The sequence below is a fragment of the Arthrobacter sp. PTI12 genome (assembly GCF_056679915.1).
This window is the reverse complement of the sequence record NZ_CM155256.1, coordinates 3,190,900-3,245,971: the sequence shown is the minus strand read 5'-3', so window position 1 is coordinate 3,245,971 and position 55,072 is coordinate 3,190,900. Positions and strand designations below refer to the sequence as shown.

Below are 55,072 nucleotides of genomic sequence, written 5' to 3'. Positions count from 1 at the left end.
GGCGCGAGCTCGATCTCAAATCCGCGGCGGCCACCCGAGACGAGGATCGTTTCGAAGGCAAGCGCGGATTCGTCGAGCACCAGCGGGCTGCGGTGCCGTTGTCCCAGTGGTGAGATTCCGCCGAGCACGTACCCTGTCCGCCGTTCAGCGGCAGCGCGGTCCGCCATGGCGGCGCGCTTGCTTCCACACGCGGCGCCCATTGCTTTGAGGTTCAGTTGGCGGTTGACGGGAACGACGGCGACGGCCAGTTGGGTGCCTGTGTCCACCATGAGCGTCTTGAAGACGCGTGCGGGGTCAACCGCCAGCTTCTCGGCGGCCTCGGTTCCGTAGTGTTCAGACGAAGGGTCATGCACGTAGCTCAGGGTGCGGTGCGGGATGCCCAGCCGGTTCAGCAGTGCGGTGGCAGGAGTGGCGGCGGAAGTTTTGCGTGAACCCACACTGTCACTTCCGTCCGGTAGGGCCCTGGACAGCCCGGTTCCGGCCCAGTGACTTGGCCTCGTAGAGGGCGGCATCCGCGGTTGCGAGGACTGCGGCAAGGTCTGTTGATTCCGAGTTGATCGCAGCGATGCCGTAACTGACGGTCGGCGGCTCGAATCCCTCCGCGAAGGTGGCACGTGCAAAGCGGGCGCTGAGCTGGTTCACGATCGCTTCGGCACGGTTCGAGTCCGCACCGGGCAGCAGGATGACAAATTCCTCCCCGCCGTGGCGGCCCACCAGGTCGGTGGAGCGCACCGTGGCCACACAGATATCCGCGAACGCCTGGAGGACTCCATCTCCTGCGGCGTGCCCGTGAGTGTCATTGACGGCCTTGAAGTGGTCGAGGTCTGCCAGCACCAGGGCGCCGGGAGTCCCGTTAGCGCGAATCCGGTTCAGCTCGTTCAACGCCAGATCCGCAAATCCGGAACGGTTGAGCAGGCCGGTAAGCCCGTCCCGGGTAGCGCGAAGGTGAAGGTCATGGGTCACCTGCTCGTTACTGAGCGCTGCCATGCTGAAGGAGACCACAACCAGAAGTACCAGGGTGATGAGGGTGGTGATCGCGGAATCGAAGTAGGTAGTGAAAGTGGGTCCGTCCGGTCCTTCCGCCAGGAAAACGAGCCATCGCCCCAGATAGTAAGCGGCGAGAAGGCCGGCGGCGAGCGCCAGGGACTTGGTGACCCTGCTGGAGGAGCGCTTGATACCCCAGAGCTCCACGGAAGCCAGGGCCAGCAACAGGCACATGAAGGCGAGGAACACAGGGCCGCCTGACCAGTCGTTCGTAGCCGGGCTGTCCAGTGCCGAGACCAGCAGGGTCACCGCCGGTCCGGCGAGAAGCTGCCACACGGGCGCAGGGCGGGCGCGCAGCGTTCTGGCGCTGGCCCAGACGCTGGCCACGCCGAGCACCAGCAGGGCGTTCCCGGTGGGGTTGGCCCAGACCTGGTGAGCCGTTCCATCCAGCAGGTAGGCCGCGGACCCGGTGAGGAACAGGGCGAGGGCAACGCACCACCAGGCGCTGTAGATCGAGCGCGTGCGCTGAAAGGTGACGAAGTAGAAGAGGCCCAGCAGCGTCACAGCAACCACAGCGAAGACAAAACGCACCGTGGTCGTGTCGAGAAATTCCATGAGCCCCCCGGCGGTAGCGAGATGGGCACTAGTATCCCATCCGGGGATGCTGCCCGCGACGAAGAGCTTCTGCCCGAGTATCTTTAGGCAACATCCATGCGAGAAGGAGCCAGAGTGCTCAAGCTTTTTGAGGGACCCAGCATTATCTATACGGTGCTCGGCATCATCGTCTTTGCTGCCGCGTTGCTTCCGCGCCTGCTGCGCCGTGTCCCGATCTCCATGCCGATGGTTTTTCTCTCCGCAGGGGTCCTGGCCTTCGCGCTGATCCCGTACCTGCCTACACCCGATCCGGTGAAGTATGAGGTGGTCACCACGCACTTCACCGAGGTGTGCGTCATCATCTCCCTGATGGGTGCGGGCCTGGCCCTCGACCGGCCTCCCGGCTGGCGGTCCTGGTCCACCACCTGGCGGCTCCTCGGAATCGTCATGCCGATCTGCATCCTCGTCTTCACAGTCCTTGGCTACGTGTTCCTGGGACTTGGGCTGGCCAGTGCAATCCTGGTGGCCGCCGCGCTGGCTCCGACTGACCCGGTCCTGGCCTCGGAAGTGCAGGTCGGAGAACCGGCAGACGGCGAAGAAGGGTTCGACCGCGAGGATGAGGTCCGCTTCGGGCTGACCAGCGAGGCCGGACTCAATGACGGCCTGGCCTTCCCGTTCGTCTATCTCGCCATCACCATCAGCCTCGTCGGGGCCGCACCCGGCGCCTGGTTCCCGCAGTGGTTCCTCGTCGACGTCCTGTGGCGCATCGGGTTCGGTGTGCTGCTCGGTTACGGAACGGGCAAGCTCCTGGGCCGACTCTTCTTTTCCTCCCGCGCGGAATCGTTCCGGCTGTCCACCCACTCCGAGGGGTTCGTTGCGCTCGCTGCGACGTTCCTGGCATACGGCGTGACCGAAACGTTCGAGGGGTACGGCTTCATCGCCGTCTTCGTTTGCGCCATCACCATCCGCTCGGCGGAGCGCAACCACGGGTACCACCGGGTGCTGCACAGCTACGTGGAACAGCTCGAACGGCTGCTGTCCGTGGTCATCCTGGTGCTGCTCGGCGGGGCTATCGCGAGGGGGCTTCTCGAAACCATCGGCTGGACCGACGTCGTTCTTGCGCTCGCGTTCCTGATCCTTGTCCGGCCTCTGGCAGGATTCCTTGGACTCCTCGGCGGCCAGACGGGTACGCGGGAGAAAGTGGCGCTCGCGTTCTTCGGAGTCCGCGGTATTGGTTCCCTCTACTACCTCGGGTACGGCTTGAGCAACGGTGATTTCGACGCCGAAGCGAACGAAGTCTGGGGTTTCGTCGGCCTTGTCGTGGCGCTTTCCGTTGTGCTGCACGGAATCACGGCAACGCCCGTCATGACAGCGCTCGATCGCCTCCGCCGGCGAAAGGCCCAGGTTGATGGCCGGGGAGACATGCCGATAACCCATGTTTGATCTCTTCGCCCCTCCTCCGCGGTGGCCGGAGCCCCCGCCACTGCCTACGCCCGCGGTCATGGACCAGTTCTGGGGCCATGCCGTCTTCCTCCACTGGCGCATTACATCCTCCGCGGCGGCCCGCTTCATGCCCGCGGGAACAGATCCGGACGAGCACGACGGCGACTCCTGGGTGGGGCTCATCGGCTTCCGCATGCGCGGAGCAGGTTTTGGACGCGGGGTGCCGGTGCCGTATTTCGGTACGTTCACGGAAGTGAATGTACGGCTCTACTCGCGGGACCGGAACGGCGTGCGCGGCGTCGTTTTCCTCACCCTCGACGCGTCCCGGCTGGCCGTGGTGCTTGGCGCCCGGGCGGCAGGTATCCCGTACGTCTGGTCCCGCTGCCGTGCCTGGCACGGCCCCGACGGCACCGGCTACTCAGTGGACAGGCTCCGGGGCGCGTCGTCGTCCTTCTCCGTACTGCCCACCGGGAGCGTTGCCGCCGATCCGCTGTCCGTCCACCTGACCGCGCGGTTTGGCCTGCACTCGCGGTTCGCCGGCCGGACCCTCTACATCCCCAACACCCATACGCCGTGGCCGCTTCAGAGCGCGGTACTACAGCACTGGGATGACTCCCTGGTGCAGGCTGCAGGCCTGGCAGCGGAGGGTCCTCCGGAATCGGTGCTTTATTCGCCGGGCGTGCAGACCCAGTTCGGGATGCCCCGCAGGCTTGAAGGGTGACCGCCGCTAGTCCGTGACGAAGCCTGTGAGTCCGCTGGCGCCGTCGTCGTGCAGGTCCGCTTCCACCTTCTCAACGCGGCCGGGAGCATCCGCGGAGCGCAGCCACTTCAGCAGCTGTTCAACGGCTGACGACGGTCCGGCCGCAACAACCAGCACCGAACCGTCCGGCCGGTTGGTGGCCGAACCGACCAGCCCGAGCTGCTCCGCCTGCTGCCGGGTGCGGTAGCGGAAGCCGACGCCCTGGACCTCGCCCGTCACCGTCGCGGTGAGCCGAACCGTGCTCATGCCATTCCCGAGGGACGGATATTGAGCGACTCCACTGCCGAATCACGCGAGGCGTCAACTGCAAGACGCACTGCCTTGGCCACCTGGGCCGGCTGGATCCAGGCACCGGGGGAATACTCCTTGCCCTCGAAGTCGTGAAGTTCGGCCTGCATGTCCGTCGCCACCCGTCCGGGGTGGATCGAGGACACCCGGACGCCGTTGGGCCGCTCCTCTTCCCGAAGGGCGTCAGTGAGCGCGCGGAGGGCAAACTTGGTGCTGCTGTAGACAGCCGAGCCCGCGCCGGAGCTGTAGCCCGAACCCGAGTTGATCGCGATGACCTGCCCGCGGGCCTCGCGGAGGGCAGGCAGCAGGAGCCGGGTCAGCTTTGCGACGGCGAAGACGTTGATGTCGAAGCTCGTTCGCCACGTCTCGTCATCGAGATCAGCAACCGCGCCCATCTGCAGGACCCCGGCGGAGTGCACCAGGACATCCAGGCGGTCGATGCCGGCGACATCGGTTTCCGTCACTTCCCGCACATCCACGGCGAAGGGCTTCGCGGACGGGTAGGACGCCGCGAGGGCGTCCAAGGCCGTGCGGTCACGACCGCCCAGCAGTAGGTGATGGGTGGGCGCGAGCTCATCGGCAATGGCGCGGCCGATGCCCCGGGAGGCTCCGGTAATAAGCGCCACGGGCAGCGGGTTTGAAGAAGTCATGGGTGAAATCCTAGGCGCCGGGGAACTTTTGCGCAGATCCGGCGGGCCCGCCAGCGCTCCAAGTCACCGGAGGTGCACAAAAGTTACCCCCTAGCGCACGCGCGCCGAGCTTGGCAGGATGGAAAGCGGATTCCCGCACGTTCATCCCGAGAGGAACTTTTCCTGATGCAGTACACCCACCTTGGCCGCTCCGGCCTGTCTGTTTCCCGCCTGTGCCTCGGCACCATGAACTTCGGGCCCAAGACCGAAGAAGCGGACTCACACTCCATCATGGATTCGGCCCATGCCTCCGGGATCAACTTCTTCGACACCGCCAACGTGTACGGGTGGGGCGTGAACAAGGGCCGCACCGAAGCGATTGTGGGGCGCTGGTTCGCAAAGGGTGGGGGACGCCGTGAGAAGACGGTGCTGGCCACGAAGCTCTACGGTGACATGGATGAGTGGCCCAACAACGGCAAACTGTCCGCACTGAATATCCGCCGCGCGCTCGACGCCAGCCTGAAGCGTCTCCAGACCGACTACATCGACCTATACCAGTTCCACCACGTCGACCGGAACACGCCCTGGGACGAGATCTGGCAGGCCGTCGAGGTTGCCGTCCAGCAGGGCAAGATCCTGTACTCCGGCAGCAGCAACTTCGCCGGCTGGCACATTGCCCAGGCGCAGGGGGCCGCTGCTCGCCGCAACTACACGGGCCTCATCAGCGAACAGTCCATCTACAACCTGCTCACCCGCACCGTGGAGCTCGAAGTTCTACCTGCCGCCCAGGAATACGGGCTTGGCATCATCCCCTGGTCGCCGCTGCATGGCGGGCTGCTGAGCGGTGTCCTGAAGAAGGAGAATGAAGGCGTCCGCCGTCTCGAGGGCCGCGCCGCCGACACCCTTGAAAAGCATCGGGATCAGATTCAGCGCTACGAGGATCTGGCTGAGAAGCTCGGCCACTCGCCGGCGGACCTGGGCCTTGCCTGGCTCCTTGCGCAGCCTGCCGTCACGGCGCCGATCATCGGCCCACGAACCCAGGAACAGCTCGACGGCGGCCTGCGTGCCCTTGAGATAAAGCTCGACGACGACACCCTGTCCACGCTCGATGACATCTTCCCGGGCCACAAGACCGCGCCCGAGGATTACGCGTGGTGAGGTCCGCGTGAAGATTCTCTGTATCGGCGGGACCGGCGTCATCAGCACCGCCGTCGTCGACCGGGCGCTCGCGCAGGGCTACTCTGTCACCGTCCTGAACCGGGGAACCACCACCGAGCGCCCGGTGGCATCGCGAGCGGAAGTGTTGACCGCCGATATCCGGAAGCCGGACGAAGTCCGTGCTGCGCTCGGTAACCGCACGTTCGACGTCGTCGTCGACTTCGTGGCTTTCACCCCCGACCACATCGCTGCCGATATTGAACTGTTCACCGGGCGAACCGGCCAGTACGTGTTCATCAGTTCGGCCTCGGCATACCAAAAACCGCCGGCAGCCCTTCCCATTCGTGAGTCCACTCCGCTGCGCAACCCGTTCTGGCAGTACTCGCGGGAGAAAATTGCCTGCGAGGACCTGCTGGTGGCTGAGTACCGGGAGCGCGGCTTCCCCGTTACCATCGTGCGGCCGTCACATACGTACGACCACACGAAGATCGCCATCGCAGGCGGCTGGACGGACATCGCACGGATGCGGGCGGGACGGCCGGTGTTGGTCCACGGTGACGGCACCTCTCTGTGGACGCTGACGCACAGCACTGACTTCGCGAAGGCATTTGTCGGGCTGCTTGGACTGCCGCAGGCGATCGGGGACAGCTTTACCATCACCTCTGACGAGTTTTTGACCTGGAACCGGATCTACCAGTTGTTCGCGGAGGCCGCGGGAGCGCCGGAACCGGAGCTGGTCCATGTCGCGTCCGAGACTATCGCCGCGTACCTTCCGGACCTCGGTTCCCAGCTGCTCGGCGACAAGTCACACTCTGTGATCTTTGACAACTCCAAGATCAAGGCATTGGTGCCGGACTTCATCTGCACAACCCCGTTCGCCCTCGGCGCGCGTGAGATTGTCGCCTGGTATGACGCCGATCCCAACCGTCAGCAGGTTGACTTCGAACTTGATGCAGCATTCGATCGAATCATTGCCGCAGCCCAGTCTTGACCGGTACAGGACTTTTACCGGTAGCTGAACTGCTTGCAGGGGTGCTGAACGTGGAACTACGGTGAAGTTACAGCCCACTGTCGAGGAGATATACGCATGGAAGTGCCCACACTTGTCTGGATTCTGACGATCGCAGGAATTGTGGGGCTGCTTCTCTTCGATTTCTTCTTCCACGTGCGCAAGGCGCACACCCCGTCCCTGAAGGAAGCCAGCGTCTGGTCCGCCATCTATGTGGGCATCGCGGTGCTGTTCGGCGTGGGAGTGCTGATCTTTGCCGGTCCCCAGTACGGCACGGAATATTTCGCCGGGTACATCACGGAGAAGGCACTCTCCGTGGACAACCTGTTTGTCTTCCTCATCATCATGACCACGTTCAAGGTGCCGCGGGCGGACCAGCAGAAGGTGCTCCTGTTCGGCATCGTCTTTTCGCTGATCGCACGGACCGGGTTCATTTTCCTCGGTGCCGCGCTGATCAACTCCTTTGCCTGGGTGTTCTACATCTTCGGCCTCATCCTGCTGATCACGGCCGGCAACATCCTCAAGCCGAAAAACGTGGAGGAGGAAGAAACTTTCATTGTCCGGATGGCGCGCAAGTTCCTGCCAGCCACGGAACATTACGACGGCGACAAACTCTTCACGGTTGAGAACGGCAAGAAGGTCCTTACCCCGATGCTGCTGGTGATGGTGGCCATCGGCGCTACGGACATCCTGTTTGCGCTTGATTCCATCCCCGCCATCTTCGGTCTGACGCAGAGCGTCTTCATCGTCTTCACCGCCACCGCTTTCTCCCTGATGGGGTTGCGCCAGTTGTACTTCCTTCTTGATGGGCTGTTGGACCGGTTGGTTTACCTCTCCTACGGCCTCGCCGCGATCCTCGGTCTCATCGGGGTGAAGCTGATGCTGCACGCGCTGCACGAGAACAACGTCCCGTTCATCAACGATGGACAGCCGGTCAACGTGGTGGAAATTTCCACCGGGCTTTCCCTCAGCCTGATCCTCGGCATTTTGTTGGTGACGGTCATTGCTTCCCTGGTGAGCCCGAAGGGAAAGGCCAAGACCCTCATCTCCGGTGCCCGGCGCCACGCCATCGAGTACCTCGACCTCAACTACGAGACAGACATCAACGAGCGGGAGCGTATCTTCGAGAAGATGTGCGCCGAAGAGGCAATGCTCAAGAAGCAGCCGGAAAAGTACAAGCGCTATATCCGGAACGAGACCGAGTTCAAGGCACTCCTTACCCGTGCCCACGAGGTGCATGAAGCCGCACTCGAACGCGAGCCAACGCGCTAAAACGCGCACGCCCGAGCCAAAAGCGCCGGGGAGTGGCAGATTCGTGGGGACGTCCCCACGATCGTGCCACTCCCCGGCGCTTTTGGGGTCCAGGCGGGAGGCGCGAGGTGGAATAGCCCCTTCGAGAGAGAGGTTGCACCGAACATGACTACGTCGGAAGCTCCAAAGATCTACGCCCTGCACGAGAACCCCGAGTGGTTTCCTCCGTTTGCCCGTGCCTTCGAGCAGGAGGGGCTCCAGTTCGAGGAGTGGCTGCTGACCGACGGCGTGCTGGACCTCGACTCGACGCCCCCGGAAGGTATTTTCTGGTCGCGGATCAGCGCTTCAGCGCATACGCGGAACCATGATTTGTCCAAGGACTATGCGCGGGCAGTGCTGTCCTGGCTCGAAGCTCACGGCCGGCGGACCATCAATGGCAGGCGGGTCCTTGAGCTTGAGATGAGCAAGGTAGACCAGTTGACGGCGTTGAAAGCGGCGGGCATCGACACGCCCCGGACGGTCGCGGCCATTGGACGCGATCGAATCCTGGACGCGGCGGAGGGTTTCCAGGCCCCCTTCATCACCAAACACAATCAGGGCGGGAAGGGCCTGGGAGTCCGCAAATTCGAGAGCCACGCCGAACTGGCCGAGTATGTGGTGTCGGATGAATTCGAGGAGCCGCAGGACGGCATCACGCTGATCCAGGAATTCATCCAGGCAGCCGAACCGATCATCACGCGTGTGGAGATTGTGGGCGGCGAGTTCATCTACGCGATTCAGGCGGATACAGCCCGCGGCGGTTTCCAGCTCTGCCCGGCGGACGCCTGCGCCATCGATCCCGCCACGGGAAAGCCGATCATGCCACCGGGGGCCACCATTGAACCTGTTGCCGGCCAGCAGCTCTTCAGCCTCCGCCGTGACTTCGACCATCCGATCATAGAGAAGTACGTCGAATTTGCCCGACGGAACAACATCGAGGTGTGCGGAATCGAATTTATGGAAACCGCAGAGGGGCGCGTACTGACCTATGACGTGAACACCAACACCAACTACAACGCACTGGTGGAGGCTGAAGCGCCGCGCTCAGCGCCAGATGCGCTCGCCAAGTACCTGGCGGAGGTAGCAGCCGGGCCGGCAGGGTCGTTCGTGTAAAAGCCGGCGCTCAGCGGTAGCCTCGAAAGTGCGAGCCCCACCCGCCATGGAAGGAGCGAAAAGCAATGCCGAAGGTAACGAAGTCAGGCAAGGTCAAGACAAACGAGCTGCCCAGCACTCTGCAGCGGTCGGACAAGTTGGCACAGGAAACCTATGCCCGGACGCTCGATTCCGCGGAGGAACAGTACGGTGACGGCGAACGGGCGCACCGCACTGCGTACAGCGCCCTGAAACACACCCATGAGAAGGTCGGCGACCACTGGGAGCAGAAGGACGCCAAGGGACCCTCCGATGAGCAGGCGGAAGGCGGTCGCGGAACGGCGAAGGAAACCGCCGGCGGGGTGAACGCCAATGCCACCAAGGAGCACCTCTACGAGGTTGCGAAAAAGCTTGAGATTCCCAAGCGCTCAACCATGACCAAGAAGGAACTGGTCGACGCCATCCAGAAGGCCAATGAGCGGGAGACCCGTAAAGCCCGGAACTAGGGGCCAGGCGCCTATTACGCAACACAAACATTTCGTAATAGCACCAAGCGTAGGCTAGCCTTACTTTCGTAACCATTCCGACGGTCCGTTCACGCCGTCTCGAAAGTCAAGGAGCCCTCATGGCCCCCACCCGTGTGCGCGGTCTGATAGCCGCAGCAGCCATCGCGGTACTGTCCCTCTCCGCATGCTCAACCGGTCCGGCAGGCGGCGGCTCGGAAGCAGCCGGAGCCAATGAGGCCGGCTCTGCTGATGCCTTCCCCGTCACCATCGAGCACGCTTTTGGTGAGACCGTTCTCGAGGAAAAGCCTGAACGCGTTGCAACGGTGTCCTGGGTCAATGATGATATTGCGTTGGCGCTCGGCGTGGTGCCCGTTGGAATGCCGGTCAATGAGTACGGCGGAAACGAGCAGGGCTCCGTCCCGTGGAAGGACGCCAAGCTGGAAGAGCTCGGTGCTGCCATCGGCACCGAGAACGCGCCCGTCCAGTACTCCGAGGCTGATGGAATTGCGTTCGACGAGATCGCTGCCACCAACCCCGATGTCATCCTCGCGGCCTATTCCGGTCTCACCGAAGAGGATTACAACACCCTGAGCGAGATTGCCCCCGTTGTTGCCTACCCCGAGGTTGCCTACGGCACCGCGTGGCAGGATTCCACCGCAATGATCGGTAAGGCGCTTGGCCTGACTGAAGAGGCTGAACAGCTGGTCAGCGAGACCGAAGACAAGATCGCCGAGGCCGCGGCCGAGTACCCAGCCATCGCCGGCAAGACGTTCATCTTCGGCAATCTGGAGCCGGCCAACTCCGAGGGCGTGAATATTTACACGGCCAGCGACAACCGCCCCCGTTTCCTCACCCAGATTGGAATGGAGATGGCCAGCGTCGTTGAAGAGAACGCCACCGGAGAGGAATTCTTCATTCCCTGGTCAGCCGAGCGTGCCGATGAGCTTGAGTCCGACATCTTCGTGACCTGGGTTCCGGACGAGGCCACCAAGGAAGCAATCTTCGCAGACCCGCTGCTGAGCCAGATTCCGGCTGTGGAGTCAGGCGCGCTCGTCGCGGATGCCGACAACACCCTCACCCTGTCCATCTCCGCCGCCAGCCCACTGTCCCTGGTCTGGGCGCTGGACAAGTGGCTTCCGATGATCAACGAAGCAGCAGAAGCCGCCGAAGCAGCCTAACGCTCAAGGCAACACCAGTAGGGCAGGCAACACCAGTACGACGGCGGCACGCGCCGGCGGAAGGGCGTTCCACTTCGGTGGGGCGCCCTTTCCGTAGGTCCAGCGAGAGCTCCATCGTTGCCTTTCTGAGCCTCATGCACTGGAATGGTCAGGGTACTTCTCATCGAAGCTCGGAGGCATCATGGACAACCTGGAACTGGAAGAACTGCAGGCCGCCACGGCATGGGATGCCAGCGGAGAAAAACTCGGGAACGTCACCCAGGTGCATCTCGACGGGCCCTCGAACGAGCCGGCCTGGGTGACTGTTGGTCTCGGTCTGTTGAACACGCGGGAGCACTTCGTACCGCTCGCAGGCGCCCGGATTGATGGCGAGAACCTTTATGTCGCAGTGTCCAAGGATGCCATCAAGGATTCACCGGACTTCACGGTAGAGGAAGGCCTGACCGCTGACCAGGAGGCTTCCCTGCGGGACTACTACCGGGTCTGAGATTGCAACAGTGAAGCGGCCGTCCCCCATGGGTTTCGGCCGCTTCACTGTGGAATAGAGCGCCTGACCGAACAGGTTTAGTCGAACAGCCCGACGATGTAACCGACAAAGAACAGCAGGCCGAGCAAAACGAAGATACCGATCAGCACCAGCCAGATGCGGGACGCGGCCTTCCCGGGTGCACCTTCCTCGTGACCCTGCGGCCCACCGGTGCTCGCCTCTGCCGGAGGAGTCTCACCCGGCGGAACGCCGCCGCCCGGCTCCAGTCCGGTGACCTTGTCTTTCTCCGGATCCGGATTCTGGCTGCTCATCCGAGCTCCTGCCCGGGCTGTTCCGGCGATGCGGATGATGCCGACGCCCTTGGGGTCCAGGACATCGTGATGTTTGCACCCTCCTCGGTTTCACTGAGGTACAGGTGCAGGTCTTCCCCGTAGAGGTTCTCGTCTTCTACGACATCCCCGGCCTCGTGGGCCAACTCCACCAGACGGCTGATTGCCACGGCCATGGCCCGGCCCCAGTCCTGTGGGTGCTTGCTGTCCGACTCCTCGGTAACTGAAAACTTCTTCTCCGCGCTGCCCATGGCTACTCCTGACTGCCCTCGTGACGATGCTGCGGCTTTCTGCCGGTGCCCGTTGATAAGCAAGCTTTGTAGTGATGCTCGTCCCACAGTAGCAGTCGGGTCACCAGGAGTCTTTCCCTGCTCCCCGCACCGCCTTGCGTGCAGCGTGGCCAATGATTGAGCTGTAGGTAGGGTAGGCGAACTTCACGCGGGCCAGCGTGGCGACATCAGTACCGGCCGCCATTGCGGACGCAACGGCCTGAATGACCTCGACCGCATTCTCGCCTACGGCGTGCGCCCCGAGGATCAGCTCGCGGTGCCTGTCGGTGACCAGTTTCAGGAACCCCTGCTCCCGGTCATCAATGATGGGACGCTCCACGGAGCCATAGGGAACAACGACGACGGCGCACTGGGCGTCCCGCTCCCTGGCCATCGCCTCGGTGAGTCCCACCCCCGCGTAATCCGGATCCGTGAAACCTCCCTCAGGGAGCAGATGGTGCGGTGTGGTGCGGTGTGCGCCCAGGACCGCGTTCTCCGCAGCTGTTTCACCCTCGAAGACTGCCGCCTGCACCAGCATGGAGGTTGCGTTAGCGTCACCGGCAACAAAGACGTGCGGCACATTTGACCGAAGGTAGTTGTCCACCGGTATGGCTCCCCGGGCGGTGGCGACGCCCGCAGCCTCCAGCCCGAGACCAGAGATGTTCGCGGGCCAGCCGGCTGCCATGATGACCGCTCCCACGCGTGCTGACTGTGCGCCGCCGGTTCCCTGCCAGCGGATTTCCAGGGCGCCGTCGTCATGCTTTTTGATGCCGTCCACACCGCCGATGCCGACATCCACGGTCACGCCGCGGGAACGGAAGCCGTCCGTGACGGCGGTGGAGACGTCGTGGTCCTCGGTGGTGAGGATGCGCGGCGCAAGGTCCAGCAGGGTGACCCTTGAGCCGAGGGCATCAAAGATGGTGGCCAATTGCGCGCCGGTATGACCGCCGCCGATGATCGCGACTGAGTCCGGCAGTTCGGGGAGGTCGAGGACATCGGAGGGAAGCACCGCGTGCTCAGCCCCCGGGATGGGAAGTCGTCGTGCACTTCCGCCCACGCACAGGATGACAGAGGCGGCGCTGACCGGGCGCCCGTCAATCGACACCTCATGCGGTGAGGTGAAGGACGCCTCACCCTTCAGCAGCGTGATGTCCAGCTGCTGCATGGCCTCGCCGTAGCCCTTGGCATCCAGAACGCGGTCCACGGTGGTTCGGACCCGGCGAATCAGTTGCTGCCAGTCCACGGCGGGCTCATGCACCACAATCCCGTAGTCCCGCGCAGTGCGTACTTCCCGGTACAGGCGGGCGGTTTTCGCGAGCACCCGCGTGGGCACGCAGCCCGAGTTCACGCAGGTTCCGCCCAGCCGCGCACGCTCGACGACGGCGGTACGTGCTCCCAGCTCTGCCGCCCGTGTTGCTGCCGCCATGCCCGCGGGGCCGGCCCCGATCACCAGTACATCGAAATCCATAACGACCTCTTCCTGACCGCAACTTTTCGCGCAGACAATCCCTCAGGTGGACGGAACGCCCGGAATGCGGTTTTCCCGGAACGCATCGACGAAGAGCGCGTGATCATCACGGACCGTCCGCGCATAGTCGAGGGAGAACGTCAGGATGTCCTCGATAAATTCCTCACGGCGCCCCTCGATTACCTGCATGATGGCCCGTTCCGTCTGGAAGTCCACCAGGTCCTGGTCGCTGTCCTCGTCCGAGGCGCAGTGCACCTTGGCGGTGGCCCTGCCCAAACCCACGAGCACTGGCTCAATCTCGTCCGGCTCGGTGAGGTTATCCCAACGCAGGTCCGCCTTGTAGGGGGAGAGCTCATCAACCACAAACCCGACGCCGTCCACGGTGGTATAGCCGAGGAACGTGTCGGTGTGGACCTGTAGGGCCCGCTGGCTGATGACAGTGCGGTGGCCGTCATGCTCGAAGTACGAGCGCACCCGATCATCCGTGACGATGCGGCTGGGCGCGGCCTTGTTTCCCTGTTTCATCGAGATGATGATGTCGTTTTCCAAGGCCTCGTTGAAACCCTCGATGAGTACGTTGTACGCAGGCAAACCTGCGCTGCCGATGCCGAAACCCGAGCTGCCGACGATGTCCTTGACGTTGTAGAAGATTTCCCTGTGGGACCGCTTGTCTTCGGGAATGGTGCTGAGGTATTCCTCGAACGCCTTCGCCACCATGGCGTGCTCCGCTTCCTCGAGCCTGCGGGTCTTGCGGTTGTTCTGGAAGTGGCGCTCGTGGTCTTCCACGAAGGTCATCGCGTCGAGCAGATCGGTGCGCCGCGAAGCGCGCGCCGTAAGCAGCACCGAGTGAATAGTGCCCGAGGTGTTGCCGAGGTGAAGCGCGAAATCATCCTGCCCGGCGTCGTCGTAATGTTTCACCTGGTCGAGGTAGGCGGAAAGGTACGTGCGGGCCAGGGAGCGCACGGCTTCCTCCGGAAGCGCCTTCTGCCAGCACATCAGCGCCAGCGAGGTTGTGAACCGGCGCAGGTCCCAGGAGAAGTGACCGAGGTAGGCCTCGTCGAAGTCGTTGATGTCGAAGGTGAGCTGGCCCGTACTGCTCATGTAGGTGCCGAAGTTCTCCGCGTGAAGGTCCCCGTGAATCCAGATTCGGCTGGTGTTGTCATCAGCCCACTCATCCGTCATCTCGCGCATGTCCGCGTAAAACAGGCAGGCGCTGCCGCGGTAGAACGCGAACGGATCAGCCGCCATCTTGCGGAACTTGGTCCGGAAGCCGTGCGGGTCCGCTTCCATCAACGGTTTGAACGCCTCGACCAGGGTGTCGGCGATGAGCGATTCGCGTTCGCTGTTCTCTACCATTTCGACAGTCTAGGGGTGCGCCCTGACAGCGGGGCAAGGCGTAAGCTCAAACCATGATCACCACGGCGAGCCTTGACGCGCGCCCCCGGGTACTTCCTGTCGTCGCAGCCGCGCTCGTATCCGCATCCGGCTTCCTCATCTTCGCGCTCGAGCAGAGGATTCCCGGCTATCTGATACTTGCTGCAGCGCTGGCAACTGCCTACTTCAGCGGCAAAGCACAGCATGGCAAGAGCCTTTTCAGGGATCTGCTGCTGCTGGCCATCGGTCTCGTCATCATCAGCGCCGTCCCCATCACCACCGACATCAGCTTCAGCCACATGGCCGTCATGGGTACGGCCATGATCCTGGCCGTCGCGGTGCCCTACCTGCTGTCCCGCTTCGTGTTCAGGGACCACGCCATCCGCTTCCCGGTCCTGACGGGCCAAAAATGGAACCGGACGGAACGCTGGTACCTGCTTGCCGTCGTCGTTATCGGGTATGTGCTCCTGCCGGTCTATATGATCCCAACCGGTGTCTACGCGAACTGGCCGGCGGCCTCAGACCCGGGAACCATAGCGCGGTTGTTCCTCGGCACCAACGTCCTGGGGATCTGGGATGAACTGTTCTTCATCTGCACCGCGTTCACGCTGCTGCGCCGTCATCTTCCCGACTGGCAGGCCAACCTCCTGCAGGCGGTCCTGTTCACCTCGTTCCTGTGGGAGTTGGGCTTCCACTCGTGGGGCCCGTTCCTCATCTATCCGTTCGCCCTCATTCAGGCGTGGATCTTCTCGAAGACGAAGTCGCTGAGCTACATCGTGAGCGTGCACCTGCTGTTCGATTTCGTGCTCTTCCTCGTACTGCTGCACGCGCACAACCGGGAGTGGTTTGCGATCTTCCTCTACTAGGTACCGACCAGTCCTCAACAGCCCGTCCGGTCCTCAACAGGTGGAAGCGGGATTGGACTGACCCCCGGGGACATCTGAGACGGTAGGGGAATGGATTTTCTCGAGGTGCTCACCCCATTCCTGGCCGTGGCGGGCGCGGTACTTGCCGCCGTCGTACTGGGGTGGATCCTGCGCCGGGTGGCAACACGTTCCCTTCGGAAAGTGCCGCAGATCCAGGAGGTCACCCGGAAATCGCGTGCTCCGCTGCAGGCTGTACTCGCGGTTCTCGGCGTCCGCATTGCCCTCGGCGCCACCGCCCGGGACACCGCCTGGTACCCGCCCGTGGACTACGCGCTGGTGCTGGCGCTCATCGTGTCCCTCGCGTGGCTGCTGGTCACGGTGCTCTCGATCGTCGAGACGGTGGTGTTGCGCCACTACGAAAACTCCAGCCGCGATAACCGGCGTGCCCGGCGGCTCAAGACGCAGATCATGCTCGCCCGGCGGGTTGCAGTTGCCGTCATCATCACCCTCACGCTCGCCACTGTGCTCCTGACCATCGACGAGGTCCGCGCGCTGGGAGCCGGAATTCTGGCCTCTGCCGGTCTCATCTCGATCGTCGCAGGGCTCGCCGTCCAGAGCTCCCTGAGCAACGTGTTCGCCGGAGTGCAGTTGGCCTTCACGGACGCGATCCGCGTGGAGGATGTGGTTCTTGTGGAAGGCGAGATGGGGACAATCGAGGAGATCACCATGACCTACGTGGTGGTCCAGTCCTGGGATGAACGCCGCCTCATTCTTCCCTCCACCTATTTCACCTCCACACCGTTCGAGAACTGGACGCGCCGGCGCTCCGAGCTGCTGGGAACAGTTGAGCTGGACCTCGACTGGCGCGTGCCGATCGAGAATATGCGTGTCCGGTTGCGCGAGATCCTCGACGCATCCGAGCTGTGGGACAACCGCACCGGCACCCTTCAGATCACCAAGGCCACGGACGGCATGGTCCGCGCCCGGATCCTGGTGAGCGCGGCAGACAGCGGAGCTTTGTGGGACCTGCAGTGCCTGGTCCGTGAGCAGATGGTCGGCTTCCTCCAGAGCCGGTTCCCCGACGCGCTGCCGCGCCAGCGCTGGGAGGCGGTGTCGCCGTCGTCATCGGCTGCGCCAACCAGCAACCGCGCAACCAACGACGACGCCGGCAAGCACCCCAGCGACGGCCGCCTCTTCACCGGCTCCCCGGAGGCAGAGAAGAGACGAGCGGACTTCAGCGGACCGGGCGAGGATGTGCTCGACGAGCGGGAGGCACGCACAGGATCCTGACGCAGCCGTGTGAGGTGGGATACATTTGCCTCCGGAGCAGCTGAGCGCGGGAGGGGTTGAACGGAGTGGAGTCTGGCCGCCGTTTCACCCTTGCCCTCGAGAACGGCTGTGTCCGCGTGGAGTGGAACGAGGGCATCACGGTCACCGAGCAGGATGCACTGGATCTGGTTCATCGGCTGGAGGAAGTGAACCCGGGGCGCTGCGATCCGATGCTAGCGATCCTGAACTCAATGGTTTCGGTGGAGGCCGCAGGGCAGACTGTCTTTGCTGAGCACCTGAACGTGGAGGCGCTGGCACTGGTTGGACCAACAGCGGTAGACCGGCTGATTGCCGCGTTCTTCGACGGCGTTCACCGTCCGCGATACCCCACGCGTTATTTCTCTGACCCGGAAGCCGCGCTTGACTGGCTGCTGACACCGGGACACTACACATCTGAAATGTAAATGCTGGGGGACAGTGAATGCTGGGGGACAACCGAATCATGGCACCGATTTCCAACGACAATCTGCGCGACGCCGGCCTGCGCTTCGAGCTGACGGACGAGGGCGCGTTCCTTCGGCTGTGCTGGAACCCCGGAATAGTCATGGAACTGCGGGACGTGCAGGCGAGCGTGACGGCCGTGGAGGCAGTCTCGCCCTCCTGCAGGCGTCCGCTGCTTGTGCACATTGACCTCGTCGACGGGATAAGCGCGCCGGCCCGGAACCTCCTGCTGGAGGAAACGTGCTCCAGCCGTACGGCGGTCCTCGGAACGGATGAGGTGGCGCGTGTGATGACCGCTTTCAACTATCGCGCTGCCACGCCCAGCCAGTACTTCACCGATGAGGCGGAGGCGATCGAGTGGCTCACCTCCGAGGGTGAGGACGGCTTCGGCGCTGGCGGAGGATAAGGCCCGTCAGCCACCGGGACGCAGGCTGGGGGAGCCGTGCACTCCCACGCCACCTGCCAGACCGTCAATCACCTCGCGCATCGCCGCAACCGAGGACCGCGAAGGCTCCCAGCCGAGCAGCGTGCGCGCCCGGTCAGTGTTCATGACCGGAGCCTGCGAGGCCATGTCGATCCACCCGGGATCAGTCGCCTGGATGTGCAGCGCCCAGGACGCCGCCACCACCGCACGCAGCACGGGGACCGGCAGATCGAACACGCGCTTCGCGCCCAGCAGGCCGCCCAGCAGACGCGGCGTCAGGATAGGATCCGCAGCAATGTTGAAGGGCCCCGAAGCCCGCTGGTCAACAATCCGCCAGTAGGCGTCGGCCATATCCGCCGCGTGCACCGCCTGGAACACAAGCTCCGAGGGAATCGGCAACACCGGCAGGCTCAGCTTGTTGAGTATGGCTTTCGGGATGAGCGGCCCCAGGAAGTACCGCCCGATTTCCTCGCCGGCGTCGGCCTGGAAAATGAGGCCGGGACGCACCCTCGCCACAGGAATCTCCGGAAAGTCCCGTTCGAACGCGTCCAGCAGGGCCTCCTGCTCGGCCTTGTGCCGGCTGTAGTGGGACGTTGCGATACCGCCGGTGGGCCAATCTTCAGTCACCACCTGATCCTTGCGCGCAGGGCTGTACGCCCCCACCGAGGATGCGCAGACGAAGTGCCGTACGCCGGCATCCGCGGCTGCATGCAGCGCGTTTTCCGTGCCGGTCACATTGGTGCGGTGCATCGCCTCCTCATCCCGGTTGGGCTGGATGGCCCAGGCAAGATGTACGACGGCGTCAGTCCCCTTCAGCGCGTCGATAAGCCTTGCGCGCCCGGCGTCAGTGCCGACGTCGGCCGTGTGCCACTCGACGCCGCCGTAGGGCGCATGGTCCTGCGAAGGCTTCCTCCGGGAGATGCCAACCAGCTCAATGTCCGGGTTTTCCAGCCGGGCCTGCTGAAGGCGGCGGAGGAGCGCCGTCCCTACGTTGCCGGTTGCCCCGATAACAGCGATGCGCATGTGGAACCCTTCAATCGATGTGCGGCCTGAAACCCACACTAAAGGGTCGACCACTTATTGCAATAGTAAGTATCCTTATGGTTCGGTTGGTGTAGGCAATTCTGAACCGGAGGTAGAAACGTGACCACTAAAGATCCCGCGAAAGCGGATTCGGCGGAGGAAGCCACGCAAGCCAAGGCAGCCTCGAGCCCCCACCCTGATGACTCGCGAAAACCGGACGCACCGACTGACCTTGCCAAGCCGGCCTGGGGTTACGTTTTCAAACGGACCGTCAGCGAGTTCGGCAAGGACCAGTGCACGGACCTAGCCGCTGCACTGACGTATTACGCAGTCCTGGCGATCTTCCCGGCATTGCTGGCGCTGGTTTCCATTCTTGGGTTCTTCGGACAGGCCGGCACCACCACGGACACCGTGCTCAACATTCTCGGGAACGTCTCGTCGCAGGCCGAAACCACGCTTGAACCCGTCATTACGCAGTTGGCCTCGTCGGAGACCGCGGGCCTGACGTTCGTCATCGGCCTTCTTGGCGCCCTGTGGTCGGCTTCGGGATTTGTCAACGCATTCTCGCGGGCAATGAACCGGGTCTACGAGGTTGAGGAAGGGCGCCCGTTCTGGAAGCTGCGTCCGGTCATGCTGCTGATCACCGTCGTCGTACTGCTGCTGGTGGTCCTGATGGCGCTGCTGCTGATCCTCTCCGGGCCGGTGGCCGAAGCAATCGGCGGCGCAATCGGTCTCGGCTCAACAGCCCTGACTATCTGGAACATCGCCAAGTGGCCGGTCATGGTGTTTTTCGCAGTGCTGATGATCGCGGTGCTGTACTACGCGACGCCAAACTTGCAGCAGCCCAAATTCAAATGGGTGAGTATCGGGTCACTCATCGCGCTTCTGGTGCTTGCTCTCACAACGCTGGCTTTCTCTTTCTACGTGTCCAACTTCGGCAGCTATCAGGAGACTTACGGCGCCATTGCCGGCGTCATCATCTTCCTGCTGTGGCTGTGGTTGGCGAACCTCTCCTTGCTCTTCGGAGCGGAGTTCGATGCCGAACTGGAGCGCGGCCGCGAACTGCAGGCGGGAATCGAGGCAGAAGAAACAGTGCAACTTCCTCCACGGGACACCAAGGCCGCAGAGAAGAAGCGCGACAAGCAGATCGAACTGGTAGACAAGGGTCGCGAACTGCGCCAGAAGTACGGACGCGATCGCGATGCCCGGACAAGGAGCTAGCCATGACGCACATTGCAGACATGATCATCGCCCACCCGCACCCCTCCGGGCATCTGGAGGCCGGAGACCTCGCAATCGCCATTGAGGCATGCCTGGACTGTGTGGCATCCTGCGGCAGCTGTGCAGACGCGTGTCTCGGCGAGGAGGGTATTGCTGACCTTCGGCACTGCATCCGAACGGACCAGGATTGCGCTGACATCTGCCTGGCCACTGCCCGGATGCTCCAGCGCCAGGGTGGCCACCATCCCGCCGTGCTGGCGCCGCTGCTCGAGGCGTGCCTGCAGGCCTGCCGGAACTGCGCCGAGGAATGCGAGCGGCACGCCTCCATGCACGATCACTGCAAGATCTGCGCGGAGGCTTGCCGCCGCTGCGAAGCTGCCTGCTCGACGCTGCTCGAGAAACTGCGCTCCAGCGGCGAATCCAGCCACTAGGGTGGCACCATGAGCGAATCCGAACACAGCACGAAGGGCGCGTACGTGGACTCCGGCAAGGAATTCAAGCGGGATACGGCCTACATCGAAACGCGGATCACACGGGACGGTGCCGACGGTTTTGCGGTGGAACCAGGCCGTTACCGGCTCATCGCCGCCCGCGCCTGCCCCTGGGCCAACCGGGCAATCATCGTGCGCCGGCTCCTCGGGCTCGAGGAAGCTATCTCGCTTGGAACGCCCGGGCCTACGCATGACAAACGCTCCTGGACGTTCGATCTTGATCCGGACGGCAAGGATCCGGTGCTCGGGATCGAGCGGCTCCAGGAGGCGTACTTCAAACGGGACCCGGATTACCCGCGCGGCATTACCGTGCCCGCGATTGTCGATGTCCCTACCGGCGCCGTGGTCACCAATAACTTCCCGCAGATCACCCTGGACTTCTCTACTGAGTGGAAGGAATACCACCGCGAGGGAGCTCCGGAGCTCTACCCGGAGGAGCTGCGTGAAGAGATCGACACCGTCAACAAGCGGGTGTTCACCGAGGTCAACAACGGCGTGTACCGGTGCGGTTTCGCCGGCTCGCAGGAGGCGTATAACGATGCCTATGACCGTCTCTTCGCGGCGCTGGACTGGCTTGAGGAGCGTCTGACCAACCAGCGCTACCTCGTCGGCGATTCAATCACCGAAGCCGATGTGCGGCTCTTCACCACCCTGGTGCGCTTCGACCCTGTCTATCACGGGCACTTCAAGTGCAACCGGAACAAACTGACCGAGATGTCCGCATTGTGGGGATACGCGCGGGACCTCTTCCAGACGCCGGGCTTCGGAGACACCATCGACTTCGAGCAGATCAAGAAGCACTATTACATCGTGCATGAGGACATCAATCCCACGCAGATCGTGCCGAAGGGTCCCTCCCTGGAGAACTGGCACAGCGAGCACCAGCGCGAACGCCTGGGCGGCAGCCCGTTCGGGCGCGGAACCGCGCCGACCGCTGCTCCCTGACAGGAAATTTTGTGCAGCTCTGGTGAGTCCGGCAGCCGTTGGGCTCACCGGAGCTGCACAAAATTTCCGGGTTATGTTTCCAGAAATAGGGAACATAACCGTTTCCTAATCCAGCCATGCATAGGCTAGCCTTACTTAAGTCCGTTCCGGTGATCGTCCGGCGAATTCAGGTGTTGGCTCAAGGAGGCATGCATGGCACTCGATGCGCCTGCCTCCTCGGCCGTTCTCCGCCCGCAGCGCACATCAGCACGTGGCCCGAAGCTCATCGCTGCCATTGTCCTCCTCGTCGTCGCCAGTGCTGCGTCCCTGGCGATCGGAGCCCGGCCGATCAGCATGGAAACCCTGGTCCAGGCACTCACCGCCTTCGACCCTGCCAACGGAGACCACGCCGTGGTGGCCTCCCGCATCCCGCGGACCATCGTGGGCCTGCTCGCCGGAGCCGCGCTCGGACTGGCCGGTGCAGCCATGCAGGGCGTTGCCCGAAACCCCCTCGCTGATCCCGGTATCCTCGGCGTCAACTCCGGCGCAGCGCTCGCCGTCGTGCTCGGCATTTTCGTCTTCGGCGTCACCAACTTCACCGGCTACATCTGGTTCGCCTTCCTCGGCGCCGCAGTTGCCGCGGTCCTCGTCTACGCGATCGCGAGCCTGGGACGCGACGGCGCCACTCCCGTGAAACTGGCCCTCGCCGGTGCAGCGCTCTCCGCGGGCATGGTCTCTCTGCTCAATGCAGTGCTGGTCTCCAGCCAGCAGACCTTCGATACGTTCCGGTTCTGGCAGGTGGGTTCCGTTGCCGGCCGAGGCTGGGACGTTATCGTTCCGGTGCTGCCGTTCCTCGCGTTTGGATTCATACTCACCCTGCTCACCGGCAAGGTCCTGAACAGCCTGTCCCTCGGCGATGACATTGCCCGCGGACTCGGCCAGAACGTCACCCTAGCCCGCGCTCTCACGGCACTCGGCGTCGTCGTACTCTGTGGAGCCGCTACCGCGGCTGCCGGCCCGATCGGCTTCATCGGGCTGGTCATCCCGCACATGGTGCGCTCGTTCTCGGGTCCTGACTACCGGTGGATCCTGCCCTTCTCAATGATGCTGGCGCCGGTTCTGCTGTTGTCCGCGGATATCCTTGGCCGCGTCATCCTTCCTCCCGGCGAGGTGCAGGTTGGCATCCTCACGGCTGTCATCGGCGCTCCGGTGTTCATCTGGCTGGTGCGGCGCCGGAAGATGGCCGAGCTATGAGCCTCGCCACCCGCCGCACCCCCACCGCTGAACGTACGGGTAACGAGACTTTGGTTCTCCCGAATCGCCGCCACCTGCGCATCCGGCGCATGGTGAAAATCGGTGCACTGGCATTCCTTGTCGTTGCGCTCAGCGCCGTCACGCTCCTGCTGGGCCGCTACACCGTAACCATCCCCGACTTCTTCCGCATCGTGGCAGGCGCCGACATCCCGGGCGCCAGCTTCATCGTGATGGAGAACCGGATCCCGCGTGTTTTGATCGGCATCATGATCGGCGGCGCCTTCGGGGTGGCCGGTGCGGTGTTCCAGACAATGCTGCGCAACCCGCTCGCCAGCCCGGACATCATCGGGATCAGTTACGGAGCCAGCGCGTCAGCTGTCTTCGCAATCGCGTTCCTCGGTGCTTCCGGCCTGGTGCTGTCCGGTTTCGCGATGGCCGGAGCACTCGCTGTTGCCCTGGCCATCTACTTCCTGTCCCGGCGCGGCGCGGTGGCCGGCTATCGGCTCATTCTGGTGGGTATCGGGTTCTCAGCGGTCCTGCAGTCAGTGGTCAGCTTCCTGCTGACGCGCACCGACATCAGGGTTGCATCAGATGCACTCACGTGGCTCAATGGCTCGCTCAACTCGAGCAACTGGGACCGGGTGACCATACTGTTCCTTGCGTTGGCGGTCCTGACGCCCGCCGTCGTCGTACTGTCCCGTTCGCTGCGCGGGCTGGAACTGGGGGATGACACCGCAGCCGGCCTGGGCGTGAACGTGGAGCGCTCACGGCTGGCCCTCATTGTCACCGGCGTACTTCTGGCGGCGGTTGCGACGGCGGCAGCCGGACCGGTTGCCTTCATCGCGTTCCTCTCCGGGCCGATCGCGCGGCGTTTCCTCGGCGGCTACCGCCCGCTGGTGACTGCCGCGCTGGTCGGGGCCGTGCTTGTCCTCGCGGGAGATTTTCTGGGTGCCAACCTGATTCCGGGTGTCTCCCTGCCGGTCGGAGTAATTACGGGCGTCCTCGGCGCCCCGTTCCTCCTCTGGCTGCTCGCTACATCCAACCGCTCAGGCCAGGGAGGCTGACATGAGGTTGAACGCTGAAAATCTGACCCTTGCGTATGACAACCGCCGGGTAGTTGAAGACCTGACGGTGGAACTGCCGGCAGGGAAGGTCACCGTCATCGTCGGGGCGAACGCATGCGGCAAGTCCACGCTCCTGCGCGGCCTGGCGCGGCTGCTCAAGCCGGCGGCCGGCACTGTGCTGCTGGACGGCAAGGACATCCATTCGCTCTCCACCCGTTCAGTGGCGAAGACCCTTGGCCTGCTTCCACAGACGCCGATCGCGCCGGACGGCATCGCCGTAGTGGATCTGGTGGGCCGCGGCCGCTACCCCCACCAGGGCTGGTTCCGCCAATGGAACACGGACGACGACGCCGCGGTCGCCTCCGCGCTGCGCGTCACCGACACTATTGAACTGGCTGACCGCAACGTCGACGAGCTGTCCGGCGGTCAACGCCAGCGTGTCTGGATTGCGATGGCGCTGGCGCAGCAGACCGACATCCTGCTGCTTGACGAGCCCACCACCTTCCTCGACGTGGCGCATCAGGTGGAAGTCCTCGACCTCATCACTGACCTGAACCGCAGTGCCGGCACAACGGTCGCCATTGTGCTGCATGACCTCAACCTCGCTGCACGGTACGCGGATCACCTCATCGCAATGAAGGACGGCCGGATTGTTGCCGAGGGACCGCCGTCAGAGGTTGTTACGGAGGCGACCGTGGCGGACGTCTTCGGTCTGGAATCCCGCGTCATTCCTGATCCCGTCTCGGGTACTCCCATGGTGGTGCCCCTGGGGCGGCACCACTCAGCACCGAAAAACGTAACCACAGAAACCACCCGGGATGGCATCGCGGGTTTTTTAGCGAACCCGCAGGACGGGCTACCCGCACTGACAATGGAGGCAGCATCGTGACAGAAGTCAGTACCCGCCGTAACCGCAGCGCGGCGGCACCGTCAAAGACTTCCGCCGGGAATCAGGCGGTCATCCCGGCTGTCCGCGCCTTCAACGTGGTGGTGAACCGCGTGGAGCGCATCAGTTCGAACTTCCGGCGCATCACCTTCGGCGGGGCTTGCCTGTCGGATTTCGGTGTGCAGGGTTCTACCCTGGACCTGCGTATCAAGGTAATGATTCCGCCGGCCAACGGCGCGTGTGCCGATCTGGGGGCCCTGATGGACGGCGAGGGCAGCGGCTGGTACCAGCAGTGGCTGTCCCTTGAGCCGTCAGAACGCGGTGACATGCGCACCTACACGGTCCGTGATTCCCGCTGTGATCAGGAGACTCCCGAGCTGGACGTCGACTTCGTGATGCACTTCGATGCAGCCGGCAACGGCGGACCGGCTTCCCAGTGGGCCGCTGCGGCTGAACCGGGGGACCGGGTGTGGCTGATCGGGCCGAACATCCATGCCGCAAGCTGCTCCACTGCCGGCGCCTACGGAGGTATCGAGTGGCGTCCGGGGCTGGCCCAGAATGTATTGCTTGCAGGCGATGAGACCGCTGTCCCGGCGATCAGCGCCATCCTCGAGTCGCTGCCGAAGGACATCAAGGGTCACGCTTTCCTGGAGGTTCCGCATGGCTCGGACTGCCAGGACATCCAGACCAGGTCCGGGGTAGGCATCAGCTGGCTGGTGCGTGGCGGCCGGCCGCACGGTGAACTGCTCGACGCCGCCGTCCGGCAGGCCGTCAGGGTTCCGGGCTGGGTATCCCTGTCCGCGCCGTTCCGCGTCAGCCTCGGAAGTGACACCCCGTCCGGCCAGGCGCTCGCTGCAGCAGCCGGCAGGGCGGGCGGACCGGAGCGTGCAGCCGGGCCGGAACCGGAGGACATCGACGTCGACAAGACCATCCTGTGGGAGACCCCGCAACTCCTGGACGCAGCTGCCCTTGGCGGCTCCCTCAACCCGGACAAGCCCTCCGGCGCATTGCCCTTTTACGCGTGGATCGCGGGCGAAGCAGCGGTGGTGCGCGGCCTGCGCCGTTACCTGGTGCGCGACGTCGGCATCGACCGCAAGCAGGTCGCGTTCATGGGCTACTGGCGCCAGGGCAAAGCCGAGGGCTAGTACACACGGGCGCTACCCAAGCCGAGGGCTAAAGCGCCCTACGGCGTCGGATCGGCGAGGATCGCCGGGTCCTTCTTCCCGTAGGGCATCCGCAGCCTCAGGGAATTCGGCTCCACCCGGAAAGCCATGTGTGTGCCCTTGCCCAGGGAGTCTCCGTCCAGCTCGATTTCCAGCGGGGTCTCAGACTCCACCTCGGCAGTTTTGCACTGGAAGTACTCGAGTGAGGGGTCCTTGCCCTTTCCACGCGCAAGGAGCTTGCCGAGTACAGCAAACCAGCCTAACTTTCCGCTCGGCGCAATGGTCATGATGTCCAGCAGTCCGTCATTGAGTTTCGCGCCCGGGAAGATTTCCAGCCCGCCCATGATCTTGCCGCAGTTTCCGCCCATGACGCTGCGCAGGCGGCGGGTGACACGCTTGCCGCCGTCAATTGAGATGGAAACCTTGGACGGCTTTCCGGGAAGGTTCCGGATGCCGGCGTCGACATAGGCAAGCCAGCCCACCTTGTCCTTCAGGTCATCCCGGGTATCCGCCATCACCGCCGCGTCAAAGCCCAGCCCGGCCATGACCAGAAAAACGTGCGCGTCCTGAGCCCTATCGACGTTCACATGCACAACGTCGATCATCCGCTCCGTACCTCCGAGCGCAGCTTCGACGGCTCCACGGGGATCATCGACGTCGATATCGAGGTTGCGTGCAAGGAGGTTGCCGGTGCCCAGCGGCAGCAGGCCAAGTGCCGTCGCGGTGCCTGCCAGCTCTTCCGCCACGCACCGGACGGTGCCATCGCCGCCGGCTGCAATAACGACGTCGACTCCCGCCTTCAGCGCTTCCTGCGCCTGGCCGTGGCCCGGGTCATCCTCGGTGGTCTCCAGGAACAGGGGTTCCGCCCAGCCCTGTTCGAGGCTCAGCTCGGTGACAATCGCCCGGATATCCTCGTCGGTGGGCTTGACTGGATTGAGAATCAGGGCTGCGCGCCTGATCCGGGATTCCGGCTGGCCTTCGGCTTCAGGAGTGCGCTGCTGTTCAGACTCGGTATCCGGCAAGGAAGTCATAGGTTTTCTCCTGACGAGGGGTTTGTTCCCGAGCTTAGCGTCTGCGGCTGTCACGTGTACGCGTGGCCGCGCGGGACTATGCTGGGTGGGCAAAACAGAAGGAGGAGCCATGACTCAGGACCAGTCCAGCGCAGGCGAAGCCAGGGAACAGGAGAACGGCGGGCAGGAGGGCAACCCCTTCGGCGGGTCTCCCACCTTCCCTGACCCTTCGAATACACGCCCTACGGGCAGCACCACCGGCTTCAACGGCGCCTATGGGGAGACCGAGCACCACACCCAGCACGAGTACGACGCCGAGCACCAGCAGAAGAACTCGGACAATGATTCCGGAAGCGATTCCATGACAAGCGACTCCAGGAAAGAGGACTAAGAGAATTGGGCGAAGAAACCACCCCTTTTACCCACCGGTATATCGCACTCGGGGACTCGTTCACTGAAGGCGTGGGGGACTGGGACCCACGCAGTCCCAATGGCGTGCGGGGATGGGCTGACCGCGTCGCCGAGCAGCTGATTCTCGCCGACCCGTTCTGGGGCTACGCCAACCTCGCCATCCGCGGCCGCAAGATGCGGCAGATCCTCGGTGAGCAGGTGGATGCGGCGCTTGCGCTCAAGCCCACGCTGGTGACCATCTACGCCGGCGCCAATGACATCCTGCGGCCCTCCATTGATCTCGACGCACTGTTGGCAGAGTACGACGCCGGAATCGCCCGCCTGCGCGCCAGCGGTGCCGCGGTGGTGCTGTTCACGGGGTTCGACTCGTCGAAATCAGCAGTCTTCGCCAAGACCCGGGGCCGGACTGCGATCTACAACGAACTCGTCCGTGAAATCGCTGACCGGCATGATGCCGAGATCGTGGACTACTGGCGGATGCGGGAATTCCAGAACTGGGGGTACTGGGACGTGGACCGAATGCACATGGCCGCAGCCGGCCACACGCTGATGGCAGCCCGGGTTCTGGAAGTCCTGAAAGCCGCACACAGCATCGAGGTTCCCGAGCTTGAAGCGCGGCCTGCAGCAACCCGCCTCGCCCAGCTCCGGACGGACGCGCTCTGGGCCCGCGATTACCTGGGGCCCTGGGTGGGCAGGCGGCTGCGCGGGCAGTCTTCCGGAGACACTGTGACCGTGAAGTATCCCGAGCTGACCCATCCGGTGTGGACAAAGGAAACCACGTCCCCGTGACGGCGGCGCTTCTGAAAGAATGGGAACCATGACAGGCGCGCGCTGGTTGAATCCCGCGGAAAGACAGGCATGGCTTGCCCTCTACGGGGTGGCTACGCTGTTGCCGGGCACGCTGGACGCAGACCTAAACCGCCGTGCCCGGGTGACTCTGTTCGACTATCACGTCCTTGCCATGCTGTCCGAGGCTGAGGAGCGCACACTTCCCATGAGCGAACTCGCGGGCCGTTCCAATGCCTCGCTGTCACGGTTGAGTCATGTGGTCACCAAACTGGAGAACCGCGGTTGGGTGCAGCGGAGCCAAAGCACCCGTGACCTCCGGGTCACCACAGCCACCATCACGGCCGAGGGGCTCACCAACCTGCAGGAACTGGCGCTCGAGCACGTCGAGCACGTCCGCCGGCTGGTCTTCGACGGGCTTGATGAGCGGGATATCGCGGATCTCGAGCGGGTGGGCAAGAAGATCCTCGCGCGGCTCGTTGAGACGCATTGGATCCTCAAGCAATCGCAGCCCGTGGGATCGGCATGACGGAGCCGTCTGTCCTGGCCATCATCCTCGCCGGCGGTACCGGCGGGAGGTTGGGTGCGCTGACGGACGGCAAGGCCAAGCCCGTGGTTCCGGTGGGCGGAACCTATCGGCTGATCGACATCCCGCTGTCCAACCTCCACCACAGTCACATCTCGGATGTCTGGGTGGTGGAGCAATACCAGCCGAAGTCCATCAACGACCACCTCGCGAACGGCCGCCCCTGGGACCTCGACCGCACCAACGGCGGTCTGCGGGTGTTACCGCCCTTTCAGGGGGACCACGGCGAGGGGTTCGCAGCGGGCAATGCGGACGGCCTCTACCGGCAGGCGGAATTCATCCGCGAATTCAATCCGGATCTGGTGCTTGTACTCAGTGCAGACCACCTCTACCAGCTCGACTACCGCGACGTGGTGAAAACCCATCAGGAGACCGGTGCTGTCCTCACGATGGTCACCACGCAGTTCGACGGCGATGCCTCCCAACATGGTGTAGCGGAGGTGGAGAACGGCAGGGTCACAGGATTCCAGTACAAGCCCGAGGAACCCCGCACCGATGTGGTGGCGGCGGAGATCTTCCTCTATTCCACGGACGTGCTGCTGGACACGCTGGCCGAACTGCACCAGCGCGACGGCGAGCTGAAGGACTACGGTGACCAGCTCATCCCGCATCTGGTGGAGCACTTCACCGTCGCCGAGCATCGCCTCGAGTCCTATTGGCTGGACCTCGGCACACCGAAGAACTACCACCGTGCACACATGGACCTGCTCGCTGGGGACGGTCTGGCATTCGATGATCCCGCGTGGCCGATCCTGAGCGCCAGCCCGCGCCGCCTGCCTGCTTTCATCACTGATACCGCGCAGGTGGGATCAAGCCTCATCTCCCCGGGTGCCACTATCTCCGGAAACGTCCGGCACAGCGTGATCGGGCCGGACGCAGTGGTGGAGGAGGGCGCCGTCGTCGAGCATTCGGTGGTGCTGAATGGTGCCCACATTGCCGCCGGTGCGGTGCTGCGCTGGACCATTGTCGATGCCAACGCCCAGGTTGCTCACGGCCAGGAGCTCGGGGAATCGGACGCGATCACCGTCGTTGACGTCGATGGAAACGCGACGCGCCCGGACGAGTCGGACGGCAGCTGAGGCTCCCGCGATTGGTCTTAATGCCTGCTCCCTCCTAGAATAGAAGGGCATCAGGTGGCGGAGCGTGCGCAATTGCTCCGGCTGGCGGGAGATTTCTTCTTCCGAAGGCCGGTAGTTAGGGGCTCAGGTTGCGCTCTTATCGCGAACATCCGGCGGTCTTTTGACCGTCATGACGGTGACGTCCCTGAACGCATTCCACGGCAGGTGGAACTGTCTGTTCACCTGCTTTATTCAACATTTGGAGGATCGTCATGGCAGCTCACTGCCAAGTGACTGGGGCCGAGCCGGGCTTCGGGCACAGCATCTCGCACTCGCACCGGCGCACCAAGCGCAGGTTCGACCCGAACATTCAGAAGAAGCGCTACTGGGTTCCGTCCCTGCGCCGCAACGTAACGCTGCAGGTTTCAGCCCGTGGCATCAAGACCATCGACGTGCGCGGTATTGACGCCGTCGTCGCCGAGATCCAGGCGCGGGGAGTGAAGCTCTAATGGCAAAGGACAAAGACGTACGTCCGATCATCAAGCTGAAGTCCACGGCCGGCACCGGGTACACCTATGTGACCCGCAAGAACCGCCGTAACGACCCGGACCGCATGGTTCTGATGAAGTATGACCCCAAGATCCGCAAGCACGTTGAATTCCGAGAGGAGCGCTAAACATGGCTAAGAAGTCAAAGATTGCTCGTAACGAGCAGCGCAAGGTCATTGTTGAGCGCTACGCTGCCAAGCGCCTCGAGCTCAAGAAGACCCTTGTTGATGAAAACGCAACGGACGAGGCACGTGAGGCCGCACGCCTCGGCCTGCAGAAGCTGCCCCGCAACGCTTCGCCGGTTCGCCTGCGTAACCGCGACCAGATTGACGGACGCCCCCGCGGCACCCTCCAGAAGTTCGGCATCTCGCGTGTTCGCTTCCGTGACATGGCGCACCGCGGCGAACTGCCCGGTGTAACCAAGTCCAGCTGGTAAGCAGCCAGGGCTGAGACTGCCCCGTTGAAGTACAACTCAGGACGGCGACTCCGGTCGCTGTCCTGAGTGCTTTAAGCGGACCGGTCCATCCTCAGAGGCCGTCTCGGTGCGTGGAATTGGCCTGAATAAGGCCAAAAACCGGGCAAAAGTCCCCTAATCTGCGGGACTTTGCGATTGAAGCTGGTAGGTTTTCCTCCAGAAGCTTCGCCAGAACGGTGAGGTTCTGAATAATCCGTACGAGGTCCAGGAGGACATACATTGGCTAAGAAAGAGACCAAGAACCGCAGCGAACTGGTGGCCGAGGTAGCAGCGAAGGCTGACACCAGCCAGACTGCCGTGAACAGCGTGCTGGATGCCCTGTTCGACGTTCTCGCTTCCTCCGCCAAGAACGACGTCAAGGTCACCATCCCGGGCTGGTTGGCAGTCGAGCGCACCGAGCGTGCAGCACGCACCGGCCGCAACCCCCAGACGGGTGAAACCATCGAGATTGCAGCAGGCAGCAGCGTCAAGCTCACCGCCGGCTCCAAGCTCAAGGCTGCCGTCAAGTAGTCAGTCGGCTGATTCGAGGGCTGTCACCAACCGGTGGCAGCCCTCGCTTCGTTTAACCCAGGGAACAGCCAGTTTCACCGTCCGTGCGCCAAACCACCTTAGTTGGCCGTTGTTCTACTGCGGGTAGACAATGGGAAGCGTGGCCACAACAACGAACCAGTCGAAGCACGGCAGCGCCGGTGCCACCGGTGAGCGAGGCGTCAAGCCGGGCTGGGTGATCGCCGCAGGAGTAACAGTTCTTCTCGCGGTGATGCTTGCGCTCGCGTTCTCCGGAGCAGCAGCACCACGCCAGCTGAGCGACCCGGGCGTACTCACACGGTGGGGCCTGCCTGTGTCAAAGGCACTCCACAACGTCTCCGTCGCCGCGGTCATCGGCTCCCTTGTCTTCGCAGTGGTGATCCTGCCGCGTCACGTCCGCCGGGGCAGCGGATCCAGCCGCTCCAGCCGTGCGGGCGACCCCCGCGGAAATGATCCCAGCCCGGACGCTGACGAGACTCCCGCTTTCGCCAGGGTCATGGCGCTCGCGTCCTGGGCAGCTGTCGCCTGGACTCTTTCGGCGCTGGCAGTCCTGGTGCTGACCTACTCGGATGCTGCGGGGCTGCCCCTCAGCAGCGATCCCGCGTACACCCAGGGCCTGGCCTCCTACCTGACGGACTTCGACACCGGGCGGGCCTGGCTGTCCACCACCATGATCGCGGCAGTGGTTGCCACCATGACCTTCGGCGCGCGGTCAAGCCTATGGCTTGCACTCACGCTCGTGCTGTCGATCGGCGGCCTGGTTCCCATGGCCCTGATCGGCCACTCAGCGGGCGGCGATGACCACTATGCCGCGATCAACTCCATCGCGCTGCACCTCGTGGGCGTTTGCCTGTGGGTAGGCGGGATCATTGTCCTTGCCGCGATCGGCGGCAAGCTTGGACCCCAGACGACGACGGTGCTGAAGCGCTTCTCCTCGCTTGCCGGCTTCGCCTTCGCGCTGGTCTTCCTCTCGGGCATCATCAACGCGAGCCTGCGCATCGGCAGCCTCTCCCAGCTCGGCTCCGAATGGGGGCTGCTGGTGACCTTCAAGGCGATCGCCACCATTCTCCTCGGTGGTATCGGACTGATGCACCGGCAGTGGATCATTCCGCAGCTGGATACCAACATGTCAGCCCGACGCGTGCTGTGGCAGCTCATCGCCGTCGAGCTTGTGATTATGGGTGCCGTTTCCGGTGTTGCCGTTGCGCTGGCGAGGACGGCGCCGCCGCGCTCCGAAGAATTGCAGCCTGACGCCACCCCTGCGCGCATCCTCACCGGCTACGAGCTGCCTCCGGAGCCGACGCCGATGCGCTGGCTCACCGAGTGGCGCCCCGACTGGCTGTGGATCGCCTTCACCGTCACTGTTGCTGTTGCCTACATTCTGGGCGTGATGAAACTGCACCGCCGCGGTGATTCCTGGCCGGTGCTCCGGCTCGTTTCCTGGTTCATCGGGCTGATCGCGCTGACGTACTTCACCTCCGGAGCTCCCGCCGTGTACGGCATGGTGCTCTTCAGCGCTCACATGATCGACCACATGGCGCTCACCATGGTGGTTCCGCTGTTCCTGGTGATCGGCGCACCCGTCACGCTTGCACTGAAGGCGCTCACACCCCGCGGAGACGGCAGCAGGGGCATCCGTGAATGGATCCTCGTGATCGTCCACTCGAAGTTCTCGGCGCTCGTCACCCATCCGCTGTTCGCAGCGGCGAACTTCGCCGGGTCCATCGTGATCTTCTACTATTCGCCGCTGTTCGGCTTTGCCCTGCGCGAGCATGTGGGCCATGAACTCATGAACCTGCACTTCCTGCTCACCGGGTACATCTTCGTGCTGACGATGATCGGCACAGACCCGATCCCACGCCGTGCACCCTACCCGCTGCGGCTGGTACTCCTTTTCGCCACCATGGCTTTCCACGCTTTCTTCGGTGTTGCACTCACCGGCGGCACCTCGCTGCTGCAGGCGTCCTGGTTCGGAAACATGGGCAGGGAATGGGGGCCGTCGGCGCTTGCGGACCAGCAGATCGGCGGTGCAGTGACCTGGGGCATCGGTGAAATCCCGACTCTCCTCCTGGCGATCGGCGTGGCCGTGATGTGGTCCCGGAGCGATGCTAAGGAGTCGCGGCGCACGGACCGGGCCGCTGATCGGAATAACAATGCCGAGCTGTCGGCTTATAACAACATGTTCGCCTCACTGGCAGAGCGGGACCGCACCGGGTCCTCGAGAGCCAGTGGGCCACACGACCCTCCCGCAGGACAGCGCACAACCCCCACAGGAGACCCTGAATGACCGAAACTTCGCTTCGCGTCGACTACCGCGTTCGCGCTTCAGAACTCGTCGGCCGGAACTGGCTAAACACCGGGGGCAAACAGCTCAAGCTTGAGGATCTGCGCGGGAAGATTGTCCTGCTGGATTTCTGGACCTTCTGCTGCATCAACTGCCTCCATGTGCTCGATGAGCTTCGGCCGCTCGAGGAAAAGTACTCGGATGTTTTCGTCACCGTGGGCGTCCACTCGCCCAAGTTTGAGCATGAGGCGGATCCCGTTGCCCTCGCGGCGGCAGTCGAGCGCTACGAGATTCACCACCCGGTCCTCGATGACCCGGAACTGGACACCTGGCAGGCCTACACCGCCCGCGCCTGGCCCACTCTGGTGGTCATCGATCCGGAAGGTTATATCGTTGCCCACCTGTCCGGCGAGGGGCACGCGGCGGGACTGGAGTCCCTCGTTGAGGAACTGGTGGCCGAGCACGAGGCGAAGGGCACCCTGCACCGCGGCGACGGTCCGTACGTGCCCGCTGAACCGACCGCCGGCAATCTCCGCTTCCCGGGCAAGGTACTTGCACTGCCTGCTACCAACACCTTCCTGGTGGGGGACAGCGGCCACCACCGGCTGGTGGAACTTGAGGCTGATCTCGAGACCGTGCGGCGCACCATCGGCTCCGGCACACGCGGTTTTGCAGACGGCGGTCCGGGCGATGCCCAGTTCAATGAACCGCAGGGCCTTGCCCTCCTTCCGGCACCGATCGCGCGGAAGGTGGGTTACGACGTCGTAATTGCGGACACCGTGAACCACCGGCTGCGCGCGGTGTCGCTTCAAACCGGTACGGTGACCACTATCGCGGGCAACGGTGTCCAGCGACTGCTCGATGCCGGCAACCAGGTCAAGGCCCGCCCGGCGGAGCTGCAGGAGGTCTCCCATGATCTCGGTGGTGACGCCGCTGACATACCGGAGGACGCCGCGCCGCGGCTGGAGGACACGTTCCTCGGTACGGACGCCCTCGCAGTCTCGTTGTCTTCGCCGTGGGATGTCATCTGGTCCACCACCCTGGAACGGGTTGTCGTGGCCATGGCGGGCACCCACCAGATTTTCGCGTTCGATCCGCTCACCCACGCTGTGGACATCCTCGCGGGCACCGGGCTTGAGGGCCTGCTGGACGGTGATTCGTCTGCTGCCTGGTTTGCCCAGTCCTCCGGGCTGGCTGAAGATGCGCACGGAAACATCTGGGTCGCTGATTCGGAAACCTCCGCACTGCGGGTCCTGAGCTTCCTGACGGTCAACGGCAGGAGCCGGACGCAGGTGCAGTCGGCCATCGGTACCGGGTTGTTCGACTTCGGGTTCCGCGACGGTGAGGCCGGGCAGGCCCGCCTCCAGCACCCGCTCGGTGTCACCGCCCTTCCGGACGGGTCGGTTGCTATTGCCGACACCTACAACGGGGCTATCCGCCGGTATGATCCGGCAACCCGTGAGGTTTCCACGCTCATGCGCGGATTGGCCGAGCCCTCTGACGTACTTGTTGACCAGGCGCCGCTGGAATCAGGCGGTGAACCGCTGCTCATTGTTGTCGAGGCGAACAAGCACCAGCTCGTGCGGCTTCCGATTCCCAGGGAGGCTCTTGCGGTGGATGAGGGTGCCTCGCAGACGCAGCGGCCCAAAACGGCCGTGGCTGCAGGGGACTTCGGCGTAACAGTCCGGTTCAGTGCGCCGAAGGGCCAGAAGCTCGACGACCGGTGGGGAGATCCGACGCAGCTCAAGATCTCCTCGTCGCCGGAGTCCCTCCTGGTGTCAGGTGCGGGGACCGGAGTGGGCCTGACACGTCGTCTGGTGCTCTCCGGTGATGTTCCCGAGGGCGTCCTGCACATCACCGCGCGTGCTGCGGCCTGTGACGGTGAGCCCGGCGGCGACATACCGGACCATGCCGCGTGCCACCTCTACCAGCAGGACTGGGGAATCCCGGTGACCTTCGATTCCACCGGTGAAACCGAACTGACGCTCGATCTGCGGGGGCTGGACTAGTACTCCACCACGGGGGTCACGGTGATGTCCTCGTCGGTAACGGCGAGGCGCGCGGTGAAGCCGAACTCCTGCGGCACGCTGACGGGTTCAATGATGCCCGTAAAGAGGTCCTGCAGGCTCGTCTCCAGCAGCACAGTGCCGGTGAGCGGAGAAATCACCCAGTCGCCGTTGAAGGGTTCAATGCGTACTTCCGGGTATTCCGTGATGGACCAGGTGATGGGCCCGGCTACCCGGTTCCCGGTTTCGAAACCAAACGGGCAGTTGGCCGGTTGGAACACGGTCTGCTTGGCGCACGTGTCGAGGAACGTCTTCAGCTGGGCGGTCACAGCCTCGGTCAGTGCCGGCGTTGCTGCCGTGGCGAGATTCAGGGTGACCGGCGTCTGCTGACGGCCGGTGACGGCGGCTGTCTGGGCCGGCGCAGCGAAGTGTTCGCTTGTGTAGTGGGCTTCCACTTCGGTGGGGTAGAAGGCCGCAAACCGGTTGCGTCCTTCGGGCATCAGCACCCGCGTGCCGTTGAGTGTGGCCTCGTTCTGGTTGATGACCGACACTTCCAGTGTGGGCAGGGTTGAGGGGACAAACTCCCACCGGTTGAAGAACAGCCACTCAGTGCCGGTCTTCTCAAGGAGGAACGTGGTGGTGTGCGCGGTGTCATTGACGGTGTAGGAGACGCCAATTTCAACGCGGTTTTCGCCCGCCGGTTGCGGCGTACCCACCTCGACATTCTCTACACCCTGCGTAGCTCGCTGCAGGGCAGGCCCGTCAAGGAGCGCCGCATTTGCGTCAGGAGCAGTCGCATTCAACAGCCCCAGTGCCCGTTCTCCCTCGCCCTGGCGGAGCGCCTCGAGGTAGCTTTCCACCTGCTGGTGCGGGCCGAACATGTGGGTGTTGACCAGGGTCACCGTGACGATCGCCGCGGCGACCGCGAGCATGAGCCCGAGCAGCCAGGCGGCCAGGACTCGGATCAGGCGGGGCGAATGCACCCTCTTACGTTACCCAATGGCGGTGCCGGACCTACCAACGACGACGGCGGCGCCTCCGTTGCGTAGCAAAAAGCCCGCGAACCAGTTCAACACCGATGGTGCCCGCAGTCTTGAGCGCGAAGTCCATCATTTCGTTCTTTTCCTGCTGCTTTTGCCCGGCGGGCGCAGCAGGAGGATGAGCCCGGCCGTTCTCAGGAGCCGGTTGCTCCCGGCGGGTGGTCGGCGGACGGCTACTGGGCCGGCCTAGGATGTCTTCCTCGATCCGGCGTGCCTCGGCATCAATCTCAGCTTGGGAGGGGCGGCCGCGAGGCGGAGTACCGACCGGAGGGGGAGCCGCCGTCGTCCGCGGTTCTGCAGTTCCCGGTTCTGTTGTTCCCGATTCTGCAGGAATGTTTGTGGACGCCGGTTCGGATGCAGAGAGCTTCTCGAAGGCGGAATGGCTGTCGATGGGTGTGCCGTAGTCCGCCAGGAGCGGCGAGGCTGTCACTATGCCCTCGACTACTCCTGCCGGGGATGGCCCCATGGTGGACTGCGGCGAGAACATCCTCGTCCAAGCTACTGGTGTGGGAGCGCCCTTCTCATTCATGACGGTGACCACAGCCTCGCCGATGCCGGCTGATGTGAGAACTTCTTCGAGGTCGTAAGGGCTGATGGGGAAGGTGGAAACCGTGGATTTGAGGGCCTTCGCGTCATCGGGCGTGAAAGCGCGAAGCGCGTGCTGCACCCGGTTGGCAAGCTGGCCCAGCACCTCCGCAGGCACGTCACGCGGTGTCTGGGTGACGAAGAAGATACCGACGCCTTTGGATCGGATCAACCGGACGGTGGTCTGGATGGATTGCAGGAAAGCCTTCGAGGCGCCGTTGAAGAGAAGGTGTGCCTCGTCGAGGAAGAAGACGAGCTTCGGCTTGTCGATGTCCCCAACCTCGGGGAGGTCCGCGAAGAGATCTGCGACCAGCCACATGAGGAAGGTGGAGAACAGTTGCGGTTTCTGCTGCAGCGTGGGCAGTTCCAGGCAACTGATGATTCCGCGCCCTTCGGCATCCGAGCGGAGGAGATCGGCCGTGTCGAATTCCGGCTCACCGAAGAACCGGTCCATGCCCTGGGCTTCAAGGGTGATGAGCTCGCGCAGAATCACTCCCGCGGTCGCTTTCGAGAGACCGCCGAGGTTCTCCAGTGCGTCCTTACCGTCGTCGGAGACGAGGAAGGAGATGACCGCGCGCAGGTCAGCGAGGTTGAACAGCTCGAGGTCTGCCTTGTCGGCGTAATGGAATACGAGCTGCAGACTGGACTCCTGCGTCTCGTTCAGGTCCAGTACCCTGGCCAGGAGCAAGGGGCCGAAGTCGGAGATTGTCGCCCGGATGGGAACACCCACGCCGTCTCCGCCAAGCGAGAAGTACTCTACCGGGAAGCTTTGGGCAGCCCAGGATTGACCAACTGACTGGGTGCGTTTGAGCAGCTTCTCGGCGCCAGTGCCCGGGGTCGATAGCCCGGTGAGATCTCCCTTGATGTCAGCGAGGAAGACCGGAACGCCGTGGGCGCTCAGCTGTTCGGCGATGACCTGCAGTGTGATGGTCTTGCCGGTCCCGGTGGCGCCGGATACCAGCCCGTGGCGATTCATCATGGCCAACGGCAGCCGGACGGCGGCTTCCGCATGCACATCGCTGTCGACGATTGCCGCACCCAGTTGGATGGACGGCTCATCGAACGTGTAGCCGGCCCTAATCTGTTCGAGGTGCTGGGCCGGGGTGTGCTTCGCCTCTTTGCTCGCCATGATGCTCAGCGTACAACCCGCCGCGGGCCAGGGAGGCCGTGCGGCGGGTTGTCTTCAGTCGGTGTCGGTGTCGGTGTCAATCGGTTCCGTGTCGATGCCGGGTTGCGCGTCAGTCCCCGTATCAGCTCGCAGCCGCGTGGCTGCCGCCGCTCCTTCCGGTGACAGCGCTCTGCTCGTGCTGGGCGCTCTCGGCCTGACGGGCATTCTCGATCTCTTCGGCCCGCTCCTCACTCGCTTCCGCGGTCAGCGCTGCTCCCGCCTCGGCATCGCGGGTCAGATTCTCGCCGGTCTCAGCGTCAAACAGATGCAGCTTGCGGGTATCCAACCAGATTTCCGACTCGCGGCCGCCACGGATGCGGCTTGCGGCGTCGAGGGTGACCACAACCTGCGGCCGCAGCTCGTCGGCATCCATCTCGCGTGCGAGGTTATTCAGGAGTTCGCGTACTTCGGGGGCGGGATCGAAATTGATGTAGCCATACTGCTCATTACCGAGCCACTCCGTATGGGTGAGAGTTGCCGTGAACGTGGAACCGTGCGGCTTCTTCGCCTCATCCACGAGCTTGGCGTCCTCAAAGAACTCCGGACGGACGCCCACAAGGACCACCTTGCGGCCTTCTGCCTTCGCTGCGCGGTCCGCAGGAATATCCAACGCACCGAGCGCGGTCTGGAGTTTGCCGCCTTCGATGGTGGCCGGAAGGAAGTTCATCGATGGGGAGCCAATGAACCCTGCAACAAAGAGATTGACGGGCTGTTCGTACAGTTCCCGAGGCGAGGCGATCTGCTGGAGCTCACCCTTCTTCAGGACAGCCACGCGGTCCCCGAGGGTCATGGCTTCGGTCTGGTCATGGGTGACGTAGACCGATGTGGTTCCCAGCCGCCGCTGCATCTGCGAAATCTCGGAGCGCATCTGCCCGCGAAGCTTGGCGTCGAGGTTGGAGAGCGGCTCGTCGAACAGGAACGCATCTGCCTGCCGGACGATGGCCCTGCCCATGGCGACGCGCTGCCGCTGGCCGCCGGAGAGGTTGGCGGGCTTGCGCTGCAGATGATCGGTCAGTTCGAGGGTTTCGGCTGCCCCGGTCACCAGACGGTCCACCTCTTCCTCGCTGTGCTTGCCCTTGGCGAGGCGCAGCGGGAAAGCGATGTTCTCATACACCGTCAGGTGCGGATAGAGCGCGTAGTTCTGGAACACCATGGCCAGGTTCCGGTCACGGGGAGCCTTCGAATTGACCCGTTCGTCATTGATGTAGAGATCGCCGGACGTGATGTCCTCGAGCCCTACGATCATGCGCAGCAGGGTTGACTTGCCGCAGCCCGAAGGGCCAACGAGGATGATGAATTCGCCGTCCTCGATGTCGATACTGATGTCATTGACGGCGGGAAACCCGTCCCCATACTTCTTGACGAGGTTCTTCAGCCTTATCGAAGCCATGTTCTGGTTCCTCTTCTTTCAGTTGCTCAAGATGTGTTTGGTACTCAACCCTTGACTGCGCCCTGGGTCAGGCCTGAGACGATCTGCCGCTGGAACAGCAGGACCAGCAGCACAACCGGAATGGTCACGATGATTGCCGCCGCGGAGATCGCGCCGGTGGGGGACTCGAACTGCGAGGCCCCGGTGAAAAACGCAAGCGCCGCGGGCACGGGGCGCGCTGCTTCCGTCGAGGTCAGCGATATGCCATACACGAAGTCGTTCCACGCGATGAAGAAGGCGATGATCGCCGTCGTAAAGACGCCGGGTGCGGCGAGCGGAACAATTGCCTTGCGGAACGCTTGCCAGGTCGTGGCGCCGTCCACCTGTGCGGCTTGCTCCAGTTCCCAGGGGATCTGGCGGAAGAAGGCCGCCAGCGTCCAGATGGAAATCGGGAGCGTGAGTGACAGGTAGGGGATGATCAGCCCGAGCCAGGTGTCATACAGACCGATGTTCCGCCACAGGTTGAACAGCGGGGTGACGATCGAGATGACCGGGAAGATTGAGACTGCCAGCGCCGTCGTCAGGATGAGTTTCTTGCCGGGGAAGTCAAGACGCGCAATGGCGTAGGCGCACAGTGTGGCCAGCACAACTGCGATGAAGGTTGCAATCAGCGAGATTCCGATCGAATTCCGCAGCGCGGAGAGGAAGAGGCCCTGAGCGTCTCCCACCAGAATCTGTTCGTAATTGTCCAGTGTGGCCAAGCCCGGCGTGGGAAGGAAGTTCCCGTTGGTCAGATCCCCGGGTGCCTTGAACGAGGTAGCGAAGATCGATGCCACGGGAAACAAGGCATAGATGAGAACTGCAATCGAGATAATCGTCCAGATGAGCTTTTCGCGGCCAGTCGACTTCATCGCTTTCCTCCTGTTGATCCGCTCAGGTCCACCTTGAATACCTTGATCGCAATGAAGCTGATCAGCAGGACACAGGCGAACAGGAGTACTGACACAGCTGATCCGAGGCCAATCTCCAACCTACTGATGGAGGTTCGGTAGGCGAGGAGGGAAAGCACCTCGGTTCCGTACTGGCCGTTTGTCATGATGAACACGTTGTCGAATATTCGGAACGCGTCCAGCGCCCGGAAGAGGACCGCAACCATGATGGCCGCCTTCATGTTCGGGATGATGACCTTGCGCATCTGCTCCCACCAGGTGGCGCCGTCAACTTTGGCGGCTTCCGTCAGTTCATCAGGCACCTGCGCCAGTCCGGCCAACAGGAGGAGGGAGATGAACGGTGTGGTCTTCCAGATCTCCGAGGCCATGATGACCGGCAGAGCCGTGCTGGCCTGTGCAAACCAGTTCAGGTCCTGATCGATGCCCGGTACCCAGTCAAACCACGAGTTCACATATCCGGAACTGATGTCGAATGCGTAGAACCACGCGTAGGCCGAGACCACGGTGATGATTCCGTAGGGCACCAGGATGGCGGTACGGAGCCAACCCCGGACGGCTTTCAGCGCCCGGTGCATCACCAGGGCAAGGGCAAAGCCGAGGACAAGTTCGACGGCGACCGTCACCACCGTGATCAGTGAGGTGACTGCCAGATCCCGCCACCACACGGGATCACCCAGGATGGTCACGTAGTTCTGCAGGAAGATGAACTCGCGCTCGTCGGGAGCCGTCAACCGGAAGGCATACAGCGAATCGAAGAACGCCTGGATGATCGGGTAGAGGGTGACCGCCAGCATGATGATGAAGGCAGGACCGGCGAGTAACCACCCCAGGCGTCGCTCAGCCTTTGCCCGGTCGCTGTAATCGTTGTGAGGGCCGTCGTCGGACTTCATGGCCCGCGGGTTCTTGGTGATTGCGCTGGTCACAGCAGCCTCTCCCCTCTCAGCACGGCGGTAATGAATTCCGCCGATTCCTCCGGAGTGGTTTCCGGCTCCACTTCATCCGGCGGTGTCCAGGTCTGCTGGAGGCCGGTGGAAATTTCGTTGTAGAACGGGGTCTGCGGCCGCGGTGCTGCGAGTTCCAGTGACTGGCGGATGGTCTCAGCCATGGGGAACTGTTCCTCGATCCGGGGATCCTCGTAGGATTCCGAGTTGGACGGCGGGTTGCCGTTGGTCAGGAAGTACTCGGTCTGGTTCTCGGGCTGAACGATGCATTCGATCGCCTTGTACGCCAGTTCAGGGTTGTCACTGTCCGCCCCGACGCCGAGGTTGATTCCGCCCAGCGGGGGAGCAGTTTCCTGGTCCTCGTAAACCCGTGGGTATAGCGCCCACCCGATGTCATCGAGCACTGCCTGATCAAGCGAGCCTCCCTCTACTGCGGACTGCGTGGCAGGCCAGACGAAGGGGTAGTTGACCATGAAGGAACCGGACTCGCCCTGGAAGAGGTTCAGTGAAGTGTTCTCGGTGGATGTTGCCAGCCCCGGTCCGCCCAGCTCCTGATCGCCGATTGTCCCGATGATGCGGGCAGCCTCACGCCCTGCCTCACTGACAAGGCCCAACTCAATCTCATCTGCGGGTGCTTCCGGAGTTTCGAGGATGGTTCCACCGGCTGACTCGATGAGGGAGTTGATCCATACGGTCATCGATTCGGCCTGTGAGCCCTGGACGCCAAGCTCGACGTCCAGCTCAGCGGCAACGTCCATCAGCTGGTCCCAGGTGACCGGCTGCGACATGTCGAGACCGGCTTCCTCAGCGACGGACTCGCGGTACCAGAGGATCTGCGTATTGGCCCAGAACGGAACCGTTACCAGCTCATCCTTGTACATTGCTCCCTGCAGTGCGCCTTCCAACGTGTTTTCGGTGGTGCGCTCAGCGACCCCTTCGGGTACGGGAGCGAGGAACGTTGCCAGCTCAGGGACGAACGGTGGGTCGATGCTCATGATGTCCAGGGAGTCATCATTCGCGGCCAGCCGGCGTGCCAGTTGCTCGCGCTGGGCAGCCGCATCATTGGGCAGTAGCGAGGTTTCGATCCGGTATTCACCGTTTGCCTGTTCAGTACAGCGCTCCGCAATCGCGGCCTGTCCGCCGGCGTCCGGGTTGATATACCAGGTGAGCGTGGGGACGCCTGATTCCGCTGGTCCGCATCCACTGAGGAGAAGTGAAGCAAGCCCGAGCGTGGTTGCCGCAACGGCACCCGAACGCCTCCGTATCCGCTTTTTCTGCTGCTTGATCCTGCGATTTCCCGGCATGCGTACCTCGCCTCCACCTCGAGTCTGGTCCGCTCCGATCCTGAGAACCTGTGCCGGTCAAAGGAAAGAAAGCAGCCTTGCCTTTCTGACACTAAGCCCTCAGGGACAAATTCGCTAGGATCCGTTGCCAAGCCGATATCGAAGCGTAAAAACAAAGGTGGTCCCGCAGATTCTGCGGGACCACTGGAAGCGCTTTGAGAAAGGAGACCTAGAGCAGCGCGGCGTTATTCAGGGCGAAGGGGGGTCGCTGCAAGCCCTCGGTAAGCCCTTCGGCAGGGTCATTGCCCAGTTCGATAATCCGGTTGGTTGTATCCACGTGCACGATGGTGGGCACATAGGAGTGTGCCTCTTCGGTGGTCATCGCTGCGTAAGTGATGAGAATAACCGTGTCCCCCTCATGCACCAGATGGGCCGCCGGCCCGTTGATACCGAGGACGCCGGAACCGCGTTCTCCGGCAATGGTGTAAGTCTCCAGACGTGCACCGTTGGTGACGTCCACAATGGACACCATCTCACCGGGCAGGATGTCTGCTGCTTCCAGCAGGTCAAGGTCAACAGTGACAGAACCCACGTAGTGAAGATCCGCGTGGGTGACCGTAGCGCGGTGGATCTTGGACTTGAACATTGTGCGATTCATCGCCTCAAGTCTACGCTGGCCCGCGTTTCGCTGCGATGTGGCCTTGAGCACGCTCAGCCGGCCCCGGGGCTGGCCCCGGGGCTGGCCCCGGGGCTGGCCCCGGCACTGGCCATGCGGCCGTGGTCAGGAGTCCGTCGGTTTACGCAGCGCACGGCCGAGGATGGCGGTGCTCAACGTCTCGACAAGCTCCTGGTTCGCCAGCGGGTTACTCAGCAGCGTGAAGTCCACGTCACCCAGCGGAGGCAGATCGAAGCGGTTGGTCACCTGGACGAGGTCATCGGGGATGAGGGACTGAGGAAAAACGGCCAGCCCGATTCCCGCGCGTGCGGCCGCCAGCACGCCGTTGATTTCCCGGGTATTGCACGTGATCCGCCAGGTCCTGCCCGCCTGCTCAAGTGCTTCGATCGCCATTTGCCGGCTGAGGCTGGGCGCCTGGTAGGCAATCAGCGGGACCGGGGCGCCGTCGTCGAGCGTTGTCTTGGCATGACCCGCCCACACAAGGCGGTCACGCTGCACCAGGGTGCCCTCACCCGTACCGGCCATGTACTTGATGAGGATCAGGTCCAGTTGACCGGCACGCAGGCGGCGCAGCAGCGGCGGGCTTTGCGACACCGTCAGTTCAAGGTTGATCTGTGGGTAGAGCTGACGGAAGTGCCGGAGGATCCGGGGAAGCTGGGTGATGGCGAGGTCATCGGCAACCCCAAAGCGCAGCCGTCCGCGCATGGCGGATCCAGAGAAGTAGGTGAGCGCCTGTTCCTGGGCCGCCAGTATGGTTCTCGCGAACCCGGCCATCGCATCGCCGTTGTCGGTGAGACGGACTTCCCGGGTATCCCGCACGATGAGCATCCGGCCGGCGGCCTTTTCAAGCTTCCGGACATGCTGGCTGACAGTCGGCTGGCTCAGCCCGAGCCGGGTTGCGGCTCCCGTGAAACTGCGGGTCTCGGCGACGGCCAGGAAGGATTTGAGTTGGATGGAGTCGTACACGGGCTACCCTTCGTCCAGCCATTACGTTTCCCAATAGTACTTATAAGCTCAATCACCATTCCTAATAGGAGGGTGGCTGGTTAGCGTTGAAGGGGTACTGACCGCTCCAATCCCTATCCCACCAAGTTCAGGAAAGTTCCCTTGGCACCCCCACCGCCCTCCGCACCGGCCGGAGATCCCACACTGACCGCCCCGATTCCCGTCACCTCGCAGCGCCCAGCCTGGCGCGACACGTTCATCTCGCTTCGCATCCCGAACTTCCGCCTGTTCGCACTCTCCCACCTCATCGCCGTCGTAGCTGTCTGGATGCAGCGCATCGCACAGGACTGGATGGTCCTCGAGCTGTCGGGATCCGTGGCAGCCGTTGGCGTGACCGTTGCGCTGCAGTTCGCTCCCATGCTGGTTCTCGGGCCTTGGGGAGGAGTGGTGGCGGACCGCTATTCCAAACGCACCCTCCTCATCATTTCGCAGAGTGTTGCGGCACTCATGGCGGCAGCCATGGCGGTGCTGGCGCTCTCGGGTCTGATCGAGGTGTGGCACGTCTACCTCATTGCCTTTGTCCTCGGCCTGGTGACTGTGGTGGACGCTCCCGCGCGTCAGGTCTTCGTCAATGACCTAGTTGGGCCAATCCACCTGCGAAATGCCATCAGCCTCAACTCGTCGATCTTCCAACTCGGCGCCATGGTGGGTCCGGCAATCAGTGGGTTGCTCATTGTTGCCGTTGGAGGCGGGTGGGCGTTCGCCATCAACGCGATTGCCTGCTGTTACACAGTGCTGACGCTGGCCCGGCTGCGTACTGACCAACTCAACGCGACGGCGCCGGCACCCCGCGCGAAGGGGCAGTTGCGTGCGGGTGCACGGTACCTCCTCGACAAGCCGGCTATTTTCTGGACCACGGTCTGCGCCGCCTTCGTGGCCGTCTTTGCGCTCAGCACACCGGTGCTTCTGGCAGCTTTTGCCGACAGCGTCTTCGAATCGGGGGCGGGCGGCTACGGCCTGCTCAATACCGCCCTGGCCAGCGGCTCGCTGGTCGGTGCTCTCGCGTCCACCCGCCGAACAACGCTGCGGCTGCGCGGGGTGCTTGGCGGAATGACGGCGTTTGGCGGGTTCATGGTGATCGCCGCGTATGTGCCTAGCCAACTCGTATTCACCATGCTGATGTTCTGTGCAGGAATCGGCTGCCTGTGGTTTGTCACGGGAGCCAACCAGCTGGTTCAGACATCCACCAACCTGGCCATCCGCGGACGCGTGATGAGCCTCTACATGATGGTGCTCATCGGCGGGCAGGCACTCGGTGGTCCCATGATCGGGTGGCTTGCGGAGAACATCGGTGCACAGCCCACCATGGTGATTGCCGGAGGTGTTCCCGTTCTGGCGGCGGGAGGCATCGCCGTCGTGCTTGCCCGTCGCGGCCAGTTGACTGTTCGCTTTCGCTGGACATCAGCGCACGATGAACGACGCCGGTTGGTTGCGATTGTGCCGAAGGTTTCGTAGCCGGACGGCTGGCTTGTGCGCGCGCCCAGAACGTGGCTGGGAAATAGCAGCGCAGGGAGACAACGTCGCAGGGACATTGCGGCGCAGCTAGATAGCAGAGCAGTAAATTGCAGCGCAGCGAAATAATGGGGTCATGAGCATCCTTCTCGTCATTGTCCTTTTTGCCGTCGCAGCGGTGGCCGAGATCGGGGGAGCGTGGCTCGTGTGGCGGAGCGTGCGGGAAGGCCAGCCGTGGTGGTGGGCAGGTTTGGGGGTCATGGCCCTCGGTGCTTACGGCTTCGTTGCGACTCTGCAGCCTGATGCTCACTTCGGCCGGATCCTTGCCGCGTATGGCGGCGTCTTCGTTGTGGGATCACTTGCGTGGGGTATGGCCTTTGACGGTTTCCGGCCTGACCTCTGGGATTTGATCGGAAGCGCCGTCTGCCTCGCGGGCGTTGCGGTAATCATGTTTGGGCCGCGCTCTACAAGCTGACCGTTGTACCTCGGAGGCGCGGGTCCAACCTTTGGAGCGGCCGGTTTCACGTGAAGAGCGTACGGTTTTACCTATGGAGCGGGCGACGGGAATCGAACCCGCGTATCGAGCTTGGGAAGCTAGCGCTCTACCATTGAGCTACGCCCGCATGCGGCCGAAACCGCTCCATAAACACTACAACATGTGCGGGATGCATTAGGCGCCCGCGCGGTTACCGGCGTCTTGGCGGACCTCAGCCGGGCGCCTGACCGGATTCCTGACCCGAGTCTTCTCCACGCTGGCTGGACGAGGCGTCTTTGACCCACTCCACCAGTTCCTTCCAGGGGCCTTCCACCGCGCTCTCGGCGACGGTCACTTCCCGGTAACCGATAGCGATGTGGTAGACGTAGCGATCGCGTTCAGCATCCTCGACTCCGCTGTTGTCCGCACCCTCCAGGAGGGGCAGCCAGCGTTCCTCCGCCTCGGTGGAGCTCACCTCCACACTCCACGTGCGGGTCAGCCCGGCGAATCCGCCCGAACGCGATACCTCAATCCGCGTCACAGCACGCCCACTTCCCGCCACGCATAACGGACCGCGTCCGCCTCCGATGACCCGTCCCCGAATCGGGCGATGGCGGCTTCAACGGTTACGGAAGCGAACAGCGAGAAATCGCAGTCCGTGGGAACGCGGCCACCGGTTGCGGCGTCATACCAGATCTGCCCACAGCCCTCCCACGCATTTCCGCCCAGCCGTGCAGCTGCGATGTAGAAGGCATGGTTCGGGATACCGGAATTGATGTGCACGCCGCCGTTGTCCGACGTGGTGTCCACGTAATCCGCCATGGTGGCGGGCTGTGGATCCTTGCCGAGGACGTCGTCGTCGTAAGCGGTTCCCGGCGCCTTCAGCGAGCGCAGCGCGCGCCCCTCCACCTCGTCAGTGAAGAGGCCTTCACCGACCAGCCAGCTCGCTGCATCTGCAGACTGGCCCAGCTGACGCTGCTCGACCAGCACGCCGAAGACATCCGAGATGGATTCGTTGAGCGCGCCCGACTGGCCCTGGTACCGCAGGTTGGAGGAGTACTGCGTGAATCCATGTGCCAGTTCGTGGCCGATCACCGTGAGCGACGCCGTGAAACGACCGAAGACCTCACCGTCACCGTCTCCGAACACCATCCGGGTGCCGTCCCAGAACGCGTTGTCATACTGCTGCCCGTAGTGAACCGTGGCATCCAGTGGCAGGCCCGAGTTGTCAATTGACGCTCTTTTGTACACCTCGCTGAACAGCTCATACGTCGCACCAAGGCCGGCATACGCTTCATCCACCGCTACATCGCCCATAGGCGGATCGCCTTCCCGGCGGACAATCTGTCCAGGCAGGGATTCGCTGCCGCCTGCGTCCGCTATGGTTCGGCGAAGGGCCAGGACGACGGCGGTACCAGCTCCCCGCGATGGATCCCTGGGAGCTGTGGCGCGGGCATGATGGATCGGGTCCAACTCCACCAGTGCGCGCCGGGCGGCGGCCGCGGCAGACTGATGTTCCGGAGCTTCGAGTCCAGCCAGCCGTGCCAATAGGTAGGGCGGAACAATGCTGCAGCGAACGTGGGACGGTGTGGGTGGGATCATGGCGCCTCCTCGGGTTCCCCCAACCTAGCGGCCGCCCCTGACAGTCTTCAATGGCAGTCTCCAAAGGCGCGATCGCGGTGGCGCAGTTCACTGGTGCGAAGAACTACGCTGGGAGGCATGAGCGTGGAGCGGAATACCAGAAACCTTGAAGCAGGCATCGAAAAGGATTTCTCGGGGAAGATGAGTTATGGGTCCTACCTCGCTCTGGACTCCATTCTTTCCGCGCAGCATCCGGTCAGTAGGCCGGAACACCATGATGAAATGCTGTTCATTATCCAGCACCAGACCTCCGAACTCTGGCTGAAGCTTGTCCTGCATGAGCTCGGTGCGGTCCGTACGCACCTGCAGGCGGATGATCTACGGGCAGCCATGAAGGGCATAGCGCGCATCAAGCATATTCAGCGCTCGCTGACCGAACAGTGGTCTGTTCTGGCGACGCTCACGCCGTCGGAATATGCGGAGTTCCGCGGTGCGCTCCAGGCAGCCAGCGGGTTCCAGTCCTACCAGTACCGTGCCGTCGAATTCCTGCTCGGCAACAAGAACGCGGGAATGCTGCAGGTGTTCGAAAGTGACGCTGAAGCTTTCGAGCTCCTGTCGCGGCTGCTTCGGGAAACCAGCATCTACGACGAGTTCATTGCCTACCTCTCGCGTCGCGGCTACTCCATCCCCACGGAACTGCTTGAACGGGACGTAACGCGCGCGCATGAGTTCAACCCCGGGCTGGTCCAGGTCTATAAGGAGGTGTATGAGGACGCTGCCGGTCACTGGGACGTCTACGAGGCGTGTGAAGAGCTCGTGGACCTGGAGGACAACTTCCAGCTATGGCGGTTCAGGCACCTGAAGACGGTGGAGAGAACCATCGGCCACAAGGCCGGAACCGGCGGGTCTAGCGGAGTCGGGTTCCTGCAGAAGGCGTTGGAACTGACATTCTTTCCCGAGCTGTTCGCAGTGCGTACCGAGATCGGCCAGGCCTGACCGGTGCGGTATTTTTAGACGGTGCTGATCTCCGACCGCGACATCCGAACCGAAATTGCCGCCGGGCGCATCGCCCTCGACCCCTATGAACCGGAGATGGTGCAGCCGTCGAGCGTCGATGTCCGCATCGACCGGTTTTTTCGGCTTTTCGATAACCACAAGTACGCGCACATCGACCCGGCCGAGAATCAGCCAGACCTGACCCGACTGGTGGAGGTCGCTCCGGATGAGCCGTTCATCCTCCACCCGGGCGAGTTCGTCCTCGGCTCCACGTATGAGAAGGTCACACTTCCTGACGACATCGCGGCGCGCCTCGAGGGCAAGTCCTCGCTTGGGCGTCTGGGTCTGCTCACCCACTCGACGGCAGGCTTCATCGATCCCGGTTTCTCGGGTCACGTCACCCTTGAGCTGTCCAACATGGCAACCCTACCGATCAAATTGTGGCCGGGTTCCAAAATCGGCCAGCTCTGCTTCTTCAAGCTCACCTCGCCCGCGGAGCACTCCTACGGTTCGGGACAGTACGGCAACCGCTATCAGGGCCAGCGGGGGCCGACGGCGTCGCGTAGCCATCTGAACTTCCACCGCACCGAAATCGCCGAAGAAACTGCTTCCCGCTGAGTTCCTGCTGAGCGGGCTTCGCAGCGCCGGACGTGCTTCGCAGCGCGGGACGTGCTGTGAAGCGCGGACGTGCGTCCGCGCTTCAAAACCAGCGGGGCTACGGAGCAGGAACGACGGCGGGAGTCACCTTTGCGGGCGGCTTCACCGGGAGCAGTACCAGCAGGCCGGCCAGCAACACCACCAGAATGCCGAGGATCCCGAACCGCTGTTCCCCGAAGATGCCGATGAAGAGGGAGAACAGTGCCGGAGCCAGGAAGCTCACCGCACGGCCGGTGGTGGCATACAGCCCGAACATCTCGCCCTCCTCACCCCGTGGTGACAGGCGTGCCAGGTAGGCGCGGGAAGAGGCCTGTGCCGGACCCACAAACAGGGTGAGCAGGAGCCCGAAGATCCAGAACGTCGTATCTCCGCTCCAGCTCAACCCGAACATCTGCTGATCTGCCGCTCCAAGGACCATCACGGCGGTGCCCGCGACCAGGAGACCGATCAGCGACACGATGATGACCATCTTGGGACCGACGCGGTCATCGAAGTAGCCGCCGATCACTGCACCGATTGCAGCGATGACATTACCCACGATGGCGAACAGAATAACTTCGCTGAGTTCGAAACCGAATGTTCCGGCAGCGATGATGCCGCCGAAAGTGAACACCGCCGCCAAACCGTCACGGAAGATGGCGCTCGCGAGCAGGAAGAAGATGGTGTGCGGGCTGGTCCGGTAAATCGCCTTGATGCGCCGGAAGAGTAATCCGTAGGAGGCGAGGAAACTCAGGCGGTCGGCCTGTCGCTGGCGGGGGACTTCAGGAACCGCGAACATCACCGGGAGTGCGAAGGCAAGAAACCAAAGAGCGGAGAACACAGCGACCAATCGGATGTTCAACGCTCCCTCGGTGCTGGACCCGAACCAGTCGAAAACCGGCTGGACAAAAGCGACCAGAACGATCACCAGGGCCACGATCCCGCCCACATATCCCATTGCCCACCCGAACCCGCTGACCCGTCCCACGCTGGACGGGGTGGAGATCTGGGCAAGCATGGCGTTGTAGTTGACGCCGGCGAACTCAAAGAAGATATTCGCGGCCGCGATCAGCGCAACGCCGAGGATCAGCAGTTCAGGCCGCGGAAAGACGAAGAAACACAGGGCGGTCAATGCCGCGACGGCCAGGCTGTTCACGCCCAGCCAGAGTTTGCGGCGACCGCCCACATCTGAGCGTTGACCCGTTACGGGCGCGAGGAGCGCAATGAGCAGGCCGGCAACTGCCAGGCCCCAACCGAGAACCTCCGACGCATAGGTTTCCCCACCGAAGGCGTCGGACGTGAGATAGACGGTGAAGACGAAGGTGGTCATGACTGCGTTGAAAGCCGCTGACCCCCAGTCCCATGAAGCCCACGCAAGCACGGGCTTGGAAAGGAGTCGTCCAGGGGGGTGTTGGGAGTCCGTGCTCATAGGCTGCATGCTATCCGCTGCGGACCAACAACTGGGTGAGGGCCGCTTTTATTCCCTTGCCGGCGACTTGTGCGCTGGGCAGAACCGGGAGGCAGCGTCGAGTATGCCACGGGTAGAATAGACACATGCCCTTGACCGTCAGCTGACCGTCTCACTCTGAGAGATCAGGAGATCATCGTGCTATCCGTGCTCATCGCCCTCTTCGCGGTGGCCGCAATAGCGCCCTTGATCTTCCGCCTGATGGGCCGCTCGGCCTTCTATCTCCTTGCTGCGGTACCTGCAGCGGGATTCGTGTGGCTGCTGGTGACCTTCGCCGATTACATCGACGCGGACCAGCTCAGCGGCAACGGCCAACCCAACGCACCGCCGTCCGTGGTCGTCCCCTGGATTCCCCAGCTTCAACTGGAACTGGCCTTCCGCATGGACGCGCTGGCCGCGGTGCTCAGCATCCTTGTTCTCGGCGTCGGGTCTCTGGTGCTGTTCTACTGTGCGCGCTACTTCAAGCAGGACGATGCCGACATCGGCCCGTTCGGTGCCCAGCTCCTTGCCTTCGCGGGGGCCATGTTCGGTCTGGTCATCGCCGATGACCTCATCCTCCTGTTCATCTTCTGGGAACTGACAACAGTTCTGTCCTACCTACTGATCGGATACTCGAGGCATCGCCTCTCCGCGAGGCGTGCTGCGCTGCAGGCGCTCATTGTGACCACGCTCGGCGGGCTGGCCATGCTCGTGGGCCTCATCGTTCTGGGGCAGTCAGCCGGGACCTACCGGCTCTCGGACATCCTTGCGCGTCCAGACTCGCTCACCGGCCCTGCAGTGGAGACGGCGATCGTCCTGATCCTGGTAGGTGCGCTCTCCAAATCCGCATTGGTGCCATTCCATTTCTGGCTTCCCAGCGCCATGGCAGCACCCACGCCGGTCAGTGCCTACCTGCATGCTGCCGCAATGGTGAAAGCCGGCATCTATCTCATTGCCCGGTTTGCGCCTGGGTTTTCCGACACACTGCTGTGGCCGCCGATCGTCCTCAGCCTCGGTCTCGCAACGATGATCTTCGGCGGGTGGCGCGCCCTGCGCCAGCATGACCTGAAGCTCCTTCTCGCCTACGGCACCGTGAGCCAGCTGGGTTTCCTGACCATCGTTGTTGGCCTGGGTGGCCAGGAAGCTGCGCTTGCCGGACTGGGGCTCCTGCTTGCCCACGGGTTCTTCAAGGCGACGCTCTTTCTCGTGGTCGGCATCATCGATCACCAGTCCGGTACCCGTGACATCCGGAAGTTGTGCGGGATCGGCCGGTCTGCGCCGGTGCTTGCCGTGATCGCTGTTCTCGCGGCCGCGTCAATGGCCGGAATACCTCCGCTCCTGGGGTTCGTGGCCAAGGAATCCGTCTTCGAGGCATTTGTCCACCGGGCGGAGGAGGGGCCGGTAGGCATGGTGATGCTCGTCGGAATTGTTCTGGGCTCCATGCTGACCTTCGCGTACAGCGCCCGCTTTATCTGGGGTGGTTTCGCCAGGAAGTCAGCGAACCCAACGCCATTCAAACGGGTTGAGCCGTCCTTCCTGTTCGCTCCGGCGCTGCTGGCCGGTGCATCGGTCGTCTTTGGGCTGTGGCCGACGCCGCTCGACTCGGCGATCCAGCCCTACCTCAGCACCTTTCCGGCGGGAGAGGAGACTCCCCACCTGCTGCTCTGGCACGGCGTCACGCCGGCGTTGTTCCTGTCCCTGCTGTCGATCGCGGGCGGCCTGACGCTCTTCCTGCTGCGTGATCGCTTCGAACGGCTTCAGACCAGGGTTGCCCCCGACATCGACGCCGAGCGGAACTACAAGGCCGTTATCGGTGTGCTCGATGACGTGGCGGTCTGGCTCACCGGCCGAACTCAGCGAGGTTCGCTGGCGTTCTACCTGTTTGTCATCCTCACGATGGCGATTATCACGCCGCTGAGCGCCCTGATCTTCTTTGATGCACCGGTTCCGCAGGACTGGTACCTGGCGGACTCGCCGGCCCAGCTCATTGCCGGCGTCGTTATCATCCTTGGCGCGATTGCTGCGCTTCGGGCGACCAAGCGATTCATGGCCGTGATCATGGTGGGTGTCACCGGTTACGGGATCGCACTGATCTTCGCGCTGCAGGGCGCTCCGGACCTGGCGCTGACCCAACTGCTGGTCGAGACGATCGTTCTGGTTGCATTCGTCCTCGCGTTGCGGTCCCTCCCAGCGCGCCTGTGGCAGCGGGCCCCTGGCCGCAAATACCGGCTCCTCCGCGCGGTCCTGGGCATCTCCTTCGGCTCGGTGATGGTGGCGATCGCGATGTCGGCAATGGCTTCCCGGGTGGCGGAACCCATCTCGCTGAGCTTTCCCTCGCTTGCTTACGACGACGGCGGAGGCGCCAACATCGTCAACGTCACTCTCGTGGACATCCGGGCATGGGACACCTTCGGCGAAATCAGTGTGCTCGCGATCGCTGCGACCGGAGTCGCGAGCCTGATTTTCATTCGTGGCCGTGGCGACGGAAGAGTGCGGGCGGACGGCGTCAAGAGCGGTACGGTCGGGCGGGGCAAGGAACCGATCGACGCGTACGGTAGGGAGGCCGCAGCCTTGGAACTGGCCAAGAAGTTCGCGAGCTCCGCGAACGACGCCTGGCTGGTTGCGGGCCGGACCCTTGCACCGGAACGACGCTCCATCATCTTCGAGGTGATTACCCGTCTGCTCTTCCACTCGGTGATCATTTTCTCGATCTACCTTCTGCTTGCCGGGCACAACCTTCCGGGCGGTGGGTTTGCCGGCGGACTGATGGCAGGGCTGGCCCTGACCATCCGCTACCTCGCCGGCGGCCGCTTTGAACTGGCTGAGGCTACGCCGATCAGTGCCGGCCTGCTCCTTGGCGGAGGTCTTGCAACGGCGGCGCTGACGGCTATCGTGCCGGTGTTCCTGGGCGGTGAGGTGTTTCAGAGCGCGATCATCGAGACAACCTGGCCCGTATTCGGGGACATCAAGTTCGTGACGTCGACCATCTTCGACATCGGGGTCTACCTGGTGGTGGTCGGACTGGTGCTTGACGTGCTGCGCAGCCTGGGCTCCGAGATCGACGAACGCAGCGAAGGCGTCACCGCAACCATCGATGCAGGAACGCCTGAACCGACGAAGACGCCTGAGGCGAAAACCTCCGAGGCAAAGACGTCGCAGACGAAGACCAGGGACCCGGAAGAAGGGGTGGCTCAGTGAGCGTCAACATCACGCTGCTTGTCATCATGGGTGCGCTCTTTGCTGCTGGGATCTATCTGCTGCTCGAGCGGAGCCTGACCCGGGTACTGCTTGGGCTGATCATGCTCACCAATGGAGCGAACATGCTGCTCCTGGCCGGCGGTGGAGCCGCGGGCAAGGCGCCGCTGTACTCGGCTGATATTCCGGCCGAGGAATATAGCGATCCCCTACCACAGGCCTTGATCCTTACCTCCATCGTGATTTCCTTCGCCGTCACCGCCTTCATGCTCGGCATCATCTACCGTTCGTGGGTCCTCGGACGCCAGGACGAAGTGCAGGATGACATTGAAGACCGGCGAGTGGCGTCGCAGAGCAGCTTTGACGCCGAAGACGACGCCGAGGTGCCCATCGAGACCACAGAATTTACGCCGGTTGAGGAAGCCGAAGAAGCACCGGGCGCCCAACGTACGGCAACCGCCAGAAGAGCAAACAAACCACGGACGGAGGGGCGATGAACATAGCAAATCTTGCGCCCCTGGCCGTCGTTCTTCCGTTTCTCGGAGCGGCACTGGCGTTCGTGCTTATCCGGCATTCGCGTTCCCAGCGGGCCGTCAGCATCACAACATTGTGTGTGACCCTCCTGATCGAGATCTTC

At 63.3% G+C, this 55,072-nt stretch carries 58 protein-coding genes and 1 tRNA gene (2 of these 59 running past the window's edge); 37 read left to right on the top strand and 22 right to left on the bottom strand.

What is annotated here, in order from left to right; translation table 11 throughout:
• Positions 1-437, bottom strand: partial view of a Cys-tRNA(Pro) deacylase gene (gene ybaK, locus AC1MBU_RS15520; RefSeq protein ID WP_479787899.1) — the 5' portion only. The gene continues 55 nt to the left of window position 1, outside the view; 437 of the gene's 492 nt are visible here — the first part of the coding sequence; it begins with the start codon at positions 435-437; its stop codon lies off the left edge, out of view.
• Positions 438-441: 4 nt separating this feature from the next.
• A complete protein-coding gene (locus tag AC1MBU_RS15515) occupies positions 442-1,599 on the bottom strand; it encodes a GGDEF domain-containing protein (RefSeq protein ID WP_277357422.1) in 1,158 nt (385 codons plus the stop codon).
• A 114-nt stretch (positions 1,600-1,713) separates the two neighbouring features.
• Between AC1MBU_RS15515 and AC1MBU_RS15510 the strand changes: the two genes are divergently transcribed.
• A complete protein-coding gene (locus AC1MBU_RS15510; RefSeq protein WP_277357421.1) occupies positions 1,714-3,021 on the top strand; it encodes a cation:proton antiporter in 1,308 nt (435 codons plus the stop codon).
• A 58-nt stretch (positions 3,022-3,079) separates the two neighbouring features.
• Positions 3,080-3,742 (top strand): YqjF family protein, encoded by a 663-nt coding sequence (locus AC1MBU_RS15505; protein ID WP_479787897.1) that lies wholly within the window; start codon positions 3,080-3,082, stop codon positions 3,740-3,742.
• A gap of 6 nt (positions 3,743-3,748) precedes the next feature.
• On the opposite strand, the gene AC1MBU_RS15500 is transcribed toward AC1MBU_RS15505, so the two are convergent.
• Positions 3,749-4,027 (bottom strand): acylphosphatase, encoded by a 279-nt coding sequence (locus AC1MBU_RS15500; RefSeq protein ID WP_277357419.1) that lies wholly within the window; start codon positions 4,025-4,027, stop codon positions 3,749-3,751.
• Positions 4,024-4,719 carry an SDR family oxidoreductase gene (locus tag AC1MBU_RS15495; RefSeq protein WP_479787895.1) on the bottom strand — a complete coding sequence of 232 codons (696 nt, stop codon included), beginning with the start codon at positions 4,717-4,719 and terminating at the stop codon, positions 4,024-4,026. Before AC1MBU_RS15495 ends, AC1MBU_RS15500 begins: the two co-directional genes overlap by 4 nt.
• Positions 4,720-4,884: 165 nt before the next feature.
• On the opposite strand from AC1MBU_RS15495, the gene AC1MBU_RS15490 reads away from it, so the two are divergent.
• The 7 genes from AC1MBU_RS15490 to AC1MBU_RS15460 all read left to right on the top strand — a co-directional run bounded on the left by AC1MBU_RS15490 (position 4,885) and on the right by AC1MBU_RS15460 (position 11,418).
• Positions 4,885-5,856, top strand: a complete 972-nt coding sequence (locus AC1MBU_RS15490; protein WP_346027381.1) for an aldo/keto reductase — start codon at positions 4,885-4,887, stop codon at positions 5,854-5,856.
• Positions 5,857-5,863: 7 nt separating this feature from the next.
• Positions 5,864-6,847: an SDR family oxidoreductase gene (locus AC1MBU_RS15485; protein ID WP_479787893.1), complete on the top strand. Its 984-nt coding sequence runs from the start codon at positions 5,864-5,866 to the stop codon at positions 6,845-6,847.
• A 96-nt stretch (positions 6,848-6,943) separates the two neighbouring features.
• Entirely contained in the window at positions 6,944-8,137 is a 1,194-nt protein-coding gene (locus AC1MBU_RS15480) for a TerC family protein (RefSeq protein ID WP_479787891.1), read from the top strand.
• Positions 8,138-8,281: 144 nt separating this feature from the next.
• Positions 8,282-9,268 carry an ATP-grasp domain-containing protein gene (locus AC1MBU_RS15475; RefSeq protein ID WP_471672171.1) on the top strand — a complete coding sequence of 329 codons (987 nt, stop codon included), beginning with the start codon at positions 8,282-8,284 and terminating at the stop codon, positions 9,266-9,268.
• 65 nt (positions 9,269-9,333) lie between these two features.
• A complete protein-coding gene (locus tag AC1MBU_RS15470; protein ID WP_471672170.1) occupies positions 9,334-9,753 on the top strand; it encodes a ChaB family protein in 420 nt (139 codons plus the stop codon).
• Between the two features lie 119 nt (positions 9,754-9,872).
• A complete protein-coding gene (locus AC1MBU_RS15465) occupies positions 9,873-10,931 on the top strand; it encodes an iron-siderophore ABC transporter substrate-binding protein (protein ID WP_479787888.1) in 1,059 nt (352 codons plus the stop codon).
• A gap of 181 nt (positions 10,932-11,112) precedes the next feature.
• Entirely contained in the window at positions 11,113-11,418 is a 306-nt protein-coding gene (locus AC1MBU_RS15460; protein ID WP_479787886.1) for a PRC-barrel domain-containing protein, read from the top strand.
• 77 nt (positions 11,419-11,495) lie between these two features.
• On the opposite strand, the gene AC1MBU_RS15455 is transcribed toward AC1MBU_RS15460, so the two are convergent.
• The 4 genes from AC1MBU_RS15455 to AC1MBU_RS15440 all read right to left on the bottom strand — a co-directional run bounded on the left by AC1MBU_RS15455 (position 11,496) and on the right by AC1MBU_RS15440 (position 14,840).
• Positions 11,496-11,729 (bottom strand): DUF6480 family protein, encoded by a 234-nt coding sequence (locus AC1MBU_RS15455; protein ID WP_277357411.1) that lies wholly within the window; start codon positions 11,727-11,729, stop codon positions 11,496-11,498.
• Positions 11,726-11,998, bottom strand: a complete 273-nt coding sequence (locus AC1MBU_RS15450) for a hypothetical protein (protein ID WP_277357410.1) — start codon at positions 11,996-11,998, stop codon at positions 11,726-11,728. Before AC1MBU_RS15450 ends, AC1MBU_RS15455 begins: the two co-directional genes overlap by 4 nt.
• 100 nt (positions 11,999-12,098) lie before the next feature.
• Entirely contained in the window at positions 12,099-13,484 is a 1,386-nt protein-coding gene (locus AC1MBU_RS15445; RefSeq protein WP_479787883.1) for a dihydrolipoyl dehydrogenase family protein, read from the bottom strand.
• Positions 13,485-13,526: 42 nt separating this feature from the next.
• Positions 13,527-14,840 carry a DUF2252 domain-containing protein gene (locus tag AC1MBU_RS15440; RefSeq protein ID WP_479787881.1) on the bottom strand — a complete coding sequence of 438 codons (1,314 nt, stop codon included), beginning with the start codon at positions 14,838-14,840 and terminating at the stop codon, positions 13,527-13,529.
• A gap of 53 nt (positions 14,841-14,893) precedes the next feature.
• Here AC1MBU_RS15440 and AC1MBU_RS15435 point away from each other — a divergent pair, with 53 nt between their 5' ends.
• From AC1MBU_RS15435 to AC1MBU_RS15420, 4 genes are all read left to right on the top strand, one after another.
• Complete coding sequence (locus tag AC1MBU_RS15435) at positions 14,894-15,724, top strand: CPBP family glutamic-type intramembrane protease (protein ID WP_479787879.1); 831 nt, start codon at positions 14,894-14,896, stop codon at positions 15,722-15,724.
• A gap of 90 nt (positions 15,725-15,814) precedes the next feature.
• Positions 15,815-17,014 carry a mechanosensitive ion channel family protein gene (locus AC1MBU_RS15430; RefSeq protein ID WP_277357406.1) on the top strand — a complete coding sequence of 400 codons (1,200 nt, stop codon included), beginning with the start codon at positions 15,815-15,817 and terminating at the stop codon, positions 17,012-17,014.
• 65 nt (positions 17,015-17,079) lie between these two features.
• Positions 17,080-17,457, top strand: coding sequence for a DUF7793 family protein (locus AC1MBU_RS15425; RefSeq protein ID WP_479787876.1), 378 nt, complete (start codon positions 17,080-17,082; stop codon positions 17,455-17,457).
• A 38-nt stretch (positions 17,458-17,495) separates the two neighbouring features.
• The gene (locus AC1MBU_RS15420) at positions 17,496-17,900 is read left to right on the top strand and encodes a DUF7793 family protein (protein WP_346027372.1); all 405 of its coding nucleotides are present in this window, start codon (positions 17,496-17,498) and stop codon (positions 17,898-17,900) included.
• 6 nt (positions 17,901-17,906) lie between these two features.
• Here the strand turns inward: AC1MBU_RS15420 and AC1MBU_RS15415 are convergent, their stop codons facing one another.
• A complete protein-coding gene (locus AC1MBU_RS15415) occupies positions 17,907-18,941 on the bottom strand; it encodes an NAD-dependent epimerase/dehydratase family protein (RefSeq protein ID WP_277357403.1) in 1,035 nt (344 codons plus the stop codon).
• Between the two features lie 120 nt (positions 18,942-19,061).
• Here AC1MBU_RS15415 and AC1MBU_RS15410 point away from each other — a divergent pair, with 120 nt between their 5' ends.
• The 7 genes from AC1MBU_RS15410 (at position 19,062) to AC1MBU_RS15380 (ending at position 25,926) form a co-directional block, all read left to right on the top strand.
• Positions 19,062-20,162 (top strand): YihY/virulence factor BrkB family protein, encoded by a 1,101-nt coding sequence (locus AC1MBU_RS15410; protein ID WP_277357402.1) that lies wholly within the window; start codon positions 19,062-19,064, stop codon positions 20,160-20,162.
• Positions 20,163-20,164: 2 nt separating this feature from the next.
• Entirely contained in the window at positions 20,165-20,593 is a 429-nt protein-coding gene (locus tag AC1MBU_RS15405; protein WP_056544487.1) for a four-helix bundle copper-binding protein, read from the top strand.
• 9 nt (positions 20,594-20,602) lie between these two features.
• Positions 20,603-21,598 (top strand): glutathione S-transferase family protein, encoded by a 996-nt coding sequence (locus AC1MBU_RS15400; RefSeq protein WP_056544484.1) that lies wholly within the window; start codon positions 20,603-20,605, stop codon positions 21,596-21,598.
• A gap of 192 nt (positions 21,599-21,790) precedes the next feature.
• Positions 21,791-22,831: a FecCD family ABC transporter permease gene (locus AC1MBU_RS15395; protein WP_346027370.1), complete on the top strand. Its 1,041-nt coding sequence runs from the start codon at positions 21,791-21,793 to the stop codon at positions 22,829-22,831.
• The gene (locus AC1MBU_RS15390; protein ID WP_479787870.1) at positions 22,828-23,895 is read left to right on the top strand and encodes a FecCD family ABC transporter permease; all 1,068 of its coding nucleotides are present in this window, start codon (positions 22,828-22,830) and stop codon (positions 23,893-23,895) included. Before AC1MBU_RS15395 ends, AC1MBU_RS15390 begins: the two co-directional genes overlap by 4 nt.
• A gap of 1 nt (position 23,896) precedes the next feature.
• On the top strand, positions 23,897-24,784 hold the full coding sequence (locus AC1MBU_RS15385) for an ABC transporter ATP-binding protein (protein WP_479787868.1): 888 nt from the start codon (positions 23,897-23,899) through the stop codon (positions 24,782-24,784).
• A complete protein-coding gene (locus tag AC1MBU_RS15380) occupies positions 24,781-25,926 on the top strand; it encodes a siderophore-interacting protein (protein ID WP_479787866.1) in 1,146 nt (381 codons plus the stop codon). The genes AC1MBU_RS15385 and AC1MBU_RS15380 overlap by 4 nt, the downstream gene beginning before the upstream one ends.
• 38 nt (positions 25,927-25,964) lie before the next feature.
• Here AC1MBU_RS15380 and AC1MBU_RS15375 read toward each other — a convergent pair whose 3' ends face one another.
• Positions 25,965-26,975, bottom strand: a complete 1,011-nt coding sequence (locus AC1MBU_RS15375; protein ID WP_479787864.1) for a diacylglycerol/lipid kinase family protein — start codon at positions 26,973-26,975, stop codon at positions 25,965-25,967.
• Positions 26,976-27,084: 109 nt separating this feature from the next.
• Between AC1MBU_RS15375 and AC1MBU_RS15370 the strand changes: the two genes are divergently transcribed.
• The 10 genes from AC1MBU_RS15370 (at position 27,085) to AC1MBU_RS15325 (ending at position 35,639) form a co-directional block, all read left to right on the top strand.
• Positions 27,085-27,345, top strand: coding sequence for a hypothetical protein (locus AC1MBU_RS15370; RefSeq protein ID WP_479787862.1), 261 nt, complete (start codon positions 27,085-27,087; stop codon positions 27,343-27,345).
• Between the two features lie 5 nt (positions 27,346-27,350).
• Complete coding sequence (locus AC1MBU_RS15365) at positions 27,351-28,154, top strand: SGNH/GDSL hydrolase family protein (protein WP_479787860.1); 804 nt, start codon at positions 27,351-27,353, stop codon at positions 28,152-28,154.
• A 28-nt stretch (positions 28,155-28,182) separates the two neighbouring features.
• Entirely contained in the window at positions 28,183-28,680 is a 498-nt protein-coding gene (locus AC1MBU_RS15360) for a MarR family winged helix-turn-helix transcriptional regulator (RefSeq protein ID WP_479787859.1), read from the top strand.
• Positions 28,677-29,816, top strand: a complete 1,140-nt coding sequence (locus AC1MBU_RS15355; RefSeq protein WP_471672156.1) for a glucose-1-phosphate adenylyltransferase family protein — start codon at positions 28,677-28,679, stop codon at positions 29,814-29,816. Before AC1MBU_RS15360 ends, AC1MBU_RS15355 begins: the two co-directional genes overlap by 4 nt.
• Positions 29,817-30,067: 251 nt before the next feature.
• A complete protein-coding gene (rpmB, locus tag AC1MBU_RS15350) occupies positions 30,068-30,304 on the top strand; it encodes a 50S ribosomal protein L28 (RefSeq protein WP_026545364.1) in 237 nt (78 codons plus the stop codon).
• Positions 30,304-30,471, top strand: coding sequence for a 50S ribosomal protein L33 (rpmG, locus tag AC1MBU_RS15345; RefSeq protein WP_019481734.1), 168 nt, complete (start codon positions 30,304-30,306; stop codon positions 30,469-30,471). Before rpmB ends, rpmG begins: the two co-directional genes overlap by 1 nt.
• 2 nt (positions 30,472-30,473) lie before the next feature.
• Positions 30,474-30,779, top strand: a complete 306-nt coding sequence (gene rpsN, locus AC1MBU_RS15340) for a 30S ribosomal protein S14 (protein ID WP_026545363.1) — start codon at positions 30,474-30,476, stop codon at positions 30,777-30,779.
• A 258-nt stretch (positions 30,780-31,037) separates the two neighbouring features.
• A complete protein-coding gene (locus AC1MBU_RS15335; protein ID WP_056544463.1) occupies positions 31,038-31,328 on the top strand; it encodes an HU family DNA-binding protein in 291 nt (96 codons plus the stop codon).
• A 130-nt stretch (positions 31,329-31,458) separates the two neighbouring features.
• Positions 31,459-33,633 (top strand): bifunctional copper resistance protein CopD/cytochrome c oxidase assembly protein, encoded by a 2,175-nt coding sequence (locus AC1MBU_RS15330; protein ID WP_479787857.1) that lies wholly within the window; start codon positions 31,459-31,461, stop codon positions 33,631-33,633.
• A complete protein-coding gene (locus AC1MBU_RS15325) occupies positions 33,630-35,639 on the top strand; it encodes an NHL domain-containing thioredoxin family protein (protein ID WP_479787856.1) in 2,010 nt (669 codons plus the stop codon). The genes AC1MBU_RS15330 and AC1MBU_RS15325 overlap by 4 nt, the downstream gene beginning before the upstream one ends.
• On the opposite strand, the gene AC1MBU_RS15320 is transcribed toward AC1MBU_RS15325, so the two are convergent.
• The 8 genes from AC1MBU_RS15320 to AC1MBU_RS15285 all read right to left on the bottom strand — a co-directional run bounded on the left by AC1MBU_RS15320 (position 35,636) and on the right by AC1MBU_RS15285 (position 44,614).
• The gene (locus AC1MBU_RS15320) at positions 35,636-36,619 is read right to left on the bottom strand and encodes a hypothetical protein (RefSeq protein ID WP_479787855.1); all 984 of its coding nucleotides are present in this window, start codon (positions 36,617-36,619) and stop codon (positions 35,636-35,638) included. The genes AC1MBU_RS15325 and AC1MBU_RS15320 overlap by 4 nt on opposite strands.
• A gap of 31 nt (positions 36,620-36,650) precedes the next feature.
• Positions 36,651-38,390: a helicase HerA-like domain-containing protein gene (locus AC1MBU_RS15315; RefSeq protein WP_479787853.1), complete on the bottom strand. Its 1,740-nt coding sequence runs from the start codon at positions 38,388-38,390 to the stop codon at positions 36,651-36,653.
• 121 nt (positions 38,391-38,511) lie between these two features.
• Entirely contained in the window at positions 38,512-39,819 is a 1,308-nt protein-coding gene (locus AC1MBU_RS15310) for an ABC transporter ATP-binding protein (RefSeq protein ID WP_056544454.1), read from the bottom strand.
• 44 nt (positions 39,820-39,863) lie between these two features.
• Positions 39,864-40,709 (bottom strand): carbohydrate ABC transporter permease, encoded by an 846-nt coding sequence (locus tag AC1MBU_RS15305; RefSeq protein ID WP_056544451.1) that lies wholly within the window; start codon positions 40,707-40,709, stop codon positions 39,864-39,866.
• Entirely contained in the window at positions 40,706-41,638 is a 933-nt protein-coding gene (locus tag AC1MBU_RS15300) for a carbohydrate ABC transporter permease (protein WP_056546506.1), read from the bottom strand. The genes AC1MBU_RS15305 and AC1MBU_RS15300 overlap by 4 nt, the downstream gene beginning before the upstream one ends.
• A 29-nt stretch (positions 41,639-41,667) precedes the next feature.
• Positions 41,668-42,993 (bottom strand): extracellular solute-binding protein, encoded by a 1,326-nt coding sequence (locus tag AC1MBU_RS15295; RefSeq protein WP_479787852.1) that lies wholly within the window; start codon positions 42,991-42,993, stop codon positions 41,668-41,670.
• A gap of 208 nt (positions 42,994-43,201) precedes the next feature.
• Positions 43,202-43,630: an aspartate 1-decarboxylase gene (gene panD, locus AC1MBU_RS15290; protein ID WP_277357391.1), complete on the bottom strand. Its 429-nt coding sequence runs from the start codon at positions 43,628-43,630 to the stop codon at positions 43,202-43,204.
• A gap of 123 nt (positions 43,631-43,753) precedes the next feature.
• Positions 43,754-44,614, bottom strand: coding sequence for a LysR substrate-binding domain-containing protein (locus AC1MBU_RS15285; RefSeq protein WP_346027362.1), 861 nt, complete (start codon positions 44,612-44,614; stop codon positions 43,754-43,756).
• Between the two features lie 141 nt (positions 44,615-44,755).
• Here AC1MBU_RS15285 and AC1MBU_RS15280 point away from each other — a divergent pair, with 141 nt between their 5' ends.
• Both AC1MBU_RS15280 and AC1MBU_RS15275 read left to right on the top strand, forming a co-directional pair.
• Positions 44,756-46,108 carry an MFS transporter gene (locus AC1MBU_RS15280; RefSeq protein WP_479787851.1) on the top strand — a complete coding sequence of 451 codons (1,353 nt, stop codon included), beginning with the start codon at positions 44,756-44,758 and terminating at the stop codon, positions 46,106-46,108.
• A 133-nt stretch (positions 46,109-46,241) separates the two neighbouring features.
• Positions 46,242-46,580 (top strand): YnfA family protein, encoded by a 339-nt coding sequence (locus AC1MBU_RS15275; RefSeq protein WP_479787850.1) that lies wholly within the window; start codon positions 46,242-46,244, stop codon positions 46,578-46,580.
• 74 nt (positions 46,581-46,654) lie between these two features.
• Here the strand turns inward: AC1MBU_RS15275 and AC1MBU_RS15270 are convergent.
• The 3 genes from AC1MBU_RS15270 to AC1MBU_RS15260 form a co-directional block, all read right to left on the bottom strand.
• A tRNA-Gly gene (locus AC1MBU_RS15270) sits at positions 46,655-46,728 on the bottom strand.
• Positions 46,729-46,812: 84 nt separating this feature from the next.
• On the bottom strand, positions 46,813-47,055 hold the full coding sequence (locus AC1MBU_RS15265; RefSeq protein ID WP_157358966.1) for a hypothetical protein: 243 nt from the start codon (positions 47,053-47,055) through the stop codon (positions 46,813-46,815).
• 62 nt (positions 47,056-47,117) lie between these two features.
• Positions 47,118-48,182, bottom strand: a complete 1,065-nt coding sequence (locus AC1MBU_RS15260; protein ID WP_479787849.1) for a M4 family metallopeptidase — start codon at positions 48,180-48,182, stop codon at positions 47,118-47,120.
• Positions 48,183-48,299: 117 nt separating this feature from the next.
• On the opposite strand from AC1MBU_RS15260, the gene kynA reads away from it, so the two are divergent.
• Positions 48,300-49,157 (top strand): tryptophan 2,3-dioxygenase, encoded by an 858-nt coding sequence (gene kynA / locus AC1MBU_RS15255; RefSeq protein ID WP_479787848.1) that lies wholly within the window; start codon positions 48,300-48,302, stop codon positions 49,155-49,157.
• A 21-nt stretch (positions 49,158-49,178) separates the two neighbouring features.
• Complete coding sequence (dcd, locus tag AC1MBU_RS15250; RefSeq protein ID WP_277357384.1) at positions 49,179-49,775, top strand: dCTP deaminase; 597 nt, start codon at positions 49,179-49,181, stop codon at positions 49,773-49,775.
• A gap of 97 nt (positions 49,776-49,872) precedes the next feature.
• On the opposite strand, the gene AC1MBU_RS15245 is transcribed toward dcd, so the two are convergent.
• Positions 49,873-51,222, bottom strand: coding sequence for an MFS transporter (locus AC1MBU_RS15245; RefSeq protein WP_277357383.1), 1,350 nt, complete (start codon positions 51,220-51,222; stop codon positions 49,873-49,875).
• Between the two features lie 177 nt (positions 51,223-51,399).
• On the opposite strand from AC1MBU_RS15245, the gene AC1MBU_RS15240 reads away from it, so the two are divergent.
• The 3 genes in view from AC1MBU_RS15240 to AC1MBU_RS15230 are tightly spaced (each overlapping or abutting the next) and all read left to right on the top strand, a layout consistent with a single transcriptional unit that may run on beyond the window.
• On the top strand, positions 51,400-54,438 hold the full coding sequence (locus AC1MBU_RS15240) for a Na+/H+ antiporter subunit A (protein ID WP_479787847.1): 3,039 nt from the start codon (positions 51,400-51,402) through the stop codon (positions 54,436-54,438).
• Positions 54,435-54,932, top strand: a complete 498-nt coding sequence (locus AC1MBU_RS15235) for a Na(+)/H(+) antiporter subunit C (RefSeq protein WP_277357381.1) — start codon at positions 54,435-54,437, stop codon at positions 54,930-54,932. The genes AC1MBU_RS15240 and AC1MBU_RS15235 overlap by 4 nt, the downstream gene beginning before the upstream one ends.
• Positions 54,929-55,072, top strand: partial view of a Na+/H+ antiporter subunit D gene (locus AC1MBU_RS15230; protein ID WP_479787845.1) — the beginning only. 1,497 nt of this gene lie beyond the right edge of the window; 144 of the gene's 1,641 nt are visible here — the first part of the coding sequence; the start codon lies at positions 54,929-54,931; its stop codon lies off the right edge, out of view. The genes AC1MBU_RS15235 and AC1MBU_RS15230 overlap by 4 nt, the downstream gene beginning before the upstream one ends.

Excerpts from the sequence above, each read along its gene's own strand:
- panD (WP_277357391.1), bottom strand. The coding sequence starts at position 43,630 with ATGAATCGCACAATGTTCAAGTCCAAGATCCACCGCGCTACGGTCACC.
- AC1MBU_RS15295 (WP_479787852.1), bottom strand. The coding sequence starts at position 42,993 with ATGCCGGGAAATCGCAGGATCAAGCAGCAGAAAAAGCGGATACGGAGG.
- AC1MBU_RS15390 (WP_479787870.1), top strand. The coding sequence starts at position 22,828 with ATGAGCCTCGCCACCCGCCGCACCCCCACCGCTGAACGTACGGGTAAC.
- AC1MBU_RS15500 (WP_277357419.1), bottom strand. The coding sequence starts at position 4,027 with ATGAGCACGGTTCGGCTCACCGCGACGGTGACGGGCGAGGTCCAGGGC.
- AC1MBU_RS15470 (WP_471672170.1), top strand. The coding sequence starts at position 9,334 with ATGCCGAAGGTAACGAAGTCAGGCAAGGTCAAGACAAACGAGCTGCCC.
- AC1MBU_RS15435 (WP_479787879.1), top strand. The coding sequence starts at position 14,894 with ATGATCACCACGGCGAGCCTTGACGCGCGCCCCCGGGTACTTCCTGTC.
- AC1MBU_RS15315 (WP_479787853.1), bottom strand. The coding sequence starts at position 38,390 with ATGGCGAGCAAAGAGGCGAAGCACACCCCGGCCCAGCACCTCGAACAG.
- AC1MBU_RS15400 (WP_056544484.1), top strand. The coding sequence starts at position 20,603 with ATGAGCGAATCCGAACACAGCACGAAGGGCGCGTACGTGGACTCCGGC.
- AC1MBU_RS15415 (WP_277357403.1), bottom strand. The coding sequence starts at position 18,941 with ATGCGCATCGCTGTTATCGGGGCAACCGGCAACGTAGGGACGGCGCTC.
- AC1MBU_RS15505 (WP_479787897.1), top strand. The coding sequence starts at position 3,080 with ATGGACCAGTTCTGGGGCCATGCCGTCTTCCTCCACTGGCGCATTACA.
- AC1MBU_RS15420 (WP_346027372.1), top strand. The coding sequence starts at position 17,496 with ATGGCACCGATTTCCAACGACAATCTGCGCGACGCCGGCCTGCGCTTC.
- AC1MBU_RS15360 (WP_479787859.1), top strand. The coding sequence starts at position 28,183 with ATGACAGGCGCGCGCTGGTTGAATCCCGCGGAAAGACAGGCATGGCTT.
- AC1MBU_RS15440 (WP_479787881.1), bottom strand. The coding sequence starts at position 14,840 with ATGGTAGAGAACAGCGAACGCGAATCGCTCATCGCCGACACCCTGGTC.
- AC1MBU_RS15455 (WP_277357411.1), bottom strand. The coding sequence starts at position 11,729 with ATGAGCAGCCAGAATCCGGATCCGGAGAAAGACAAGGTCACCGGACTG.
- AC1MBU_RS15355 (WP_471672156.1), top strand. The coding sequence starts at position 28,677 with ATGACGGAGCCGTCTGTCCTGGCCATCATCCTCGCCGGCGGTACCGGC.
- AC1MBU_RS15430 (WP_277357406.1), top strand. The coding sequence starts at position 15,815 with ATGGATTTTCTCGAGGTGCTCACCCCATTCCTGGCCGTGGCGGGCGCG.
- rpmG (WP_019481734.1), top strand. The coding sequence starts at position 30,304 with ATGGCAAAGGACAAAGACGTACGTCCGATCATCAAGCTGAAGTCCACG.
- AC1MBU_RS15460 (WP_479787886.1), top strand. The coding sequence starts at position 11,113 with ATGGACAACCTGGAACTGGAAGAACTGCAGGCCGCCACGGCATGGGAT.
- AC1MBU_RS15325 (WP_479787856.1), top strand. The coding sequence starts at position 33,630 with ATGACCGAAACTTCGCTTCGCGTCGACTACCGCGTTCGCGCTTCAGAA.
- AC1MBU_RS15515 (WP_277357422.1), bottom strand. The coding sequence starts at position 1,599 with ATGGAATTTCTCGACACGACCACGGTGCGTTTTGTCTTCGCTGTGGTT.
- kynA (WP_479787848.1), top strand. The coding sequence starts at position 48,300 with ATGAGCGTGGAGCGGAATACCAGAAACCTTGAAGCAGGCATCGAAAAG.
- AC1MBU_RS15495 (WP_479787895.1), bottom strand. The coding sequence starts at position 4,719 with ATGACTTCTTCAAACCCGCTGCCCGTGGCGCTTATTACCGGAGCCTCC.
- AC1MBU_RS15370 (WP_479787862.1), top strand. The coding sequence starts at position 27,085 with ATGACTCAGGACCAGTCCAGCGCAGGCGAAGCCAGGGAACAGGAGAAC.
- AC1MBU_RS15465 (WP_479787888.1), top strand. The coding sequence starts at position 9,873 with ATGGCCCCCACCCGTGTGCGCGGTCTGATAGCCGCAGCAGCCATCGCG.
- rpsN (WP_026545363.1), top strand. The coding sequence starts at position 30,474 with ATGGCTAAGAAGTCAAAGATTGCTCGTAACGAGCAGCGCAAGGTCATT.
- AC1MBU_RS15445 (WP_479787883.1), bottom strand. The coding sequence starts at position 13,484 with ATGGATTTCGATGTACTGGTGATCGGGGCCGGCCCCGCGGGCATGGCG.
- AC1MBU_RS15475 (WP_471672171.1), top strand. The coding sequence starts at position 8,282 with ATGACTACGTCGGAAGCTCCAAAGATCTACGCCCTGCACGAGAACCCC.
- AC1MBU_RS15275 (WP_479787850.1), top strand. The coding sequence starts at position 46,242 with ATGAGCATCCTTCTCGTCATTGTCCTTTTTGCCGTCGCAGCGGTGGCC.
- AC1MBU_RS15245 (WP_277357383.1), bottom strand. The coding sequence starts at position 51,222 with ATGAGCACGGACTCCCAACACCCCCCTGGACGACTCCTTTCCAAGCCC.
- AC1MBU_RS15310 (WP_056544454.1), bottom strand. The coding sequence starts at position 39,819 with ATGGCTTCGATAAGGCTGAAGAACCTCGTCAAGAAGTATGGGGACGGG.
- AC1MBU_RS15305 (WP_056544451.1), bottom strand. The coding sequence starts at position 40,709 with ATGAAGTCGACTGGCCGCGAAAAGCTCATCTGGACGATTATCTCGATT.
- AC1MBU_RS15375 (WP_479787864.1), bottom strand. The coding sequence starts at position 26,975 with ATGACTTCCTTGCCGGATACCGAGTCTGAACAGCAGCGCACTCCTGAA.
- AC1MBU_RS15260 (WP_479787849.1), bottom strand. The coding sequence starts at position 48,182 with ATGATCCCACCCACACCGTCCCACGTTCGCTGCAGCATTGTTCCGCCC.
- AC1MBU_RS15395 (WP_346027370.1), top strand. The coding sequence starts at position 21,791 with ATGGCACTCGATGCGCCTGCCTCCTCGGCCGTTCTCCGCCCGCAGCGC.
- AC1MBU_RS15385 (WP_479787868.1), top strand. The coding sequence starts at position 23,897 with ATGAGGTTGAACGCTGAAAATCTGACCCTTGCGTATGACAACCGCCGG.
- AC1MBU_RS15490 (WP_346027381.1), top strand. The coding sequence starts at position 4,885 with ATGCAGTACACCCACCTTGGCCGCTCCGGCCTGTCTGTTTCCCGCCTG.
- AC1MBU_RS15300 (WP_056546506.1), bottom strand. The coding sequence starts at position 41,638 with ATGAAGTCCGACGACGGCCCTCACAACGATTACAGCGACCGGGCAAAG.
- AC1MBU_RS15450 (WP_277357410.1), bottom strand. The coding sequence starts at position 11,998 with ATGGGCAGCGCGGAGAAGAAGTTTTCAGTTACCGAGGAGTCGGACAGC.
- AC1MBU_RS15405 (WP_056544487.1), top strand. The coding sequence starts at position 20,165 with ATGACGCACATTGCAGACATGATCATCGCCCACCCGCACCCCTCCGGG.
- AC1MBU_RS15480 (WP_479787891.1), top strand. The coding sequence starts at position 6,944 with ATGGAAGTGCCCACACTTGTCTGGATTCTGACGATCGCAGGAATTGTG.
- rpmB (WP_026545364.1), top strand. The coding sequence starts at position 30,068 with ATGGCAGCTCACTGCCAAGTGACTGGGGCCGAGCCGGGCTTCGGGCAC.
- AC1MBU_RS15330 (WP_479787857.1), top strand. The coding sequence starts at position 31,459 with ATGGGAAGCGTGGCCACAACAACGAACCAGTCGAAGCACGGCAGCGCC.